Raw genomic sequence first — 57,671 nt, forward strand, 5'->3', positions numbered from 1 at the left:
CATCAACTGGATTACTAAGCGGATCAAGGGCTTCATCAACACTGTCAATCGCGGGCGTTAAGCTGCGGCCCAGCGGTGCGCTGATCGGCTCGATCGGTGATTTATTCTTGGGCTTCTTACCCTGGGCATTGCCCACCGGCTTGTCATTACCGTTATTGCCAAAAGTGCCGTTGTCATTGGGTTTGTTGCGGTTTTTGTCACCACCCAGTAAATCATTAACCACGCCATTGCCGTCTGCGCGATTGTCATCTTTATTCGTTAACGCGTCTTCAACACTGCCGCCAGTCAGGTCGGCCAGAGTGCCATCAACTGGATCTGTTACCGGTTCAATAGCCGCAAGTACCGGTTCAGTGCCCGGCGCTACCGCATCAAGCACGGGTGCCAATATTTGGTCATCAATAATGTCTGTGAGTGGATCCAAACCTTCGTCTGCGGAACTGACAGACCTATCAGCAACTCTGCCCCAGCGCCGCGTGGCAGTAGGAATTACTGAGTGTTCACCCGCATTATCGCCACCGTCACGGCGTTTACCGTGACCAAACAGATCATTAAAAAAACCATTGCCGTCGGTATCGTTATAATCATCGTCGGCAAGCGCGTCTTCAATACTCCCGCCGCTTATATCGAAAACAACACCATCGACAGGATGAGTACCAGGTGCAATAGCTTCAAGCACCGGCCCCGATACCGGTGTCAAAGAGAGTAATACTGGGGCAAACAGCAACTGGTCTATTGGATCTGTTATTGGGTCTAATGAGGTATCCACAGTATCGATCAGCGAGCTTAAGCTACGGCCTAGCGGCGCACTGACCGGCTCGGTAGGTGATTTGTTTTTTGGCGGTTTACCCTGCGCATTACCCACCGGTTTGTCATTACCGTTATTGCCGAAGGTGCCGTTGTTATTGGGCTTATTGCGGTTTTTGTCACCACCCAGTAAATCGTTAACCACGCCATTGCCGTCTGCGCGATTGTCATCTTTATTCGTTAACGCGTCTTCAATACTGCCACCAGTAAGATCAGCGAGTGTACCGTCTAGGGGATCTGTAGCGGGTTCAATTGCCAATAGGAGCGGTTCGGTGAGCGGCGCTACTGCGACGAGAATAGGCTCTAAAATCTGATCATCGACTACGTTCGTAAGCGGATCAAGCCCCTCATCCACCGCGCTGACTATACTATTCAGGGCTTTCCCTAGGGGCCTGGTGATAATAGGCACTAACGAGGCTTCACCTGATTCACGGTGGGCTCTATGATCATTTCCTAACAGGTCGTTAATAACACCATTGCCATCCTTTGGTTTGTAATCGTTATTGGTGGGCGCATCCTCTAAACTCCCACTGGTAAGATCAGACACAACACCGTCAAAAGGTGCGCTAACAGGGTCTATCACCCCCAGCAATGGATCACTCAATGGCGCAATAATTGTGATGATGGAGCTAGTTAGCAGGTCATCAACTGGGTTAGTAAGAGGATCCAATCCTTGATCGACAGCATCGATTAACGGCGCTAAGCTACGACCCAAGGGCGCACTAATTGGCTCAATGGGCGACTTGTGTTTGGCCTTTTTTTGCGCATTACCTACCGGCTTGTCGTTGCCATTATTCCCTGTCAGCGGCGCATCCAAGGCAAGTATATCGCTTAGCTGCTGCTCTGAAAGCGGTGCCATTTTGATGGCATCTTCTGGAAACACATTATCCAAGCTATTTAGCGTTGGGCTGAGATCGCTACCCGTAACGCCTTTAACCGTGCCAGACAGCCCCGTATTTTGTCCCAAGCTTTGTAACGGGCCACCAAGCGCATTGCTCAACAAGCCCATAACACTGAGCGTAAACATTGAGGTTTTGACTATAAAACGGGGCTTTTGGAACTTCTTTGTCATTAATCAACTCTGTATAAAAAAACGCCAAATGACGTATTACGTCGACTGAGGCCGCATGCCTAGATCAAGCTCCCCATGCACCCCATAAACAACAAGTGGATTAATGCTAACGATAACAGCTTTTACAATGACTTCACGTCGGAGAAACCGCTAGGATTAAGTGGTATACACGTATGGCATTGATTTTTCTTATTATATAGCGTCACCGTTGTAACTCGAAAATATAAATACGAGGCCTACGTCACGTTGATTCATTTTCGCTTAAATAAGAGTTCCCAACATAGTTAGTGGCACCTATAACCCGCTATCAACACCACTAAACAAACATCTATCAAACGCTCACCAATGCCTCGCGAATTTTGTGAGCTGCAGCAGCTAAATCCTCTCCTTCTGCCATTTTTGCGTTGGCAAAATTCGCGTCTTCCATAGTATTGATTGGTACTAGGTGCAAATGGGTATGGGGAACCTCCAAACCAACAATCATCATACTTACCCGCTCACAGACAAAGGCCTGCTTTAGCGCCTTGGCAAGGGTTTGCGCCACCCCCATCAGGTGGGCAGCCAGTGCTGCAGACAGATCGTCCCAGTGATCTATTTCATCTCGGGGGATAACAAGTATATGACCAGGTTTGATCGGCGCAATCGTCATAATTGCCACCGCATAATCATCTTCCCAGACGAAATGACCCGGTAGTTCACGCTTGATAATCTTGGTAAATATGGTAGACATAGTTAAACCTCACCCACTATTGATATAATTTTCAGAAAAATATCGCGTAAACGCTGCTCAATTTCTTTTCTTCCGGCAAGGTCGTATTGCTCAGCTAGAACCCCCCAGCTACGCCCCAAAATAACGCGAGCTACCGCTAACTCAGCGTCAGCAACCGAGCGTAAATCATAGCGTAGGCACAAGCATGACATGCTTGCTGCTGCCTGTTCAAACTTCAATTCTCCCGAGCAGTAGCGCTGCACTGCACGCATCACTGCAGCCGGTGGCGCCGATATCGCCGCCCTGCTCGCCGCGAGCAAAGTTAGTAACAGCTCGGGGCTCATATCGCTATACACACTATTTAAGCTTAACGGCAGATCACGGTGGAGTTGAGCACATAAATCTGCGACGCCCAGTGTGAATTCGGCCTGCAAGCCCTTAATCACAATCAGCGAATGCAAGCCACTGGCGGTATCCCGACGACTACCTAAGCACACCGGCGAAAATTGTTCGCTCAACCAAAAATCAATAACACTAGGGTCAGCAGCGAAACTCGACGACAAATATGCCGCTCCGCGACTGCGGCCTAGCGTTTCGGCGGCCGCCAACAGCGCCTTACCAAGCCCATTACGACGCTTATCCGCTACCACCGCGATACGAGTTATGCGCAAGCTCGGAGCAACGACATAGCGCGGTTCTGCATTTAAATGGGCTAAGCGTTGACCTACTAAATGGCCGCGCGGCCGGCGCTGACCCGCTATAATTTCGGCGGCCAGCTCGCGACTAAAGCCGCCTTCAGGTAGCAACTGACAGACCCCAACTACTCGGCTACCGCTCATCGCAACAATCAGTTCGGCGTTGCCATCAAGTAAATACTGTAAGTCTTGGGGGGTGGTTTGATAATGGGCTTGCACCAGCAAACCAAAAATCTGTCTCAGCAAGCCCTCATCACCGAAATCCTTGCGATCAAGCACGTGAATACGCGGCGGCAACACAGCACCATCGTCGTCGAGTGGCTCGGCATTTAGAAGAAATAACCTATTTAAAGCGTGTTCCAGAGGGTCTTCTGCTGCCCACCGAATTGGCTCAAGCATCACCTGACGCCGCCACTGGGGCCGCTCACGATCTAATACAGCCTTAAAGCGAATATCGAAACCGCGGCCACTGCCTTCATAACCGTGAACTGTGGTAGAAAATACTAGACGCGGATAACGTCGTAATAATTGCTGCAAGCTCGCCACGGGCAGCGCGGCAGCCTCATCAACTAACAATAGATCCCACTGCTCTCGACTTTTCAGCGCTGCGTCGACGGGCAAAAACTGCAAGATGCAATCGTCCACCACACACTGCGTAGCTGTTACTTGCGCATTGGCCGCCGTTCTCGCTAAATGTTCAAACGCTCCTGCCACCGCGTCGGCGCTTGGCGCAGTTATCAATACCCGTCGACAGTCCCGCGCGCCAAACAATTGGGCCACCGCCAAACCCAAACCACTGGTTTTACCTCGCCCTCGGTCAGATCGAATGAGCAGCGGCCGCTTCGTCCGGCCACAAACTACCTGCTGGATCGCAGCAAGCACGCTACTCTGATCTGGCGTGGGCAGGCACTGCTGCCAAGCCTCACCATCGGCCGGCATATCTCCATTCAGCACGCCGCCCTGCGTCCAGCAGAATACGCCTGGCAAGCTGGACAGCAAGTCCAATATCCGCAGTATAAAAACCGACTCTGTCACTGCGCCATACAGCGCGCTAGCACTAAATTTTTGAGGCCAAGCATCTAACGCTGGGCATAACATCGCCAACACGCCGCCCGCGCTCAAGCTGCCCGCCGCCGCCAGCCAAGCATTGATATCTTGATGCTCATGAGCGTTTATAATCAGCGATGAAAATTCACAACCTAAAATATTTTTTGTTTGCTGAGGTTCAACTCCGTACAGCGACTCATTGGCAAGTAACAGACAATTATCTAAGGCACCGGGGAGATTCGCCAACTGGGCCACACACCATTCCTCAGTACCAGAAATAAACAGCAAATAGCGGTGGCCGCGATATAGGCCTTGAGCGCGTAATTGCGCGTAAAATTCCGGTATGACCAAACTGGGCGCAGTAACCGAGGGTGAGCTCATAGTGCATTAACTCACGAAGATTTATTACTAGGATACACTGGCGCAATTGGCATACGCAGGTGCAAAATCAAGCGGTAATCTTGACGATAAAACTCCGCTACATCGTGGCTTAAATACTGTTTAGCGCGGTCGATAAGGTCTTGCTTTACTTCTGACTCAGTAATAAATCTAACTAGGATTCCCGCCTCGATAAAACCCTCAAGCCGGTAAAGCTGCGCTGGGGGTATGTCCAAGCCGTCCCGCTGATCGCTAAAAAACTGGGTTAATTTACAGGACAGTTCCTCGAGGTAATCAGTGCGCGTAGTCATTGCAGAGGGGACTGACGCTCTCGCTGGACCAAAACCCAGGGAGCCACGACTACGGCCCAAACCTCGACTTGATCTGCCAGCCACTGCTGCGCATGATTTTCGTCAGCTCTTTGCAACAGACCTTTCGCCAGTAAATCGGCAATATATTGACTATTATCTTCAGCGACCGCCACCGCGGAAGCGACTAAATCAAGCTCAGGCGCAACTACCAGTACCGCACCCTGTGCATAAAAGCGCTGCAAGGCCTGCCAATCAATTTTGGCGGTTTCGCGATTAAGTTTAATCATTAATTCAGAGCGCAAATCTGTCATTTCTTTACTATCCATTTCAGACCACATACCGGCCAACGCAATACCCTTTCGATCGCTGCTCGGTAGATGCTAATTTAAGCGTGGCCACTCAAGTACCCACGGCGCCTCGCAGTCTAACAAAGCCGCTGCGAGGCCTCCATCGCCATTTACAAATAGCTCACCACGCAGCGGAAGTGACACGTATTCACGTACTTCTCCGCGAAAGGTAAATCGCAGCGCTGTAGCATGTAGGTACATTCGATCACTGTCTTGCGTAGACGGGCCGTAGCGACGATCACCCAAGATGGCGACCCCCAGGCTTTTCATCACTACCCGCAATTGATGGGTTTTTCCAGTATGGGGCTTTAGCAGATAGGCACGGCGCCCCATGCCTAGGCTATAACTAAAAAATTGAGTGACCGAAGGATTGCTCCGCGTACGGCTCAAAAGATAGCTGCCACTGCGGCTTTTTTTAATATCGCCAATCACTGTACCCTGCTTTTTACTGGGCTTACCATCGGCGATGGCGAGGTAGAATTTCTCGATTTCACGATTAGCAAACAGCGCGCCCAACTCCGCTGCCGCCGCCGGATTTTTGGCTAAAAGTAACAAGCCTGACGTGGCATCATCTAAGCGATGCACCAAATGCATGGCTGCGCCCGCAAAATCGCTATTAAGGACATCCACCAAGCTTTGCGCAGATTCATTGCGGTGGAGATTTACGCCAGGACCTTTATCAATAACGATATAGTCTTCAGCGTCTTCAATAAGTGTATAGGCTTGTGTTACCACCGCATCCATATTAATCAGCGTGACGCTTATCTGTTCCAACGTGGCTATTGGTCAATATACCGCGCAAAATATCTACTTCGCGCATTTTTTCGTCATCGCCATTTGAAAACTCCAGCTGCAGTGCTAGAGCTTCAAACTCCTCGGTATCGCCACTATGCGCGTAAACATCAAGCAGCTGCATTTTCAGCTCTACATCGTCGCTCACACTTATTTCCGTTTCCAGAATATGCTTAGCACTCGTGTAGTCACCCAGTTCCATGGCCGCCGCTGCGCGATGACTTGCATCATTACTGGCCATAACGGCCAAATCTGGGGCGTCACTGCCTCCAGAAAGCCACTCGTCGTCAATATCTGATAGGTCAAATTCGCCAAATTCAGGCTCTACAGACGGTGTCTTCGGCTCCTCATCAATAGCCGAAAAAATCGTATCATCCAATTCAATTTCATCGATATCGATTTGATCTGCTTCGTTATCTAACTCTGCACCCGCTTCGGCCTCGGCAAATAAATCATCGGTTTGCAACTCAGCAATCTCTTCATCTTCTTCGGTTTCGTCAAAGGCAGGATTGTTTATCGCTGAAAGAAGCTCTTCATCCAAGCTCAGCGGCGGCATCTCAAACTTAGATTCCTCATGCACTGCGTTAGCGGTATCAAAGGCGTCAAGTTCGTCATTCACGCGATTCTCTGGCGCCCCAATTTGAGCGTCTCCATTTGGCTTGCGAACCACACTTGCCTGAGAGTCCAGTGAAGTAAACACATCATTAAATGTATCTTTTCGCGCGGCAACGGCAGCGTTCACATCGCTTAAATCAACGGGCTCAATTCTAGGAGCAGTTGTACGACGACGCAGCCACAGCAATACGGCCAAGCCAACTGCCACCAAAGGCAATAGCCACTGCCACATAGCATTGGCACCCAATGTTACTGCAGTATTATTCATCACGTTTACATTGTTACTGCCAGGAGCAGTGCCAGGAGCAGTGCCAGTATCTGGTGCAGTAGCCTGCTCAGAGGCAAAATCAGCAGTTAGGGCTAAATCAGCCTCGCTAGCGCTAGGATCAATTGCGTTATCACCGCCAACTGCCTCGATACCCGTGGGGCTCGCCACTAACTCAGACTGCACTAAAGCAGGCACGGCGCCCGCCACTTCTGCACTGCGCATTTGTTGGTACTGACTATTTAAACTGTCTAGCTGAGCCTGCAGCGCGACGAGCCTTTGGCTCATCTGCGCAATATTTTCGGAAACTCGCGCAACCTCCCCCTCTACCTCACCAAGATTTTGCTGCAAAAACTGTTTTTCACTAAGCACACCGTCGCCTTCGCCAGCACTACTAGCGGTGTTGCCACCGCCTTCTTCCTCACGACGACTAACAATAGCCGGATCAAGACCCAGCCCGCCATTTGGTCGACCTAGGCTACCGGTAGCGACTGCCTTAATATTTTTAGCCGGTTTGGCTGGTGACGAAGTAACAGGCTCGGTGTCTAGCGGCTCAGGCAAACTTTCAAACAAGTCGAGGGTAACTCGCTCTTTCAGTAAATTGCGATTGCCGCGAATAAACGCCTTTGGGTTGTTCGCGTATAAGCGATCCATCCACAGGGCTACCGACCCACTTTTGGCCCTGGCAAGCCGCAGCGCAATACTCCACAAGCTATCGCCACGCACAGTGGTATAAAAAGCCGAATCACTGACAATAGACTCCGCAACAACAGGGGCCTGGCGCGGGGCATTAGGAAGCTTGCTCACGATCGCCGTCGATGCAGTACGATCGATATTTTGAAGCACCGTCACCCCTGCAGTACTTTTGGCCACGGCATCAACTGGCGGATCAAATAAAAGGGTGTACGCTCGACTTAAACTGCCATTCGGCCAACGGACATTAAGCATGAAATGTAGGAACGGTTCGCGCAGTGGCCGGTCACTTCTCAAATAGATAGTGCCATTGCCAGTCAAGTCTACTTCACCCACTGCCGAAATAGAGCGCGTGTCCACTGAACCAATCTCTATTCCGCTATCACCGTCCTTAACCGCGACTAGGCTAACCAGCAATTGTTCGCTACCTAAGCCTTCAGCCTTAAAAATTGGAATTCGAGCGAATAGGGGCTCACCTAGTTCAGAGTCAAGTGTTGCCGGGCCCAAGCCTAAAGCCGCCGCTTTCTGCCCAACCATAATTGCTAAACACAGCGGTAACATCGCCGGTACTTTAAATTTAGCCATACTCAACATCTCATTTTGTCCCCCGCCCCCCAAAATAGGGCAGGTATTACGTAGAATACCTGATTGTTCTTTATATTTAGCAACTATCTCTAACACTTGCCATTAAACGCTTGTAAAAACCTGAAAACAATCACAATTAGCCCACAAAATCGCTTATTCACATTCTAGCAGGCACTGCCCATTAGTTTTGTGGACAACTTTGGCCAAATGCAGCCAAAATAAAAGTTTTCCCCAATTTAGGTGAATAAGCTTGTGGATAACATTGTACATACCCACCATAAGGTAGCGTTCATGGGTGCTGGGCGATTCCGCATAAAATTTAACCAAACTGTCACAGTCATTTATTTCCCTTGACTAAGCGGTACCGGCTCATGACGAAATAGAATAATAATAATCACCAAAACCAGCGCCGCAGCGAACCAATATGGGTAAGCGGGGGAAAACTGGTAGAGCACACCACCCAAAAGCGGGCCGAGCATAAACCCCAGCCCGGCAGTTGAGCCCAGCAAGCCGGCCAAGCCCCCCTGCTCCCCTGACTCGACTGCCATTGTTGCGCTCGCGGTGAGAGAAGAACCGGTCACCGCCATTCCAAACCCGATCAAGGCCATGGCGAGCAATAAAAAAGGCAACGTGTTTGAGCTGGCAAGAACAACATAGCCCACCCCCATAAAGGGCAAACCAAAACGCAGCAAAGTCATTGGCGGGCCAACATAGCGCTGCACCACGCCGAGCTGGGCCACTAACATTGCAATGGACGAGACCACCATGGCCATTGAAAAAGTTTGCGCCGATCGCACCCCGTCAAGCTGCAGAAGATCCTGAAAATAAAATCCTAGGGTTTGCTGGACCATACCAACCAAGCAGAACACAGTGAAGCTCAATTTAATATAAAGCTTATAACGCGGGTCAAAATAAGAGAGTTTGACCGCTTTAACGCCAGTGCGAGGCATTCGCGGTAGGGCTGGCAAATAACGCCACACCATCATCGCCACCACAAAAGTAATTGCAGCCTGAATAAAAAATGGGGCTAAGTAGCTGATATGGACGAACCAAGCTAAGGCTGGGCCAATCATTACGCCTATCTGATTAAATGCCTGCATTTTACCCATGCCACGGGTTCGCTCATTTACCGAGGTCACGTCGACCATATAGGCTGAAGAAGCTGGGTGAGTTGCCGACATAAGCGCTGCGTGAAATGCCCTACTCAATATTAAAAACAGATAGAGCACGCCCCCCGCCAAGGCTCCCGTCAGCCCCAAATAGGCCACGCCGTTAAACACCAAGGTGCCAATGGTGTAGCCACACAGCCCCAGAATTATTAGGGGTTTTCGACCCCAGAGATCGCTGAGGCGCCCCCATCGCGGGGCAGCAACAAAAAAGGTGAAGGCCGTTAAAGTTGAGAGTGAGGTTATCGCCACTTCGCGGGGCTCAAATGTGAAGCCACTAAACGGTAAACTAAAAACCAGTTGATCCAAACCCAACTCGCGACCGAGCATCGGCAAAACAGCAAAGACCACGGTTTGGCCCATACCGACACTCATCATGGCGAGGTATAGGGTAATCATGACAGTCCATGTGGGAGCTGACGACGCCTTTAGCAAACTACCCTGTTCATCTCCACTCACTGTAAAAACATTCCTATCATCCGGTGATTCTGGCAGAGTATAAATGCTTTGCTGTATTCGCTTTATAGTCTATTTGCAGTGCCGCCATAATACACTGAAAACCTGCTTTTAAAGGAAAAGTCCAACTCATGGCCCTAAATTCGCAACGCCCTGCACTTAGCCAACGCTGGCTCAATAGCTTAGAAACGGCCGGCAATCGCCTTCCCCACCCCGTGTTACTTTTCATTTATTTTTGTGTAGCAATTATTCTTAGCTCTGCCCTTGCCAACAGTTTAGGCTTAAGTGCAACACACCCCATCAGTAACGACACCATTACCGCCAAATCATTACTAAGCAGTGACGGCCTACGCTGGATGATAAGCAATGCCGTCGCCAACTTTATTCACTTCGCCCCAGTCGGCTCAGTCATTGTTGCGATACTTGGCATTGCGGTGGCCGAAGAGTCAGGCTTATTGGCCTGTGTGCTTCACCGTCTTGCCAGTAAAGCGCCTCCGAAATTTCTCAGCGCTTTTGTAGTGTTTGCGGGGGTGATGTCCAGTATCGGTTTCGACTCAGGCTATGTAGTCTTAATCCCACTTGCCGCATTGATCTTTCGAGCCGCCGGTCGCTCGCCACTGGCAGGCATCGCCGCTGCATTTGCAGGGGTATCTGGCGGTTACAGCGCCAATTTACTGCTGGGGCCGGTTGACGCGATCCTTGCCGGCATCACGACTGAAGCGATTGGTTTAGTCGCCCCGGAACACCAAGTCCTGACCAGCGCCAATTACTACTTCACCCTCGCCTCAACGGTGTTTATTACCCTTGGCGGCGCGTGGATTAATGAAGTTTTTGTCGAACCTAGGCTCGCCAAACCCAGCACCAGCAATGAGAAAAGCGCAACAATACCAAAGGATATTCAGCGGCAAGCTATCGCCCTGCGCCGAGTTGGGGGGTTTAGCCTCGCTTTTATCGCCATTTTGTTTGCACTGGTGCTACCGGCCGATGGCCTATTGCGCAACCCCGATCCCAACGGCCTCGCCGCACTACCTTTGTTAAATGGCATTGTCGTGTTCATTGCCGTGTACGCGGTGATCGCGGGTATTATTTTTGGCTACGGCACGGGAAAATTTAAATCCCAACATGATTGGGTTGGCGGCATGGAAAGCGGGCTTGCTAGTTTATCCGGCTATTTGGTGCTGATGTTTTTTGCCGCGCAGTTTGTTAATTATTTTAACTGGACAGGATTAGGAGCGATCACAGCGATTAACGGCGCCCAATGGCTGGCTGGTCTAGCGCTGTCCAAAACCAGTTTACTGGTCAGCTTCGTATTGGTGAGTGCGGGGATTAATTTATTAATAGGCAGTGCTTCGGCCAAATGGGCTTTAATGGCGCCCATATTTGTACCAATGCTGTATTTACTAGGCGTAGATCCGGAATCAAGCCAAATGGCTTATCGTATTGGCGACTCAAGCACCAATATCATTACTCCACTAATGCCCTATTTCGGTGTTGTTGTCGCATTTGTGCAACGCCATGATAAATCGGCCGGGATGGGAACCTTGATGGCCCTGATGCTACCCTATTCGCTATGTTTCTTAATCGGCTGGTCTTTATTATTGGGATTGTGGCTGGCAGCCGGACTGCCACTAGGTCCGGCTTGATTCCTAACGAATAATTATGACTGCTGGTCTTGCACAGTGGCGGCCATTTCTTCGATATTAACGTGGCGAACGTTGGCGCCTTTAACAAGGTAAATTACGTGCTCAGCAATATTGCGCGCATGATCGCCTACCCGCTCCAAGGAGCGCAATGCCCACATAACCTGCAGCACAGAGGAAATCGTGCGCGGATCTTCGATCATATAGGTTACTAAGCTGCGCATAGCGGTGCCGTACTCAAGATCAACAGCCTTGTCTTCTTCCGCAACTTCTAAGGCTAGATCTATATCAAAGCGAGCAAAGGCATCAAGTGAACCGCGCACCATACCGGCAACATGGTCGCCTATGTGGCGGATTTCGAGCACACTGCGCGGCAAGCCACCAAGCTCAGTTAACTTAATGGCACTATCGGCAACTTTACTGGCCTCATCGCCCATACGCTCTAAATCGCTTAGAATTTTGCTAATCGACAAAACCAAACGCAAATCGCTCGCGGCTGGCTGACGCCGAGCGAGAATAATGGTGCAATCCTCGTCAATTGAAACTTCCAGCGCATTAACTAACTTATCGCCGCGTTTCACCTCTTCAGCTAAACCGGTATCGAGGCTCATAAAGGCATTGGTTGCATCAGCAACCTGCTTCTCAACCAAGCCACCCATTTCTAGCATCCGGGTTTTTATATCATCTAGCTCAGTATTAAACTGCTGTGATATGTGATGCGTATGCGAATTTTTTTCTTTCATCATGATTCTCCCAATAACACCTCAGCAAACATCGAACAGCCATTTTCCAAGCCAGATCAACCGTAGCGCCCAGTTATATAATCTTCAGTTTGTTTATTACTCGGGTTAGTAAAAAGAATGTCAGTATTATCGAACTCAATTAACTTACCGATGTACATAAATGCAGTATAGTCAGAAACGCGAGCCGCTTGCTGCATATTATGCGTGACGATTACGATCGTATATTTATCTTTAAGTTCGTAAATCAACTCTTCAATTTTAAGCGTTGAAATTGGATCCAGCGCCGAGGCAGGTTCATCGAGCAACAAAACTTCAGGCTCAACCGCAATCGTCCGTGCAATAACCAAGCGCTGCTGCTGCCCGCCAGACATACCAAGGGCGTTGTCGTGCAAACGGTCTTTGACCTCATCCCATAGCGCCGCGCCACGCAGTGAACGCTCTACAACCTCATCTAAAACCCGCTTTTTGTTAATGCCCTGGATACGCAAACCATAGGCAACATTTTCGTAAATAGATTTCGGGAAAGGGTTTGGTTTTTGAAACACCATACCGACACGGCGGCGCAAAGTTGCCACATCCACACGCTTGTCATAAATATTAGAACCATCAAGCGAAATTCCGCCGTCCACACGACAGGTATCGACTAAATCATTCATGCGGTTAAAACAGCGCAACAGTGTTGATTTACCACAGCCACTTGGTCCGATAAAAGCCGTAACTTTTTTCCGTGGAATCACCATATTCACATCAAACAGAGCCTGCTTCTCACCGTAATAGAGATCGAGGTTATCTACCGTCAGGGTAATATCTTCGTCGTGAATAGACTGCTCCACACGCGTGCGGCCCAGTGATTCCATATTGATGGCATGTGATTTAACTGCCGCTTTTTCTGTCGTCATAAAATTCGCCGCCTTTTCATTCACTTTATTCACGCGATTACATTTCCAGTGATTTGTATTTTTCACGCAAACGGTTGCGCAAAGCCACAGCACTTAAATTCAGCAGGGCAATAATCACTACGAGCAAGAGCGCAGTAGCATAAACCAGAGGCCGTGCCGCCTCTACGTTCGGACTTTGGAAACCCACATCGTAAATATGGAAGCCCAAATGCATAAATTTCTGGTCTAGATGGAAATAAGGAAAGTTACCGTCAACCGGTAACGAGGGAGCCAACTTAACCACCCCCACCAACATCAATGGCGCCACCTCACCCGCCGCTCGCGCGACGGCCAAAATTAAACCAGTCATCATCGCTGGGCTCGCCATTGGCAATACTACTCGCCACAGAGTTTCTGCCTTAGTGGCCCCAAGAGCGAGACTGCCCTCGCGCAAGTTACGCGGAATACGGGCTAAACCCTCTTCAGTTGCGACAATCACTACCGGCAGCGTTAACAGAGCTAAAGTTACCGACGCCCAAAGCAAACCAGGTGTACCAAACGTTGGCGCTGGTAACGCTTCGGCAAACATCGCTTTATCCATCTCGGCACCCAAGAAGTAGATAAAGAAGCCCAAACCAAATACACCGTAAACAATCGAAGGCACCCCAGCGAGGTTATTCACCGCGATTCTTACGATACGGGTCATTAAACCCTGCTTGGCATATTCGCGTAGGTAAACCGCCGCGATCACACCGAAGGGAGTAACCAAAACCGACATAATCAACACCATAATAACGGTACCGAAAATAGCAGGAAATATTCCGCCCTCTGTATTAGCCTCGCGGGGTTCTTCGGTTAGAAACTCGCCAAACTTCTGGAAGTAAAACACGATTTTCTGCCCAATATGCATGGCATTGGGCTGGTAGGCTTTTACCACGGTAGCCATGCGCTGCTCGCGCAACTGGCCACTGCTCGTCAAAATAGTGTAGCTATCTCGATTCCACTGGGTATACAGCTCGGCCAGTTGCGCTTGCAGGGCTTTATACTGGATGTCGAGTTCAGCCCGAGACAGAGCAATTTCCGTTTCCCTCTCCTGACGGCTTGCGGCACTTAAATCGTCATCAAGGCTTAAACCCCGCTCCTTTAAACGCAGCTTTTCCAATTTATAATTTATGCTGCCAATGTCTTTCTTTTCAATTTTGGCAATTCGATCGTGAATCTCACTGGCGCGCTCTACCCGAGCTTGAAAATCCAACAGCGCAGCAGGCCCGTCAGCCTCAGTGTTTGCGACAACCTTGCCCTGCTCCTTAACCTCTTGCAGAAAACCGTAAAAATTACCCCACTCGCGACGCTCAATAACCAATACATCGCGGGGATATTGAACGTCTTCGAGGTAGTCGCTAATCACCCATTTGAAATCGGCGCCGCCAACGTCGCGGTTGCCAACTTTAACCAATTCACGCTTTACAAAAGGCTCGCTAGCGTCAATTTTAAAGCCCGCACTCAACAATTGCTCAATGGGTACACTCTCAACCTCAACCCGTTCGGCAAGAATCGGAACAGCCGTCTCGCTAGGCAGATTATACTCAGCCTGGACAACTGAGGCCGGCCAAAAATGACCAAAGCCTCTCACCGCCAACAGTAGTAGCAAACCAATAACTGCCATGGTACTTACGGTAACCGCAGCGGCGTTTAACCAAATCATTGGCTCGCCGCGCTTACACCACTCAATCAGGCCCTGCTTGTTATCATCGTGCAAAGACATCTTTAAATTCCTGTTTCTCAGCCTACTGCGATGGCAATATCAAAGGTTACCGTAGCGCATACGCAAACGCTGACGCACTGTTTCGGCAATCGTGTTAACAAAGAAAGTGAACATAAACAACACGAAAGCCGCCAGGAACAGAATCCTGTAATGCGAGCTCGCCACCTCTGTTTCACCAATTTCAACCGCAATATTGGCCGCCAAGGTGCGCATACCTTCAAATATATTGGCATCCATAATGGGGGTATTGCCCGTCGCCATAAGCACGATCATGGTTTCACCCACAGCCCGTCCCATACCGATCATCAGCGCCGAAAAAATACCAGGGCTGGCAGTTGGCATCACTACTCCGATCAAACTCTGCCAAGGCGTTGCGCCCAGTGCCAAAGAGCCATAACTGAGGTGTTTCGGCACCGAAAATATCGCATCTTCAGCAATCGAAAATATTGTTGGGATGACAGCAAAACCCATCGCAATGCCGACCACCAGTGCGTTGCGCTGATCGAAGGACACGCCTAAATCATTGGTGAGCCACGCGCGCATATCGCCACCAAAAAAGGCTCGCTCCATTGGCGCACCAAGCGTCACACAGGCAACCACAATCCCAAGCACCACTGGCACGAGCAATACTGGATGCCAGCCTTCTGGCACATAACGCCGCACGCTAATTGGGAGCTGAGCCCAGCACCACGCGAACAGCAGAATACCCACCGGCATAATTAAAAACAGAGAAAAAACCGCAGGCATATTTTTTTCAATAAAAGGGGCTAGCCACAAACCGGCCAGAAAGCCAAGTATGACCGTAGGCAAAGCCTCCATTAATTCAATGAGTGGCTTAACCTTTCTACGCAGCGCGGGCGCCATAAAATACGCCGTGTAAATAGCGCCGCAGATAGCCAGCGGAGCCGCAATTACCATCGCGTAAAATGCTGCTTTTAAAGTACCAAAAGCCAGCGGTGCAAAACTGTACTTCGCTTCGAAATCATTAGTTGATGCCGACGACTGCCACACATAATCTGGCTCGGGATAACTTTCATACCAAACTTTACTCCACAGCGCCGACCACGACAGCTCAGGGTGCTCGTTGTGAAGCTCGTAGCTGTGCAGCATGCCTTGTTGATTTTCTAGTAATACAGTATCTGCACGCGGCGAAATCGCCATCGACGCAACAGTGCCAACATCAAGATCGCGTTTCAATAAGCGGCGGTGCGAGGTGGTGTAAAACACATCCAAACGTCCGTCTTTCGTTACATTCAGAAAGCCCTTGCGGCGGTGTTCCGTAACTAATGCGGCGCTGCCACCATTGGGCACCGCAAATTGCCGAACTGGCTGCAAGCGATAACCAGACTCGCGCGAGGCGTCGCGAACCACAAACCACTGCCCCACTTCACCGTGATCGCTGGCAGTCAGCAAGGAGATGCCGCCCAGCAGGAATCGCGCCTCGCTAAGCTTGCCGCTGTCAAATAAATAGCCGCGGTCTGCTACGTTAACCCGACGCAAATCGATAAGACGGTAACCACCGTCATTACTTAGTACATACAGCCATTGCTGCCCAGGACCGATCAACACACGGTCAGCAGCAATATCCAAAACGGGCAAGTCCACCGGTTCTTCAATCAGGGTGACTTCTTCACTGAGAAAATCTTCTTCTTTAACCCAGCGGCGACCGATTAATTTGCCATTGCTTATTGCCACCAAAAGCAATTCATCATCGCTGTCGCTAATGGCTATTTGATCTATTGCCCCCTCTTCACTCAGCAGTAAAGTCTCTTTCTCATAGGGGTAACGCAAAATTGGAGTAATAAGACGCTTATCACCGGGATAGCTGGTGCGGTAATCGTGCTTAGCGATCAGTACTCGGCCATCATTTAGGCCAAGCGCAAAAATGCGACTAACTTCGGAGTCGAGTGAAAAGCTGCTAATTGCCGCATTGTTTAAGGGCAGCTCTTCACTCAATAGTAATTTGCCGTCGCTCACTTGGAAAAAATCAGCCCGCCCAGAACGGTCAAGACGAAAACCTACTTCGGCTTGCTCCTCCATCGCTAAGTAGAGGCTGGAAGTCTCGCTGGTTGCCGCATACTGATTGGTTTCTTTAAGGGAAGCCGACTCAAACAGCGGCATAATTTCATACAGCAGGTAGAAAAATATCAGCAGAATGGCAAACAGGACCCCAATTCCACCGGTAGTGATGGTGGCTGTTGCAAGACCATCTTTAACTTGCCGCCATTTGCGGTAGGCGGAAGCGGTAGCTCGTACCTCAGACTGACTCATTTTACTCGCTCTCTAAAAACCAGCACACACAGTATGACAGTTTTGTTACAGTATTATGACACTCGGCATTACCGCAAAAAAAATGCCGCAAATCAGCTCTGCGGCATTCTTACAAGCATTACACCTAGACTGATTTACAGCTCTAATTTACTGCTTATTTTGTCAACAACGCTGGCCGGCAGTGGAATGTAGCCATCTTTAACTACGACTTCCTGGCCTTGCTTTGACAGAATCAGCTTCACAAACTCGCGTTCCAATGGTGCCAGCGGCTTATTTGGTGCTTTGTTTACGTAAACGTAGAGGAAGCGCGACAGCGGGTAGCTACCTTTAGTCGCATTTTCGGCATTGGCCTCAACAAAGGCACTTTTCTCGTCTTTTGCCAATGGCACTGCGCGCACGCTTGACGTTTTATAACCAATACCAGAGTAGCCGATACCGTTAATAGAGGTAGAAACCGACTGCACTACCGACGCTGAACCAGGCTGTTCATTAACGCCATTTTTGAAATCGCCTTTACACAGGGCTTCTTCTTTAAAGTAACCGTAAGTTCCGGAAACCGAGTTGCGGCCAAACATTTGAATATCCCGTGCCGCCCAAGCATTACTCATGCCCAAACCACCCCATGTATCTACATTTGCAGCGTGACCACACTTATGGGTGCTAGAAAACACCGCATCAACCTGTGCCATTGTCATACCTGAAATTGGGTTGTCTTTGTGCACAAAAACCGCCAAAGCATCAATCGCTACCGGGATTGCAGTTGGCTTATAGCCATATTTAGACTCAAAAGACTCAAGCTCTTTGTCTTTCATCTTACGGCTCATTGGACCGATATTAGATGTGCCTTCGGTCAATGCTGGTGGCGCAGTAGACGATCCAGCAGCCTGAATCTGGATATTGATATTCGGGTAGATACGCTTAAAATCCTCGCCCCACAAAGTCATCAGGTTAGCGAGTGTATCGGAGCCAACGCTAGATAAATTACCCGATACGCCAGATGCCTTGGTGTAGTCTGGCAGTTTGCTATCTACGCTCGTATCGGCAACCGCGCCCATTGACGACAAAGCCACAACCGTACTTGCTACTAAATATTTGATCTTCAATTCGATACTCCCAAAGCCATTAAGCTGTTACAACGATGCCACTTTATAGACGAATTATGACAACTTTGTGACAACAGCCCCAAATATCCTTTACCGCCAGCTTAAGCCACTTTTACTGCTGCAGATTTGGGAAAGACACAGCTAAAAACACTGCCGGTATTAGGCACACTACGGATACGCAATTCGGCTCGATGGCGAATAAGAACATGCTTAACAATGGCCAGACCCAGCCCAGTGCCGCCCGTATCAAGGGAGCGGCTTTGATCTACGCGGTAAAACCGCTCTGTTAAACGAGGGATATACTGGGGTTCAATGCCTATTCCGGTGTCTTCAACTTCAAAATAGGCATGGTAGTCATCTTGATACCAGCGCAAAATTATCTTGTCATTTTCACTGGTATAGCGCGCAGCATTGACCGCCAAATTAGAAAAAGCGCTGCGCAATTCATTGGCATTGCCATTTATTGCAATATTATCGTCACATTCAATCACAATATTCCGCGAGCCACTCGCTGCGGTCTCACTCTCTTCGCGAATCATTTCCATTAATGGCCGCAAGCGAATAACACTTTCATCAGCCAATTTTGGCACCGACTCTAAGCGCGACAGCAACATAAGGTCTTGGATTAATAAATTCATCCGCCGCGACTGTTGCAGCATTTGATTTACCGCCCTATCCCAGCGCGGATTTTCGCCACCGTGCTCAGAAAAAGTCTCTAGATAACCGTTAATCACAGTGAGTGGCGTGCGTAACTCATGGGAGACATTGGCAACAAAATCTTTACGCATTTGCTCTAAACGGTGGGTTCGAGTCACATCACGAGCAAACAATAGACGATTGCGCTTGCCAAAAAAACTGACACTAATACTGAGGTTGATCATGCCATTTACGGGGGAATTCATCTCCAGTGGCGCCTGATAGCGCTCTGCCTCAAAGTACCGTAAAAAGGCGGGACTGCGCAGCAGATTAACCAGCTGCCGGCCGGCATCTCCCTCTTGCCTTAGCCCAAGTAAATCGTGGGCGGAAGAGTTGCACCACTCGATATTGCCCTGGGGGTCGAGCATCACCACCGCGTCGGACATTGACGCAAATGAAGAGTGTAAATAATCAATCATTGCCTGCAGGCGATCACTGTCTTGACTAGAGTCTCGCTGCATTTGGTATATCACATCAAAAACTTGGCCCCACATCCCTATTGCCTCCGGCGGCTCTTCGCCGGTGCCGCTGTACAACCAATCCGACAGACGCTGCAATTGCTGCAATACACGGCCACAGATCAATATTGCGAGCACCAGCAGGGGCAATACCCCCAAGTCAAAAACAACGCAGGCCCCGGCCATTGCAAGCAATGGCACACTAAGCCGTAATAATTCTGTCTTCCAGCTGTAATACCGCATCATTTCGCGCTATGCGCAAACACCCGTGGTGGAAAAACGGTAGCCCGTTCCCCGAACTGTTTGAATTAAGAGGCCGCAGTCGCGAAGTTCGGTCTGCAGCGCCTTGCGAAGCCGCCGAATATGCACATCAACTGTGCGTTCTTCGACATAGACATTGGTTCCCCAAACTTGATCTAAAAGCTGGCCGCGACTATACGCCCGCTCTTGGTGGGTCATAAAGAACTTTAGTAATTTAAACTCGGTAGGCCCCATCTCTAATGGCGTGGCGTCAACAAACACCCGGTGACTGCTAGGGTCTAATTTCAGGCCTGCGACCTCGATGCTCTCCTCCTGCTCACGACTTGTCGAGCGCCGCATTATAGCTTTAATTCGCGCCATTAACTCCCGCGATGAAAACGGTTTGGTAATGTAGTCGTCGGCCCCCACATCCAAGCCCTGCACGCGATTGTCTTCATCGTCTTTGGCGGTCAGCATAATAACTAAAAGGTCGCGGGTCAGCTCATCTCTACGCAGGCGACGCAGTAATTCCAAGCCACTGGTAACCGGCATCATCCAATCTAGCAGCACCAAATCAGGTCGCCGATCCACTATAAGGCCATGTGCGTCCTGCGCATTGCTCGCTTCCAGACACTCATAGCCGGCCAACTCCAGTCCTACCCGTATCATTTCACGGATCGCAGCTTCGTCGTCGACGATCAATATGGTGCTTGCAGTCATCCCTTTAACCTTTTTTTGCGATATTTGTAAGCTGCATTAAAACGATTTTTAGTGACAATTTTATGACACTTCCAATTTTCCCAGCTTAATCAAACACTACCGTCTTATTTCCGTGAACCAAAACACGATCTTCGAGATGATTGCGCAGTGCCCGAGCAAGCACCGATTTTTCGACATCTTTACCAAGACGAACCAAATCGTCTTTGCTGTGCCGATGGGAAACCCGAATTACATCTTGCTCGATGATTGGCCCCTCATCGAGACGTTCGGTGACATAGTGACTGGTGGCGCCGATTAATTTAACACCGCGATCGAAGGCTTTCTGATAAGGGTTTGCACCGATAAATGACGGCAAGAAACTGTGATGGATGTTGATCATTCGCCCTGCGTAAGCCTGGCAAAATTCGGGCTGAATAATTTGCATATAGCGCGCTAATACCACGCAGTCTGCTTGGTATTCTTGGGCCAAGGCCATAATTTTAGCGTGGGCGGGTGCTTTGTTTTGCGGATCAATAGCAACGTATTCAAAGGGGATACCGTGCCATTCCACCATGCTACGCAGGTTTTCGTGATTGGATATAACACAGGGAATATCGCAGTCCAATTCACCACTGTGCCAGCGATGCAATATATCGGCAATACAGTGGGAGGCGTGACTGGCCAAAATAACCACCTTACGCTTAACCGCAGAGTCCACCAGCGCCCAGTGCATACCATACTCCTCGGCAATCGGTGCAAATGCCGCACGGCAGGCCTGCGCACTCACTTTCAGTGATTCGGCGCGAATTTCATTACGCATAAAAAACCAATTGCTCTCGGCATCGGCGTGATAATTTGCCTCGGTGAGCCAACCTCCCTGCTCTGCAACAAACTGACTAACGCGGGCTACTATCCCCACGCGATCTGGGCAGCTAATCACTAAACGATAAGTATGATCCATGTAAAACGCTCAATCCTTCATTAGACTTTATTTAATATACCGCGCAAAGCCTGCGGCAAATCTGCAGGTAAAACCACCGTTTTAGCATTGTCTGAAGAGGCCAAACGCAGCAGCGCTTCGGTGTATTTCTCGCCAAGCAAATAAAGCACAGGCAATTCTTCATTGCCCACCGCCTCAGACACTAGCGAAATAGCGGCGCCACTGGCTTTGGCAAGCACTACTTGGGCTTGCGCATCACGACGCGAGGCCTCTAAACGGCCATCAGCTTCCAAAATGGCCGCCTGTTTTTCACCCTCAGCTTTAGTCACCGCAGCGCGCCGCTGGCGCTCTGCCGCCGCTTGCTCTTCCATGGCCGCCTGCATCGTTGGCGAGGGGTTTATGTCCTGAATTTCTACTGTTTTCAGGGTAATCCCCCAATCGGCAATATCCTCAGATATAGCGGCTTTTAGTTTGGCTTTAATTTGGTCCCGCGACGACAGCGCCGAGTCCAGCGCCATCTCGCCAACAATAGAACGCAGCGCAGTTTGGACTAGGTTTTGAATTGCAAAAGTGTAGTTTTCAACGCCGTAAACCGCTTTTTCTGGTGCCACAATATTAATATAGGCGACCGCATTGGCAATAATCACCGCATTATCTTCGGTAATGACTTCTTGCGAGGGAATATCCAGCACAATGTCTTTGGTGGTCAACTTATAAGCCACCGAATCGATATACGGAATAATAAAATTTAAACCAGGATTTAAAGTAACGTGATACTTACCTAGGCGCTGAACGATATGTTTATAACCCTGCGGGACAGTTTTCACCCCTTTTAACAGGGTGATAACCACCAATATTGCCAATGCAATTACTACTGCCAAGCCATCCATCGCACACTTCCTTATCTTTGAATTTAAATACTTGCCATATGCCTACTTAGGCGCCACCGTGCGGACCGCGCACAATCAGTGTATTGCCTGAAATATCTTCCACACACACGCGATCGCCTACCGAAATTGGCTCCCGGCAAATAAACTGCCACTCGTCACTGCCCAACACCGGTATCGAAAAACGCATAGTACCGTGCTCCACCTCCGGCCCAATACGAATTACCATGCCCTCTTGCCCAATCACCTGCTCCCGCGACATACCAGAAAGCGTGCGGTTTTTCATTTTAGGATGAATAAACTTAAACCACAGCAGTAAATCCGCCACGGATAACGTCAACCAAAACAACAGCTGAACGACTAAACTCATTTCAACTACCGCAAGCACTAATCCGACGGCAATGGCACTGGCACCAAACCAAATCATCACAAAAACAGGGACAAACATCTCACTGGCTACCAGCAGTAGGCCAAAAACCATCCAATGCCAGTACGCTATATTTGAATTCAACCACTCCATTTCCGGGCCCTTTTCTTAATCGCTTGTGTGACAGGCACTTATTTACCCCTGATTTCTCTAAATATTCAAGCACTTAGTAAGGCTATTTATATTTTGCATGGCTGCGTCATCGGCCAGCAAGTAAGACCAATATCAAGTATAATGCCCCTTTATTCGGAATACTGCGTTACCGCCATGTCTTCAGCTATGCAAACACCAAAACTCATCTTCAGCCACCGCCCCTACTGGGCCGAATGTTTCGGCACCGCCTCCTACCTGCCCACCTCGCGGCAAGAGATGGATGCGCTAGGCTGGGATAGCTGTGACATCATCATTGTGACCGGCGACGCCTATGTCGATCACCCCAGCTTTGGCATGGCGGTTATCGGCCGAGTATTAGAAGCACAGGGCTTTCGGGTAGGCATTATTGCACAACCCGACTGGCAATCTGCCGAGCCGTTTAAGGCCTTAGGTAAACCGAACCTATTCTTCGGCGTGGCCTCCGGCAACATGGATTCCATGATAAACCGCTACACTGCTGACCGCCGCCTGCGCCACGACGACGCCTACTCGCCAGACAACGAAGGCGGCAAACGCCCAGACCGCGCAGTGATAGTATATTCTCAGCGCTGCCGCGAAGCCTATAAAGACTGCCCTATTGTAATAGGCTCAATTGAAGCCAGTTTGCGCCGCATCGCCCATTACGACTACTGGAGCGACAAGGTCCGCCGCTCCGTATTACTCGACTCTCGAGCCGACATTTTGCTCTATGGCAATGCCGAACGCGCTATCATTGACGTTGCGCACCGCTTGGGCCGCGGCGACAGCATCGACAGCATCCGCGACCTGCGCGGCACCGCCTATGTCACGCGCGAAGTACCCGACGGCTGGACCGTTATTGACTCGGCCAGCGTTGATCAATTAGGCAAAGTTGACCCCATTACCAGCCCTTATATTGACACCAGCGCCACCGAGAGCTGCAAGAAAAACGAAGAAGCCCCTGAAGCCAGCGCGCCGATTGACGCCGTGCAAACCGTCAGAATCGTCGACCCGCTGCAAGCGCGTAAAGCCGGCACCGACGCCGCCAAAACCGTTATTCGCCTGCCAGCCTACGAAGTCGTTAAAGTAGACCCCGTCAATTACGCTCACGCTGCGCGCGTATTGCACTTAGAAACCAATCCCGGCAATGCTCGAGCCCTTATTCAGCGTCACGGCGACCAAGAAGTGTGGCTTAATCCGCCGCCAATTCCGCTCAGCACAGAAGAGCTAGACTGGGTTTTTGAACTGCCCTACCAGCGCAAGCCGCATCCTATTTACGGCACCGCAAAAATCCCAGCCTACGAGATGATTCGCTTTTCGGTAAACATCATGCGCGGCTGCTTTGGCGGCTGTAGTTTTTGCTCAATCACCGAGCATGAGGGGCGTATTATTCAAAGCCGCTCCCATGAATCGATTGTTAAAGAAGTTGAAAAAATCCGCGACAAAACCCCAGAGTTCACGGGAGTTATATCTGATTTAGGCGGCCCAACTGCCAATATGTGGCGGCTGAATTGCAAGAGCACAGAAATTGAAAGTCGCTGCCGTCGCCTATCCTGCGTGTACCCCAGCATTTGCAAAAGTCTTAACACCGATCAGACGCCATTGATTGATTTATACCGTGATGTGCGAGAGTTAAAAGGCGTTAAAAAGGTATTGATCGCGTCGGGACTGCGCTACGACTTAGCCATTGAAACGCCAGAATATGTGAAAGAGCTAGTAACTCACCACGTAGGTGGCTACTTAAAAATTGCCCCCGAACACTCTGAAGACGGCCCTCTGTCGAAGATGATGAAACCGGGCATGGGCAGCTATGACAAATTCAAAGCGATGTTCGATAAGTATTCAAAGCTCGCTGGTAAAGAGCAGTATTTGATTCCTTACTTTATCGCCGCTCACCCCGGCACCAGCGATAAAGATATGATGAATTTAGCAATGTGGTTAAAGAGCAATAGCTTCCGTGCCGACCAAGTGCAGGCCTTCTACCCTTCGCCCATGGCCAACGCCACCGCGATGTATTACTCCGGCAAAAACCCGCTCAAGAAAGTGTCACGCACTAGTGAAGATGTGGTCAGCGCCAAGGGCCTAAAACAGCGCCGTTTGCACAAGGCTTTTCTGCGCTATCACGACCCCGAAGGCTGGCCATCGATTCGCGAATCTTTATTATCAATGGGCCGCAAAGACCTGATTGGCTACGGCAAAAAACACCTAGTGCCGCCACGCCAACCAGTAAACTGGACACCTAAACAAGGTAAAGGTCGACGCATACTGACCCAGCATACTGGACTGCCACCACGGAGAACGAAATAAAAAATTCATTTTCCGCGGGCTAAAGGCCTTCCAAAGCGACTTTTTTCTATGTATATAATAATCACGCTGGCTACGGATGCAGCTTGGTTTTATGTATAAGCACCACGAAGTCGTTTTTAGTACCTCGTTCTGTTTCATAAGTCCCTGCCTATCTCAGCTCTAGCACCAAACAGGCAATTAACAAAACGAGGCACATGTCATGTCTAGAAGTACCGGAAAAGTAAAATGGTTTAACGAAACTAAAGGCTTTGGTTTTATTGAGCAAGATTCTGGCCCAGACGTTTTTGTTCATTTCAGCGCAATCGGCGGCAGTGGTTTTAAAACCCTCACCGAAGGCCAAGCTGTTGAGTTTGATGTGCAAACCGGCCAGAAAGGTCCGCAGGCGGCGAACGTCACCGTACTCTAAGACCTGCTCCTAAAGCACGCTCTTAATAAAAAGCCCGCAGTGAAAAATCACCGCGGGCTTTTTTGTAGCGCCAATTTATCTGCCTCAGCGACTTATGTACCAGCAATAATGAATTGGTTTACCGCCACGGGAAAAGTCTTCGTCTAATGACCAGCGCGTTCGATCTTCCATTTTATACTGGCTAGTTAATTCTTCATCCAAAATAAAATCGCGCTTATTAGTAGAAAAAATCAGCACACCCTCCGGCGCCAAACACGCCATGGCATCGTTGATTAACTCACTGTGATCACGCTGTATATCCAGCACGTCATCCATCCGCTTAGAGTTTGAAAACGTCGGCGGGTCGAGCAGTATTAAATCGTATTGATCCTTGCAGTCTTTCAACCAGCGCCGGCAGTCGCCGTGCTCGGTGCGGTGGCGAGACTCGCTCAAGCCATTGAGCGACAAATTACGCCGCGCCCACTGCAAATAAGTGTGCGACATATCAACCGAGGTCGTCACCTTCGCGCCGCCAATACCCGCCTGCACAGAAGCGACACCGGTATAACAAAACAAATTCAAAAACCGCTTATTTTTGGCCCGCGCGGCAATATCCAAACGCACGGGGCGATGATCTAAAAACAAGCCGGTATCCAGATAATCGTAAAGATTAACCAACACCTTCGCCTGCCCTTCCTTGAGCTCCATCACGGTATTGCGCGGCGCTTGACGCTGGTATTGATCCTTACCGCGTTGACGGCGGCGTTCTTTAATCGCAATATTATTGGCAGACACCGAAAACACCTGGCTCACCGCTTCTATAACTTCGCGCAAGCGGCGCTCGGCATCTTCTTCTGGCACCGAGATCGGCGCCATATATTCAGCAATATGCACTGCGCTGCCATAGCAATCTACTGCCACCGCATATTCAGGCATATCCGCGTCGTACACGCGATAGCACTCAATGTCATTTTTCTTACGCCACTTTGCTAGGCGTTTTATGTTTTTACGCAGGCGATTGGCAAACATTTGGCCACCGGCGGTGAGCTGCAAGGTCTCCGTGGGCGCCTCACTTTGCGCCTCCTGACGGCGCTCATGAACCGCGGCTTCGGGGCCGATATTAAACAGTAATAACTTCGCCGGGATTGTGCCGTTCTGCAGTTGGTACTGTTTGTGGCTGCGAATACCCATACGCTTGCCCAAATCGGCATTACCGGTAAATACTGCGCCCTGCCACCCACTAAAATGGCTTAACATCGACTGCCCCAAATGCCGATACAAATGCAGCAATTCGGCCTGTTCACCCAGGCGCTCACCATAGGGTGGATTGGTAATAAGCAAGCCTTCATCCATCTGCCGGTGCGAGGGCTTAGCAAGCTGAGCCAGCTCGCGACGGCTTACCTTAATAAAACGTTCTAGACCGGCGTTCTCAATATTCTCTTGAGCCTGGGCAACGATTTTACCATTGGCATCGTAACCGCGAATTTCCGGCCATTCACGACTAAGGGCCAAGCTGCGCTGGGCCTCGGCTTGGTCCACAATCCCTTCCCACACAGCCTGATCGTGGCCCAGCCAAGTAGAAAATCCCCAACGCTGGCGCAGCAAGCCCGGCGCTATATTCATGGCCATCATCGCGCCTTCAATCAACAGGGTGCCGGAACCGCACATAGGATCGATTAAAGCGCCGCCGCGGCTAGCCATACCAGGCCAATCAGCACGCAGCAGCAAAGCCGCTGCTAGATTTTCTTTCAAAGGTGCCATCGCGCCGCTGCTGCGGTAGCCGCGGCGATGCAAGCTCTCGCCCGACAAGTCAATACAGGCTGTGATCTGCCCGCGATTCAAACGAATATTTATGCGAATATCGGGAGCATTTTTATCGACGCTCGGCCGCTCTGCCCCGCGCGCCAGAAAATAATCAACTACCGCATCTTTGCTTTTTAATGCGCCAAAATGGCTATTGCGAATCTCATCAGTCTGACCGTTAAAATCCACGCTGAGGCTATTATTGGCTAACATATGCTCTTGCCAATCAACCTCCCCTAAACCTTGATAGAGGTCTTCAGCACTTTCGCCGCGAAATTCGGTGAGTATTAATAAAATACGATTCGCCAATCGTGACCACATACACAGGCGATACACCGTGACTAGATCGGCGTTGAAAATCATCGCGCCAACGGTTTCACGAACCGGTTCGCCGCCCAAACTCGAGATTTCTGAGGCGAGCAATTGCTCCAAACCTTTAGGGCAGGTCGCTATAAATGAACGCTTTTGACTCATAAAACCTCTGAAGAGAACTAGTAACAATAAAAAAATCGTTTATAAACAATACAGTACCGTCTTATACAACATCCATCTAAAAGAGCATATGCATATAAGCAATAGGTCTTCGACGAGCACTATGAAAGTTTGGTTACATGAAGATCCTGTCGCGGCAATTCCCGCGATGGTGCCAGAAAACTGGGTTAGTCGCATCTATCCTAACCCAGAGCGACATGTTGACTACAATGCTGGAGGCGTATGCCCAATGAGAAGACAGAAACGCGACATGACCGAAAGAGCTTACCAACGTGGATACCAAGCCGGCATCGCCGGAAGACAAAAAGACAACTGCCCTCATAATCAAGATCAACTCAAACAGGAATGGCTAACAGGCTGGCGGGAAGGACGCACCGACCACTGGGACGGTATCGACACCGCGACCGCGCTGGAAAAACAAGCGTTTCACTAAAACCAACTACACCCAATTCATTTACTACTAAAAGGCCCATCCGGGCCTTTTTCTTTATAGCCTACGTTATTAGCGAGACTTCCGGCCACGGCCACCCTCTGGGGCCATAGCGGGAACCGGCAGCTCAGCCATTTTATAGACATCGGCAATATCTAAATCATTCAATTCCGTCCACTGGCCAACCTTTACTTTAGACGGAATAAATACTGACCCATAGCGCACCCGCTTCAGGCGGTTAACTTGCAAACCTTGCGATTCCCAAAGACGTCGTACTTCGCGGTTGCGACCTTCCATAATGACCACGTAATACCAGTGGTTAAAGCCCTCGCCACCGCCATCGACGATATCGGCAAAACGCGCCAGACCATCTTCCAACTGCACGCCATCGCGCAATTGTTGCATCATCACCGGCGTAGCACTGCCCATCACTCGGCACAAATACTCGCGCTCGATGGTAGTCGACGGGTGCATCAATTTATTGGCCAGGTCGCCGTCGGTGGTAAAGAGCAACAAGCCGGTGGTGTTAAAATCGAGTCGACCAACCGATATCCAGCGCTCGCCCTGCAGGCGCGGCAGGCGATCAAACACCGAGCGCCGCCCCTCTGGATCTTTGCGGCTGCAAATCTCGCCTTCAGGCTTGTTATACAGCAGGATGCGAGGTTTTATTGCCGCAGTGTCAATACGCAGCGGTTTGCCGTCAAATTGAATTTTGACGCCGGCACCCACGCGATCACCCAGACCAGCCACTCGACCGTCCACAGTGACTCTGCCCTCGCTAATGACTTTTTCCATTTCCCGGCGTGAACCTAAACCAGCTCTAGCCAGTACTTTTTGTAGTTTTTCATCAGTGGGTATCATTAAGAATGGGTCTCAGGTGGAAAATCATGGGCAGGACTATCATGTGCTACGTCGTCAAGATCGACATCGGCGAGCAAATCACCAGACCTGTCATCCGCAGAGTCGTCGGTCTCGGTATCAGTTTCAGTTTCAGTTTCAACGTCAGCCAAATCAGTGTTATCGCTACTTGCGACGGGCGCGAATTCGCCGGTATCTAAATCTAATTCACCGTTTAGGGTGTCCAGATCAGCAATATCGGCGAGGCTAGGCAACTCATCTAAATTGCGTAAATTAAAATAATCTAAAAACTTGCGGGTGGTGGCATACATGGCCGGCCGGCCAGGCACATCTTTGTGGCCCACCACTCGTACCCACTCGCGCTCGAGCATCGTTTTAATAATTTGCGAACTCACGGCAACACCGCGTATATCTTCAATATCACCGCGGGTAATGGGCTGGCGATAAGCAATTAGCGCCAAAGTCTCGAGCATTGCTCGGGAATAGCGCTGCGGCCGCTCCTCCCACAAACGGCCCACCCAAGGTGCAAGGTCTTCGCAAACCTGCATGCGATAGCCGCTCGCCACCACCTTTAGCTCAAAACCACGCCCCTCACAATCTGCAGTAATCGCCTGCAAAGCCTCCTGAATGGCGGCATTGCCTGGACGCTCTTCAGGATCGAATAATTCGCTGAGCTGCTGCACCGAAAGCGGCCGTCCGACCGCCATCAACGCCGCTTCGAGAATTCTTTTTAACTGCTGTTGTTCAAGCATTAGATCACTTTCGCTTTAACGTGAATGGGGCCAAAAGCCTCTGACTGCACAATTTCAACCAGTGACTCCTTGATCAGCTCCATAATAGCCAGAAACGTTACCACCACCCCCAAACGCCCTTCTTCAACTTTGAATAAGCTAACAAACGGTACAAAACTGTCAGAGCGCAACGCGGCGAGCACCTCGGACATGCGTTCGCGGGTAGACAATTTTTCACGCTGTACTTGATGGCTTTCAAATAAGTCGGCGCGCCGCAGTACATCGCCCAACACCATCATCAATTCTTTAAGGTCGACGTCGGGGTCGGCACGGCGCTTTTCCGCCTCAGGTGGCTCAATTTGCGCCACGTAGTTATCGCGACCAACCCGCGGCAACTGATCGATATTTTCGGCGGCTTGTTTAAAGCGTTCATACTCTTGCAGACGGCGAATTAACTGGGCGCGGGGATCCTCTTCATCGTCGAGGGCTTCGGCTGAGCGCGGCAATAACATGCGTGACTTAATCTCGGCCAGCATCGCGGCCATCAGCAAGTATTCCGACGCCAATTCAAACTGCATGGCGCTCATCATATTAACGTACTGCATATACTGTTCAGTAATTTGCGCGACGTTAATCTCAAGAATATCCAAATTCTGACGTTTTATGAGATAGAGCAACAGATCAAGCGGACCTTCGAAGGCCTCGAGAAAAACCTCAAGCGCCTCCGGCGGGATATATAAATCTTTAGGAATTTCAGTGAGGGCTTTGCCCTGAACCACGGCAAAGGGCATCTCCCCCTGCTGGGGCTGCTGCCGAATAGCTTTTAAGCTGACAATATCGATTGGCGCTGCGGGCAGTTCAACAACGGGCTCTAAACGACCGGCGCGGGCTTCTATTGTTAGGCCATCTGCTTGCCCAACTTGAGCCACACTATCCGGCTGCTGTTCTGTCTGCTCGTCTTGCACTATTACTGAGATCTCACGATATCATCCACCAAGGGCTGGATTATACGTGGATCTCGCCGCCGGTCACAGCGAATCCTCAAATTGACTTACGTCTCCGAGGCCTCTGCGTATTATTACCGGAACTTCGTCTATTAAATCGACGACCGATGTCGCCTCCATACCGCAATAACCGCCATCAATCACCAAGTCGACCAAATTACCGATCGTATCGCGAATATCGTATGGATCGGTCATTGGCAGATCTTCGCCGGGCAGAATCAGGCTAACGCTCATTAGCGGCTCGCCGAGTTCTGCCAGCAAATCCAAACAAATTTGATTGGCGGGCACCCGCAACCCCACGCTTTTGCGTTTGGGTTGCAATAAGCGCTTAGGCACCTCTGGCGTTGCCCTCAAAATAAAGGTGTAAGGCCCAGGAATAAGCCCCTTTAATAGCCGAAAGGCGGTGTTATCAACCTTGGCGTAAGTACCTAACTCAGAGAGATCACTGCACATCAATGTAAAATTGTGTTTGTCGTCAAGACGACGAATCGCCCGCACCCGCTCAAGTGCATTTTTGTCGCCCAAATGACAACCCAAGGCATAGGCCGAATCCGTCGGATAGGCCACAACGCCGCCGCCACGAATAATATCCGCCGCTTGCTTTATGAGACGAGCCTGCGGATTTTCTGGGTGTATCTGAAAAAATTGACTCACTGAAGCCTCCCTAAATTGTTATCACTGCACTACAGGTGTAATCCAACGCTCCCAGACTGGCTTACAGGGCGCCACGATCTTTGCGTCGCAACCCAACTCAGACCAGCTACTGGGGTTATGAAAATCGCTCCCCGCCGAGGCCTCTAGTTCAAACTGTTGGCACAACTGCCGCAAATAACCCAAATCCTGCGGCGACGGCCGGCCATTGCAAACCTCCAGCCCTTCGCCGCCGGCCTCCTTAAATTCCGTCAGCATACGGCGCAACTTGGCGTTGGTCATTTTGTAATGGAGCGGGTGCGCGATTACTGCAACACCGCCCGCCGCGCGAATCCAGCACACCACCTCGCTTAATGCTGGCCACATGGCCTTAATGTCGCCCGCCTTGCCGGCGCCAAGATATTTATCAAAGGCGGTCGCCATGGAGTCTACATGGCCCGCAGACACTAGAAAACGAGCAAAGTCAGGCCGACCAATTGCTCGCCCCGCAGCCAACTCAGAGGCCGCCGCATAACTGCCGACAAATCCCAGTTTATCCAAGCGCTCGGCAATAATTAGCGCGCGGGCATCGCGGGCACTGCGCTGAGCCTCTAACTCGCTAACTAAAGCTGGCTGATTTATATCCACACCCAAGCCCAGCACATGAACATTTACACCAGACCACGTACAAGACAACTCAATACCTGCCAGTATCTGAATGTCATCGCCAGCATCAGCCTGCAACTCGGCAAAACCAGCAACAGTATCGTGATCTGTAATCGCTAATAACTGCACCCCGCGCTCGCGGGCGCGCTGAACTAGCTCTTGTGGCGACAAACCGCCATCTGAAGCCGTGGTATGGGTATGTAAATCAACGATCAAACCGAATCCCCTTGGAGGCTAGTGATGAAATTTGAAAATAGGTATAGTGGGTGGATTATCACTGCCGCGTCACACTATGCCAACGGCACCCCTTTAGCACTAGGCAGTTATAGCAAGCTGTAACACCAGACGACTACGTCAAATAGGAAGCAATATGCCGGAGCAGGCAAGTAAAAATCAACGGCACAGTGTTGTTGTTAATCTTTTGTTCAATATCATTATACCGACCCTGATATTGACCAAACTCAGCAGCGAAGTTTATCTCGGCCCCCGCTATAGTATCGTGATTGCCCTCGCCTTCCCACTGGCCTTTGGTATTTACGATTTTGTCAAAACCCGCCGCGCCAATATTTTTGCCATTTTGGGTTTCGTCAGCGTACTGCTAACTGGCGGCATTAGCCTTCTGGAATTAGATGCCGCCTACATCGCTATCAAAGAGGCAAGCATTCCAGCAATTATCGGCATCGCCACCCTTGTATCACTGTATACGCCCTATCCACTGATAAAAACCTTTATCTTTAACGATGAAATTATTGACACTGAAAAAGTCAATAGCGCACTTAACGAACACAATAGCGAAGACCAGTTTCAAGCTACCCTGCGCAACGCCACTTATATGATCGCTTTCTCCTTCTTTCTGTCGGCCAGCCTCAATTACGCCCTGGCCAAGATCTTACTTGTCAGCCCACCGGGCAGCGCCGAATACAGCGCCGAGCTCGGCAAAATGACAGGCCTAAGCTTTCCCGTCATCGCCCTGCCCTGCACCGTAGTCATGCTCGGCGCCATGTTTTATTTAGTGAAGCGTATCGAGAAACTTACCGCTCTCACTTTTGAAGATATTTTCAGAGTCAATTAGGAAACACCATGTTATACGCCGTAATTAGCGAAGATGTCGAAAATAGCCTCGCCAAGCGCTTAGAGACCCGCGCAGCCCATATCGCGCGCCTACAAGAACTAAAAAGCCAAGGCCGCTTAGTACTCGCAGGCCCCCACCCAGCAATAGACAGCGAAGATCCCGGCGAAGCGGGTTTCACCGGCAGTTTGATAGTGGCCGAGTTCTCCAGCCTAGCCGACGCACAGCAGTGGGCAGATAGTGACCCTTATATTAGCGCAGGGGTTTACGCCAGGGTCACGGTTAAGCCCTACAAGAAAGTACTGCCTTAACAAGGCAAAAATTGAAGTAAGCCTTCAAGTGCTTTATCCTTAATTTTTAATTGTTTATTGCAGCTTATTAACGTGGAAAATCCAGTGAAAAAATCAATTATTTTCGGCGTATCAACTCTGCTATTCAGCCTCAGCAGCATGGCACTCGCAGAAACCCGCTATATTAGCGACAAAATTTATGTGCCTTTGCGAGTTGGCGACAGCACTAAGCACCGCATCATTCACCGCGGCCTGCCCAGCGGCGAAAAACTGGATTTACTCGAAACCAACGAAGACAGCGGTTATTCACGGGTAAAAACCGATCGCGGCGTCGAAGGCTGGCTGCCCAGCCATTATTTGGTCGAAAATCCCTCTGCACGCTCATTGCTCAACGCAGCAAAACAGCAGGTCACCGAATTATCAAACTCCAATAAAGAGCTCCGCGAGCAACTTAAAACCACAACTTTAGACAGCACTCAGACCAACACTATTGTCAGCGAGCTTGAACAAGAAAACAGTGCATTAACCGAAGAGCTAGGCGAAATTAAGCGCATCTCTGCTAACGCTATCAAACTCGATGAAGACAATCGTCGCCTGCTCGAATCCAACCAAATGCTTAGCAGCGAAGTTGACGTACTTAAAACCGACAACGCCAGACTTCGTGAAAACAAAGAAAATGAATTCTTTTTAAACGGCGCTTTTGCAGTTTTAATCGGCGTTATGATCACGCTCATCATTCCTAAGATGATGCCAAAACGACGCTCTGACTGGGGTTAATATGCGCTATATTTCAGCACTGATTATTGCCATAGGCTTGTTTCTGCAGGCCTCGTACAGTGTCGGCCAAACCCAAGCTGACGCCGCGCAAATCACAAGTAATCCCATTGTGGTTATTGAAACCAGCAAGGGCAATATCACCGTTGAACTGTATGCAGACAAAGCCCCCATCACCGTTGAAAACTTTTTGGGCTACGTGCGCAGCGGTTTTTACAAGGGCACCATTTTTCATCGCGTGATCCAACGTTTTGCGGTGCAAGGCGGTGGCTTCACCCCAGACCTTGTCGAAAAGGAAAATGGTGAACCGATAGTCAATGAGTCCAAAATCAGCAAACTCCGCAATGAGCGCATGACAATCGCGATGGCGAGAACCGATGATCCAGATAGTGCCCGCTCGCAGTTTTATTTCAATATGGGCTTCAATCTCAGCCTCGACGCGCGAATGGGCAGAGCAGGTTACGCGGTGTTTGGCAAAGTGATCGACGGACAAAATGTGGTTCGCGACATTGCCATTAGCCCAACACGGCGGGTAGCACATTTTGACGATGTGCCAGTTGAACCTATCTTGATTCTTAATGCGAGCGTGAAGCAACCATAACCATGCGCAGCTGCGCAAGGGGTCCTTTTTGACAGCCCTAAGCATCAATCTGAACAAAATTGCACTTATTCGCAACTCGCGAGACACCGAATACCCCAGTGTCACGATGCACGCCGCACGCTGCATCGCAGCCGGCGCCCACGGTATCACCGTGCACCCGCGACCAGACCAGCGTCACATTCGGGTGAGCGACTGCTTTGACCTTGCCGAAATGCTAAGTGTTGAATTTAACATTGAGGGCAACCCTTTCGCCCCGGCCATGAAATCTCCCCGTCGAGGGGTTAGCGACTACCCCGGTTTTATGGAAATAATCCGTCAAATCCGTCCCGCGCAATGCACTTTAGTGCCCGATGGCGACGCCCAGCTCACATCCGATCATGGCTTTAATTTGCAACGCGATGGCGATCGACTAGCACCGATTATCGCAGAGCTAAAGAATCTAGGCGTGCGAGTTAGTTTATTTATGGATCCAGAGCCAGAGCAAATTCGTTTGGCGAAAGCCATCGGCGCCGACCGGATTGAGCTCTATACCGGCCCGTATGCCGAGGCTTTCGGCGCCAAGCAACAAAATGCCGTACTGCAGCGCTTTATTGATGCCAGCAATACCGCAGGTGAAGTCGGCTTAGGTTTAAATGCGGGTCACGATCTGAATCTGCACAATTTATTATTATTTAAAAACAGCGTAAATCAATTACTAGAAGTATCTATCGGTCACGCATTTACAGTAGACGCAATTGAAATGGGTTTGGACGCCTGCATCAAAGCATACTTACGCTGCCTTCAATAAAACATGGACAGGATCGGCAAAATTATCGCTGCACAGCGGAAAAACTCCCTGCGCAGCGATGTAAACTTAAAAGACCTTCTTAAGTACAAAGTAGAAATCGGCCTCTAAGCGTTCCAAGGCTGCCGACGACGCAAACCCGTCATCCATTAATGGTCGCGCCACAACCGCATCTACCGTCACTCCCCAGCCTAATTCACTTGAGGCGCGAACACCCACATCGACTATACTGCGCTCATCCCCTGCACTACCACCCGCATTTTCAAACCACGCCACGCCATATTCAACAAACACCCGGGCCTTGACGTCGAACCCGCCCATCAACAAAGTATGCTGTAAATTTAGTTCAGAAAAATGCCCTGAATCACCCGACATCACGCCAGGTAAATACGCACTCAACGTATTCATGCCGCCAAGCACCCACTGTTGCTGCTGAGGCAATTGTTCGTTGGCAAGTTGGGCCGAGAAGCTAGCGTTTAACTCAGTGCTTTCAGACAACGGTAATTTAGCCGCAACTTTAGGCAGTATCGTTACAAATTCCGCGGTTCTCGCCGCCGGCGTCACCTCTGGAGCCGATGTCGCACTCGGGTTTTCCACAAAATAATCAGCCTTAAACTGCTCGTAGCTACCGAGAGTGCCACTATCTCCGGTCACACCGGCCTTTATAGATAACTGTGCTGACCAGCGAAAGCTGGTATCACCGATTTTTTGTGCCGCAAAATATTTTGCGCCAAACTCCAAAGTGCCATACTTCTCATCCTGCAAGCTATCAAAACCTGGAACATCTAACTGCGAGTCGATGTATTCGAATTTTTCAAACAGATTAAACCGATAGGCTAAATCACTGGCCAACACCTGCTCGCCACTCAATGCCACAATATTAATATCCGCATCTAAATCAAGACTTTGCCCAGTGGTAGTGACGAGGCCTGGGCTACATAAATCCAGTGCCGACAGCACATCACAGACCAAACCACTATTTGTAATAGTGCTCGCCCCTGCAGTGCGACCAAGATTCTGTGCATACTCAATATGACTCACGGTAATGCCATATAAGCCCGAGGTAAACGGCCGGTCAGCCGTAAGCTGAATCCGGTGGTAATCTTCGCCACCGCGAGACTCACCGAAATCGGTAAATGCTGTTTCATAGCCCACGCCAATACGGCTGCCATCGCTGAAATTATGATTCATACCAATATCGCCAAAATAGCGGCCCACATAGCGGCTACCTTGGTTACCAAATTGCACAAACACGTCGGTAGCGTCGTAATCAACGATGGCCTCAGGCGTAAATACAAGCGCAACCGAGTCAGCCTGATTTTCATCCACCTCGAAGCTGGCTGAATAATTCACGCCAACACGCTGACTTTTCACATTTGCCATTACGCGAGCGCGCTCAAATTCGCCGCGAGTTAAATCAGTATCGCCCTCTAAATCCTTAAAAAATTCGGCAACACCCGCGCCTTTTACTTGTGCTAGACGCGCTTGCACAGCGTGAATATACACAACACTGCCCTCTGGTGCGTATTGCATTAGCACCAACAAGTGCCCCTTACGCAACACCATTGAGTTCATCAAAAATATCGCTTGCGAGGGCGTTTTTGCTGCAGTAAAAATAGACTCTAGCTCTTCTTCGTTTAAAAAATGATTACCGCTAACACGTAATTCATAGCCGTTCACCAGCCCGGTATAGGGCGCGCCCGCCGCTGCAGTAGAAACAATCTGCTCAACCGTCGTTAACTGTGGCGGTAGCGCCGAGGGGAAATCAATTGCCATAACACTAGTCCCTTAATATATTTTAAATTCGGTAGTTACTGCTTGTTAAAAATAGTCGCTAATCATGCACGGCACGTGAATACAGTGCCGCACTACAGAGTCAAGGATTAGCGCGATTCTCTTGCTTAACAGAATCAAATGTCTCGCCATCGAGAATATTTAATTCAACGCGACGATTTTCCGCGCGACCTTGCGGATTGTCGCTACCGTCCTCATTTTCATTAGTAGCCACCGGCACGCCTTCGCCATAACCGCGATATGCTAAGCGCCTTTCATCAACACCAGCAGCGAGTAGGTAATTGTAAACCGTATTGGCACGACGATAGGATAAACGCATATTGTAGGCATCACTGCCCTTCGCGTCGGTATGACCATCTATTGCAACTAATGCCTCTGGCTGCGCAGCCAACACCTTCACTGCATGCTCAAGAATCGAATGGGACTCTGGCGTTAAATCCCATTTATCAAATTCAAAATTAACGCCGCGCAAAACCAGTGGCGCGTCGTCTGTTAAATGACAGCCCGTTAAAAATACCGGCATATCTGCAGGGGTATCTAGACACTCATCTCGCTCGTCGCAAACACCGTCAGCATCACTATCTTTACAGGTATCCAACATCGCTAACTGCAAAGCATCTGAACAACCGACAGCGCCCGAGCCAGCACAACTGCCGTCATTACCACCACTTTCGCCATTATTAGCACCGAGACCATTGGCTATGCCTACACCGATTAAACCACCGGAGCCGGAGCTTGGACCATTTAACGCTCCTACCGCCACGACGCCGCCATTGCCAGCGTTTTCACCGTTTATAGCCGCAATTGCCACCGTACCGGAGTTACCCGAATTAGCGCCATTTAAAACTGCCGCCGCGGCCAAATCAGAATTACCCGAATTATCACCATTTAAGATAGCAACACCAGCACTATCACCGTTACCCGAGTTCGCACCATTTAAAATGGCCACTCCTGCACTACCGCCATTTCCGGTCTTGTCACCAGACAGAACACCAGCAGCAATGGCGTCGCTATTGCCGGAATTATCACCAGACAAAATCGCTGCACCAAGCGAGCTAGCATTACCGCTATTGGCACCACTTAAAATTGACAGACCTGCATATTCGCCATTACCCGAATTTGCGCCCGATAAAATTGCCACGCCGATAGCGCCGTCATTACCGGCGGAGCCAGAGTTAAGCACCGACAAGCCAAGCAGGCCACCGCTATCAGAACCAGCCAAAGCCAAGCCTTCACCCTGTGGCAAACCGGCTAATCTAAGCTCCTGCGTAATGCTATTCAGTAAGTTGACCCCCTCTGCCGTCAGCATTCCGTCGGGACCAACTGCATTGCGTATTTCTCCGGCAAAACCCGTTTCGTAAGTAAGGCCCAATGAACTCAATAATTGCGAGAGGCCCACCGCATCAAGCGGCACATCGGTCCCTGTTCCCGTTTTATTACCGAAACCAGCCAGCTCGCCAGACATAACTGTCAAGCCAAGATCGTTCTCCGGGTTTAGAATATCGGCACCGAGAAAATCATTGTCGCCTGTTCCAATCGGGTCAAGTACCGATGCGCCAACCGTGCCAACTGTCGACCCAACTTCTGAGAATAGCTGCTTCAGCCCTAAACTATTTAACAGCTCAGTTAAGGCGTCTGCAGACGCATATGGCGAGCCCATCAACATAATGGCACAGAGAAAAACAGACAGTCGTCTGTAAAAAAACTTCATGGGGCAACTCCATTTGTTAAGAAATATAAATGAATTTTCTACATGCCAAACACCGGTATAAATACTGGTACAAATACCGGGTAAATTTTTAAAAATCAGGAAAAATGTCACCTAACTTTTGCCGACAGGAGCAAAGGACAGCACTTTTTGTATACAGACATTCCCGCGACAGCCTTTAGCTCCACGAGAGATAAAGCACTGCCTAGCTAGACAACAAAGAAGAGATAAAACGTATTTTTGCGCAGGTTCGCATTCAAAAACCACCGGAAAATTCCTTCTATGCAGCAATACACTCTCACCACTATGTGAACATCATTGTTCTTTCCATGTTTCAACATTGAGGCAATAACTTTGCTTAATGCAAGACCAATGTTAGATTCGCGCATAGTAAGCGCTTTGAGTTAAGACGCGAGACAATTGAGAAGTTTTTTACCGAGAAAAATCATATTTGTGATAAAAATCACACAATTTTAAGGGTCGACCCCTATCTATTTCTCAATAATTTATTTAGTGACATAGCTGTTTTATGTTTTATCAAACACGTGATTTAACCCAGCACATGAAGTCACAACACAACAATAAATGAGCTTAAAAAGAAAACTGGCTTTAATACAGGAAGCTACTACGGACAGCCAACAATTAGGAATGAACACTAGTTACAAAAACTGGCACACCCAAGTGAGCCAGTTTTCTGCGGGGAGAAAAATCAAAAAACTTTTTTAATGACTAGATAAAAATCCGTTTCAAATGCACTCAATGCATCCTTGTCAGCAAATCCGTCATCAGCAATGCTTCGCGCAAATACGCCATCTAATTGCACATTCCCGCCTAGATCAGCATTAACTTTTATACCTGCATCAAGAATACTGCGCGTATCACCCTCGACACCTGAAGCATTTTCAAACCATGCAGCGCCGTATTCAATAAATACCGAGGGCTTTAAATCCAAATTAGCTAAGGTATATGAGCGCTGAAAATCTAATTTACCGTAGTAGCCTGAATCACCAGCTAGGACTCCAGGCAAATAGGCACTCATCGAGTTCATGCCGCCAAGCACCCACTGCTGCTGCTGAGGCAATTGCTCACTGGAAAATTGGGCCATCAGGTTTAGTTGTACATCACCAGCTTGGGGAATGGGCAACTTCGCGGTGAATCGAGGCAGCACCGTAAAAAACTCAGAGGTACGTGCACTCGGTACAACCTGCGGTGCAAGCGTTGCGCTCGGGTTGTTGGTAAAATACGCTGCTTTATACTCCTCGTAGCGCCCTAGTGAACCGCTATCGCCAGTCAAACCCGCTTTTGCCGACAGCTGAACAGACCACCGCAAGGCCTTAGGGCCACTCAAATCAGCAGAGAAATATTTACCACCAAACTCCAAGGTCGCATAAGCTTCGTCTTGTAGATTCCCAAACACGCCAACATCAATTTGTGAATCAATATATTCAAGACGCTCAAATACGTTAAACCGCGAGCTTAAATCACTGGCCAAGACCTGCTCGCCAGTTACACCAAAACTATTAATATTAGCATCCAGACCAATATTCCGAGTGCTAGTAGTGGTCGTTGAGCTTGGACTACACAAGCCAAGCATACCCAACACATCGCAAAGCGGGTCAGCACCCGATGTAGTGGTTGTCGATGTACTGTCACTTCCTAAGTCTTGTGAGTACTCAACATGGCTTGCGGTAACCCCATACAAACCTTGCGCAAAAGGCCGATCGGCAGCTAATTGCAAACGGTAATAGTCCTCGCCACCGCGCGACTCTCCAAGCTCGGTAAAGGCCGTTTCTAAGCTTAGCAGCCCGCGACTGCCGTCATTGAAGTTATGACTGACACCGACATCCCCGAAATAGCGGCCCACGTAACGACTACCCTGGTTACCAAATTGCAAAATCAGATCAGTTGGATCGTGATCTTCACTCGCTTCGCGAACAAACACCAAAACAGCGCTCTCTGGTTTATTTTCGTCGATTTGATAGCTCACGCTGTAATCAACGCCGGTGCGCTCACTGCGCACATTCGCCATCACCCGAGCGCGATCAAACTCTGCTCGGCTAAGATCAGCGTCGCCTTTTAAATCAGCAAAATATGCAGTGATTCCCCCACCTTTAAGCCCCACTATTTTCGATTGCAGCGCATGCACATAAATTTTATTGCCTTCAGGGGCGTATTGCATGGAAACCAACATATAGCCTTTACGCTGCACAGCAGAACTCATTAAAAAAATGGCTTGCGACGGCGTTTTAGCAACCTTAAATATTTTATCAAGTTCGACACTGCTTAAATGATGCGCGCCAGAAACTTGAAGCTGATAGCCATTAATCAGGCCGTGGTAAGTAGCGCTGCTGCCAGCCCACTCAGCAATCCGCTCAACACTGGCCTGCTGCGGGGGAAGCGCGGAAGGAAAATCAATTGCCATATCATCGTCTCTAAACAATAAAACCCAGGGGTGCGAAATAGTCAGTCAAGGGCGCAACCACACGCGCCATTGCTAGCTTTAACGCGCTGACAAATTCTCTTCCTCCACTGCTTCAAACACATCTGGCTGAAGGACGTTCAACTCCACGCGGCGGTTTTCTGCACGGCCAGCGGGATTATCGCTTCCATCGTCATTTTCATTGGGCGCCACTGGCACACTTTCACCATAGCCACGGAAAACAAGGCGATTATCATTAATACCAGCATCAATTAAATAGTTATAAACCGTTTGAGCGCGACGGTAAGACAGCCGAATATTGTAGGCATCGCTACCTTTGGCATCGGTATGTCCGTCTACAGCCACCAAAAATTCAGGCTGCACGTTTAAAACCCGAACCGCTTGTTCAAGTATTGGCAGTGATTCTGGAGTTAAATCCCACTTATCAAATTCAAAGTTAACTCCGCGCAATACCAGCGGTGCGTCTTCGGACAAATGACAGCCGGTGAGAAACACTGGCATGTCGGCGGGCGTATTCAAACACTCATCTAAATCGTCGCACACGCCGTCCAAATCAGCATCGGGACAGGAATCTAACAACGCCAACGCACCCACGTCACTACACCCGACCCCACCTGATGCAGAGCAACTGCCGTTATTTCCCGCTGCACCGTTTACACCATTAGGCCCAAGCGGACCGTTTGCCACTGCCAGACTGATCAAACCGCCTGAACCAGAACCCGGACCGTTTAATACCCCTGCGCCAATGACACCACCGTTAGCAGAATTAGCGCCATTTAATATCCCAATCGCCGCAGTGCCCGAATTACCTGAATTGGCACCATTTAACACCGCCACACCCGTCAGCCCGGAGTTACCAGAATTAGCACCATTAAGTATCGCTACTCCAGCGCTATCACCGTTACCCGAGGAATCGCCAGACAAAACCGCGAAACCAGCGCTGCCGCCATTGCCTGAGTTACTACCAGACAAAATGGCAACACCGACGGCATCGCCGTTGCCGCCAGAGCCGTCGCTCATCACCGCGACGCCAACTGGTTGATCATTTAAACCGGGTAGCGCTAAACTTGACCCCAGCTCACCAGCCGCCATACCAGAATTGTCTTTTGTCGCTTGGGCCGCCGGCCCAGTTACCGAACCCTCAGGCCCCACAACTCCACGTATTTTATCCGCGCTGCCGCTCTCATAGCTCAAACCTTGCTCGTCTGCCTGTTCCGAGAGGCCAGCCTCATCGAGGGGGAACATAGTGCCGGAGCCCGTTTTATTGCCCGTTCCCGTCACCTCGCCCGAGTTTGCGGTGAGGCCAAAATCGTTTTCAGGGTTCAGTACATCCACCCCCAAAAAGTCATTATCGCCAGTGCCGACCGGGTCCAGCACCGAGCCTCCAACAGTCCCTACCGACTTGCCAAACTCACTAAATAATTGCGATACACTCAGCGAATTTAAAAAATCCGTTAAAGCATCCGCGCGCGCTGCACTCACCGGCAGTAACACATGGCTCAGCAACACTGCGCACACCAGCAAAGCAGATAGATTCCTAGGACAAGACTTCATGCCACACTCCTAACCATCACAATAAAATCTCGCTGCACATCGGCCACGGGCTTCGCTCAGACAAGAACGCTAGGCACCGCAAACTCCCGTAATTAAACGCTTGCTTGGTGCCTTAAAAGAAAATTACATTACACAAACTACAGCGACGAACGCACTGCTTTAAAGACTCTCACCGCCAGTTATAACTGCCGCCAAAACGCGCACATCATAAATTATGTGTAGTAATACGCAATAGGTGAGATCAGCTCAAAATATGTGAATTATGCACTGGGGGAACTTGCAATCAGAAAGAAACACAGAAAATGTGCCAAGAGCAGATGTAATGCAATTTACAACAGCGGCTTACAGAAGGATGATGCAAATGACAAAATAATGGGGTGGCCGACGGGGCTCGAACCCGCGACAACAGGAATCACAATCCTGGACTCTACCAACTGAGCTACGGCCACCATTGGGGTACTACTAAGAGGGTACTGCAAACCTGTAAATGGCGCGCCCGACAGGATTCGAACCTGTGACCGACGGCTTAGAAGGCCGTTGCTCTATCCAGCTGAGCTACGGGCGCAAAATCGCCTTAACTGAGATACGAAAAATGGTCGGGGTAGAGAGATTCGAACTCCCGACATCCTGCTCCCAAAGCAGGCGCGCTACCAGACTGCGCTATACCCCGTTTTTCGTTTCCCGTATGCCTCGCTACAGGAGGTGGGCATAATACGCAGCAGCCCTTCCTTCGTCAACGCTTTTAGGAAAATTATTTCATTTCATTTGTTGGCCTGCCGTTTCGGCCCATGCGACAATAACATCTTAATTTGAATCACCTTTTTGCGAGACTATTTCGAATGGCAGCTCTGATCTTAGATGGCAAAACACTGGCGGCAAGCTGGGAAGAACAACTGGCAGCACGAGTCACTGCCCTCAAGAATAGCTCCGCCGGCAGAACCCCAATACTTGCGACCATTCTGGTGGGCGACGACCCCGCCTCTGCTACCTATGTAAAAATGAAAGGCAATGCCTGCCGCCGCGTAGGCATGGACTCGTTAGCTGTTGAGATGCCAAGTTCAACCACCACCGAGCAACTATTAACTAAAATTGCCGAACTAAATGCCAACCCTGACATTCACGGCATTCTACTGCAACACCCAGTGCCAGAGCAGATTGACGAGCGCGCATGCTTTGATGCGATCGCTCTGCATAAAGATGTGGATGGCGTTACCTGCTTGGGCTTTGGCCGCATGGCTATGGGCGAAGACGCCTACGGCTGCGCTACTCCCAAAGGCATTATGCGCATACTGGAACACTACAAGATCGACATCGAAGGCAAACACGCCGTCGTTGTGGGCCGTAGCGCTATTTTGGGCAAGCCCATGGCGATGATGCTGCTCGAGGCGAACGCCACAGTCACTATTTGCCACTCCCGCACCCAGAACCTACCAGCACTGATTAAGCAAGCCGACATCTTAGTTGGCGCGGTTGGCAAACCCGAGTTTATTAAAGCCGAGTGGATTAAAGATGGCGCAGTTGTTGTTGACGCCGGCTACCACCCAGGTGGCGTTGGCGACATTGAACTAGCACCACTACTCGACAGAGTCAGCGCCTACACACCGGTGCCAGGTGGCGTTGGCCCAATGACAATCAACACACTTATATTTCAAAGTGTCGACTCCGGCGAAAAAGCCCTAGCCTAATCCGGACAAGCCTTATGGGACGCATTAAACCCCCCAAGAAAATTGGTCCGGCCCAAAAAATTGCGCGCGCCCTACTAAGTGGCGTGCTGCAACTTTTTTTCTGGGTAATGAGCACCCTGCGCTTTAAAAATCAGTTGGAAATCGAGCGCCCCTGCGTAATGGCGGTATACCACGATGAGCTAATGCCGCTCATCCACTATTTTCGCAATGAAGACGTCACTGCAATCGCCTCGCAAAATCACTTTGGCTACTCGATTGCTAAGGTTATGGAGCGCTATGGTTACGAAGTGGCACTCGGCTCCCGCAGCCGTGGCGGCATGGATGCTTTTTTTCAGTTGCTAAAAGCCGCGCGCAAGGGCAAAACCATTGCCTTCGCGGTAGATGGTTCACGGGGCCCTCGCCACGAAATGAAGCAGGGCGCAGTGATATTAGCCCGCAAAGCTAAGCTGCCCCTCTACCTTATTCGCGCCAGCTACAGTGGCTGGCGAATAGAGAAGTCTTGGGATAAATCAAAATTCCCCAAGCCCTTCGCCGAAGTCAGCTTCAATTACGAGCGCTTCCCAATGGAAGATTACGCTGACGAGAGCGACATTGAGGTAATCCTTGCCGCAGCGCAAAAACGGCTTTCTGCTCTGCAAACAGACGACTACGGTAACCACTGAATGCAACTAAGCCGCAAGCATCGCGCCCTGCTCTTTATAAGCTACGCCATTGTTATAACAGTGTTATCCCTACTCCCCGCCAATACTGCACCAAGCTTTGGCATCTGGGACAAGGTTCAGCACTTCAGCGCCTATCTGCTATTTATGGTACTGGCCTTCCCGCTTGCACACTGGCATCGCTGGCGACTGCTCACCGCCGCCGGTATTATTGCTTATAGCGTAGTAATGGAGTACGCCCAGCGCTTATCGCCTGGACGCCAAACCTCATGGGAAGATGTTTTTGCCAATAGCCTCGGCGTTGCCGCAGGCTATTTACTGGCATGGGGGCTGCTCTATAGCATTAAGTGTTTTAGAAAAAACGATAGCCAGCGCTAAATATTACTCTCGGCGCCAAGTTGTTCCCTCGCGACTGTCTTCTAAAATAACGCCCTGCGCCTTAAGAGAGTCTCTAATTTCATCAGCACGTGCAAATTGCTTATCTTGCTTAGCTTGCACCCGCGCCGCAATCAACGACTCTATCTCCGCCGCCGCCAACTGATCGCTACTGCCAGCCTGCAAATACGCATCTGCGTCTAATTGCAAAATCCCTAACACAGAGGCCAAAGATTTTAGCTGCCCACCTAGGACTACAGCGCGAGCTTTATCGCCACTGTCTTTTGCGCTATTTAGTTCGCGCACCATATCATAGAGCACTGCCAGCGCGACCGGCGCATTAAAATCATCTTGCATCGCCGCATCAAAGCGCTGCGCGTAGTCGTTGTCGAGCACTACCGCCGAATAATCACAGATTGCGACATCTGGCAAACCTTTCAGGGCGTGATAAAAACGATCGAGATTCTGCTTCGCTATCTGCAAATTATCTTCAGAGTAATTAATCGCGCTACGGTAGTGACTAGAGATCAAGAAATAGCGTACTACTTCAGTGTGATAGCGATCTAAAATCTCACGGATCGTGAAAAAATTGCCCAATGATTTAGACATTTTCTCATTGTCGACCCGCACCGCGCCGGCATGCATCCACGCCCGCGCATACTGAACGCCCGTTGCCGCTTCCGACTGAGCAATTTCGTTTTCGTGATGAGGAAAAACTAAATCGGGGCCACCGCCGTGAATATCAAAGGTATTGCCCAAGCAGCACGTCGACATTGCCGAGCACTCAATATGCCAGCCTGGGCGCCCTTTGCCCCAGGGCGAAGACCAGCTCACACTGTCGTCATCTACCGCTTTCCACAGTGCAAAATCGCGCGGATCATCCTTCGCTTCATCCACCGCAATACGCGCACCAGAAAGCAGCTCATCGGGCTTTTTGCCCGACAATTTACCGTAATCAGCAAACGCAGTTACCCGGTAATAAACATCGCCATTACTCGCCTGATAGGCGTGACCGCTAGCAATTAGGCGCGTAATCATGGCAATAATATCGCCGATATGCGCGGTTGCACGGGGCTCTTGGTCTGGCGGCAGAATATCTAAGCGCGCCGCGTCCTCATGCATTGCCTCAATAAATCGCGCAGTAAGCGCCTCGTATGGCTCGCCATTCTCCGTCGCCCGGCGCAAAATTTTATCGTCTATATCAGTGATATTACGCACGTAAGTTACATCGTAGCCCTTGGCACGCAAAAACCGCGTAATCACATCAAAGGCCACCAACACCCGCGCATGCCCCAAATGGCAGTAGTCGTATACCGTCATCCCGCAGACATACATTTTAATTTTACCGTCTTCAAGCGGGATTAAATCCTGCTTGCTGCGGCTGAGAGTGTTGTAGATTTGTATAGTCATAAATATTCGCTTAATGCTGGACGGTAAACGGAAGACGCTAACAAACGTCAAACCCCATACCGCCATAAAATTTTAAATGTAGCTATTCCCAGCTGAACAACTGACATGAACTGCGAGACATTTTTGCGTCTCCCACCTCCCCTCCAGCCGCTAGCGCACCATACCGCTTGTCAGACGTTCGACTCTTTACTACCCCAAGTATCCCGCAGCGCGATGGCGCGATTAAACACCGGTTTGTCGCTACTATGCTCGCGGCGATCGGCAACAAAATAGCCGGTGCGCTCAAACTGGAATCGAGCCTCAGGAGCTGCATCGGCAAGGCCCGGTTCGATCCAGCAATTTTCAAGCACGGTCAATGAACTGGGATTAACGTGATTAAGGAACTCTTCGCCGCCACGGTCCGGCGCTTCATGAGTAAATAATCGGTCGTATAAACGCACAATGGCTTGCTTGCCGTGGCTGGCCGAAACCCAGTGAATAACGCCTTTTGGTTTTACGCCATCGGCGGGATCTTCACCCAAGGTAGCTTCGTCGTAGCTGCAGTGCACTTCGGTGATATTACCATCGGCGTCTTTAACAACCGACTCCGCGAGCAGTACATAAGCGCTGCGCAAGCGCACTTTTTTACCTAAGACTAAGCGCTTGAATTTTTTATTTGCCTCTTCGCGGAAATCGTCCCGCTCAATATACACCTCGCGACTAAAGGGCAAGGTGCGCTCGCCAAGATCATCGCGATTAGGGTGACCGGCAGCGCTAAGCTGCTCAACCTTCTCTTCAGGGTAATTGGTAATGACCAATTTCAGCGGATCCATTACACACATGGCCCGCGGCGCATTTTTGTCGAGGTCGTCGCGAATCGCGTGTTCCAGCATGGCCATATCGACCACCCCTTCACTGCGCGCCACGCCAACCATATCGCAGAAATTGCGCAGCGCGGCGGCGGTATAACCACGACGACGCATACCGGCAATTGTCGGCATCCGCGGATCGTCCCAGCCATTAACAACGCTCTCGTCTACCAGCATTTTTAGTTTGCGCTTGCTGGTCACGGTGTAATTGATGTTTAAACGCGCAAATTCGTACTGCTTAGGCTGCGCAGGCACCGGCAGTTTCGCAAGAAACCACTCGTATAAAGGACGGTGATCTTCAAACTCCAAGGTGCAAATGGAGTGAGTGATGCCTTCTAGGGCGTCGGACTGGCCGTGAGTAAAATCATAATTTGGATAAATGCACCATTTGTCGCCAGTCTGATGATGGCTAACCTTGCGGATGCGGTAAATAATCGGGTCACGCAAATTAATATTCGGCGCCGCCATGTCTATTTTGGCCCGCAATACGCGGCTACCTTCGTCAAATTCACCGTCGCGCATGGCGGTAAACAAAGCCAAGTTTTCTTCTGGGCTGCGCTCACGGAAAGGACTATTACGCCCCGCCTCAGTTAAGGTGCCGCGGTATTCGCGAGCCTCATCGGCACTTAAATCGCATACGTAAGCGTCGCCATTGCTAATTAAATGCAGGGCGTATTCAAACAAAGTGTCGAAATAATCTGAGGCGTAGCGAATCGGGCCGGACCACTCATAGCCCAACCAGCGGATATCTTCTTGTATCGCGTCAATATAAGCCTGCTCTTCTTTGGCCGGATTGGTGTCGTCAAAGCGCAAGTGGCAGCGACCGCCAAATTGCTCTGCCAAGCCAAAATTAAGGCAGATTGATTTGGCGTGACCAATATGTAAAAAACCGTTGGGCTCTGGAGGGAATCGCGTTACCAGCTCGCCGCTTAAGCGTCCGCTGGCAATATCTTCTTTAATAATACTGCGGAGAAAATTATTGCCGGATACTGCATTGTCAGTCATTGAATGATTCCGTTAATCGTCATTAGCCTGCTTGGCGGGCCTCGGGCTCGGCGCGAGCGGACCCAATATCCAATTCGCTAGGCTGGTTTCGCCGCGAGGCCAAAAGCCGTATTATAGCGGCTTTAATTTCCGGTTATAAGCGAGATCAGCGCAAATGATTATCTTCAAAACGAATTTCGGCGACATCAGCATTGAATTGGACTTCGAAAACGCTCCTAAGACATCTGAGAATTTCAAACAGTACGTTGTTGACGGCTTCTATGACGGTACTATTTTTCACCGCGTTATAGACGGCTTTATGTTGCAGGGCGGCGGTTTCGAGCCCGGCATGAAGCAAAAGACCACCCGCGCCGTGATTGAAAATGAAGCAGACAACGGCCTAAAGAACGATGTTGGCACCTTGTCTATGGCCCGCACCTCAGACCCACACTCAGCTAGCTCGCAGTTCTTTATTAACGTCAAGAACAACGACTTCCTTAACCACAGCAGCAAAACCATGCAGGGCTGGGGCTACGCCGTGTTCGCTAAAGTAACCGACGGCATGGACGTGGTTAACAAAATCAAAGGCGTAAAAACGGGGAGTGCAGCAGGACACCAAGACGTACCAATGGAAGACGTCATCATTGAAAAAGCAGTTTGGGTAGACTAATTCCCCAATGACAACGCTCTTTATCTCAGATTTACATCTAGATGAAACTCGCCCGGATATCAGCCGGGCGTTTTTTGAATTCCTGCGCGACGACGCCAGCAAAGCTCAGGCCTTGTATATCCTCGGCGATTTTTTTGAAAGCTGGATAGGTGACGATGATCGCTCCACGCTCATCGATGAGGTGAGCCTTGCGCTCAAAGCCCTCACCGACAGCGGAGTTGCGCTCTATATAATGCATGGCAACCGCGACTTTCTAATAGGCCAGCAGTTCTGCGCTACCGTTGGCGGCCAATTATTAAGCGACCCAAGTGTTATTCAAATAAATGGTGAAGCGACCCTGCTCATGCACGGCGACAGCCTGTGTAGTGACGACCAAGAATACATGCGGTTTCGTAAAATGTTGCGCTCGCCACAATGGCAGCAAGACGCACTTGCCAAACCCTTGGAAGAGCGCCGCGCTATAGCCAAGCACCTGCGCATGATGAGCAGCGAAGCGAATAGCAATAAAGCCGAAGACATCATGGACGTAAACCTTGATGACGTGAGCCGCGCAATGCAGACCCACCAGTGTCAACGCTTGATCCACGGCCACACTCATCGCCCCAACCGCCACCCGATGACAATTGACGGCCAGCCCGCCGAACGAATTGTACTTGGCGACTGGGATAGCGCTGTTTGGGTACTTCGCGCCAATAACGACAACCTCAAACTAGAGCAACACCCCTTCCCCAGCACTTCGGCGTAAGCCAATAAAACAGCCTAGAGCAAGCGACTCAGGGCTGTTTTGCACCATTTTGAACAACACCGCCGCAACACACTCTTTTTACCCAGCACCCAATTAGCGCACACCCCTCGTACACACAAACCCACAAAAAACTCTAAGCATTTGATTAATAACAACATAATACTAGTGGCATAGCTATTGCTAGTTCTAGGCAGAACGTTCTGATCCAAAACTACCTGACCTTAAGCGGCGGTATTACGAAACGGTCTGTTGGCGATCTTGATCTCATCCCGGCAACCGGCACTCACTCGGAGACAGATAAATGCCTTGGTATCATAGCTTTATTAAATACACCGTCGGTGCCCTTGCACTTACAAGCACCTGCTTTGCAATGGCTGCAGATCTCGAAAAGGAAGAATTAAAATTCGGTTTTATCAAACTGACCGATATGGCGCCCTTAGCCATCGCCTATGAGAAAGGTTATTTCGAGGACGAAGGACTTTACGTTAGCTTAGAGGCACAAGCCAACTGGAAGGTACTACTTGATCGGGTCATTGACGGCGAGCTCGACGGCGCCCATATGCTAGCCGGACAACCGCTTGGCGCTACCATTGGTTTTGGCACCCAAGCGCACATCATCACCGCCTTTAGCATGGACCTTAATGGCAACGGCATAACCGTTTCTAATAGCGTCTGGGAAGACATGAAGCCCCACATTCCAAAACAAGCCGACGGCAAGCCGGTTCACCCGATCAAGGCCGACGCACTCAAACTCGTCGTTGACAAATATAAGGCCGAGGGCAAGCCGTTTAAAATGGGCATGGTATTCCCAGTTTCTACCCATAATTATGAATTGCGCTACTGGCTAGCCTCCGGCGGTATCCACCCAGGTTACTACGCACCGCTGAAAGGTGATACCAGCGGGCAAATTGATGCTGACGCTCTGCTTTCCGTTACACCGCCACCACAAATGCCTGCCACCTTAGAGGCCGGCACTATTGACGGCTACTGCGTGGGCGAACCATGGAATCAGCAAGCCGTTTTCAAGAACATCGGCGTTCCCGTTATTACCGATTATGAAATCTGGAAAAACAACCCAGAAAAAGTCTTCGGGGTAAGCAATGAGTGGGCAGAGAAATACCCGAATACTCACATTGCCGTAGTTAAAGCCATGATCCGCGCCGCCAAATGGCTGGACGACAACAACAATGCCAACCGCCCCGAAGCCGTTAAAATTCTCGCTAAATCGGCCTACGTTGGCGCCGACTACGACGTTATCGCCAACTCTATGACCGGCACATTTGAATACGAAAAAGGCGATAAACGCGAAGTCCCCGACTTTAACGTTTTCTTCCGCCACAACGCGACTTTCCCGTACTACTCCGACGCCATTTGGTATCTAACCCAGATGCGCCGCTGGGGCCAAATAGCCGAGCACAAGCCCGACAGCTGGTATATGGAAATTGCCAAGAAGGTTTACCGCCCCGACATTTACCGCAAAGCAGCTGAGCAGTTGATTGCTGAAGGTAAAGTCAGCGCCAGCGAATTTCCAAAGTTTGCGACCGAGACTGGTTTTAAACCGCCGCAAACTGAGTTTATTGACAACATCACCTACGATGGCAGCAAGCCTAATGAGTACCTCAGTAAATTCAGCATCGGCCTAAAACCAAAAGACACTCTGAAGTAGTAGTCGTACAGCCCCGCTGGCCACAGCGGGGCAAAAGGAGCACCTATGTTTAAACAAAACACCCTGCATTACTTGAGTGTTGCAGGTTTCGCATGGCTAGTCCCACTCATTAAACTCGCCAGCTGGGAGAACCCCCGCGAGCAAGCACAGGAAATTGTTCGCCTTATTGGCCTGCCGTTAATAGCCATTTTGGTATTTCTTGCTATTTGGTCTACCGCGGCATCGCGAATCGACACTAGCCTTGGCACCTTTCCCGGGCCGACGGCCGTGGTATCAGCAGCCCAGGGCCTATATCAAGAACATTTAACGGAGCGTGAAAAGGCGGTTGCATTTCATGAACGCCAAACCAAGCGCAATGACGAAAAGCTCGCAAAAAACCCAGACGCTGAAATTAAGATTCGGGACTACACCGGCAAGCCTACGTATTTCGATCAAATTTTTACCAGCCTCATTACGGTATTTACCGGCTTTTTAGTGGCTTCACTTATTGCCGTACCCATAGGTATAACCTGCGGTCTAAGCCCGCTTTTGAATACCGCCATCACGCCCATTATCCAAATTCTAAAACCAGTATCGCCGCTTGCTTGGCTGCCGTTAGTAACCATGGTGGTTAGCGCGGTATACGTAAGTGATGACCCCGCCCTATCTAAGTCATTTATCAACTCAGCCATCACTGTGACCTTGTGCTGCATGTGGCCAACCCTGATAAATACCGCCGTCGGCGTTGCTAATATCGACAAGGATCTAATCAATGTTGGTCGTGTTATCCAGCTTGGCTGGTTCACGCGAGTACACAAAATTGCCATACCCGCAGCGCTACCTATGATCTTCACCGGTTTGCGCATCTCCCTAGGCATTGGCTGGATGGTATTAATTGCGGCAGAAATGCTGGCGCAAAACCCAGGTCTTGGCAAGTTCGTTTGGGATGAGTTTCAAAACGGCAGCTCCGAGTCCCTCGCCCGCATTATGGTTGCTGTGATTACCATCGGCTTTGTTGGATTCATTCTGGACTCATTTATGCATACCCTCCACAAAGTCATCGCCCACGACGAAGCCTGAATCCAAGGATGCCGACATGTCTACTTATCTTGATATTTCACAAATTAGCATTGAATTCCCCACCAAAACCGGCCCTTTTAAAGCCTTGGACAAGGTCGATTTAAAAATTGATCGCGGTGAATTTATCTCACTTATCGGCCATTCGGGCTGTGGCAAATCAACGGTACTCAATATCGTTGCTGGACTTTATGAAGCGACTGAAGGTGCGGTAATACTCGAATCCAAAGAGGTCAATGCCCCCGGCCCAGACCGCGCCGTGGTTTTTCAACACCACTCTTTATTCCCTTGGCTAACGGTTTATCAAAACGTTGAGCTGGCCGTTAAGCAGGTCTTTAAAGGCAAAAAAACCAAAGCCGAGATACGCGAGTGGGTAGACTACAATCTCGCATTGGTGCACATGTCACACGCCAGCCACAAGCTACCGGCCGAAATATCTGGGGGGATGAAGCAGCGGGTTGGCATCGCCCGAGCCCTTGCCATGGAGCCCAAAGTATTACTCATGGATGAACCTTTTGGTGCATTAGATGCACTGACCCGCGCCCACCTTCAGGACGCATTAATGGAAATCCAAGCAGAGCTAAACAATACTGTCATTCTTATTACCCACGATGTGGACGAGGCGGTATTACTCTCTGACCGCATTGTTATGATGACCAATGGCCCTGCGGCAAGGATTGGAGAAATTCTCAATATTGATTTACCCAGACCAAGAGATCGCTTAGCACTGGCCGATAACTCAGACTACAACCATTACCGCGCGGCAGTACTAACATTCTTACACCAGAAACAAGCAAAATCAGACACGCCGCCAACACAAATTAAATCCGCCGCAAGCCCTTTGTCGGAAGTTAAAAAAGCCGTTGGAGCCTAAAATGGGAACCATTAACAATAGAAACGGATTTCAACTCGAAAAGCCCGATGTCACCCTAGGGTTTATCCCTCTTACCGACTGCGCACCACTGGTGATCGCCCAGGAAAAAGGCTATTTCAGTGCCGAAGGTCTTAACGTCACCTTGTCCCGAGAAGCGTCTTGGGCCGGCATCCGCGACAAAGTAGGCCTAGGGATACTTGACGGCGCACAGATGCTAGCCTCTATTCCAGTAGCGTCCAGACTCGGTATTGGTGGCCCAAAAATCGACATGGTCAGCGCCATGGTGCTCGACCTAAACGGCAACGCCATAACCATTAATAATCAGCTTTACAATCACTTGTACGAAATCGATTCGCGCTGTGAATTTAGTCCGCTGATTGCTGCTCAAGCACTGCAATGTTTGATTGAAGAAAACAAACGTAGCAAGCGACCAAAATTGCGCTTTGGTGTGGTTTACCCCTGCTCAACCCAAAGCTATGAACTACGCTATTGGCTGGCGAGTGCGGGTATCGACCCTGATCGCGATGTGGAAATTGTCGTTATTCCACCGCCAAAAATGGTAACCGCCATGACCGATGGCGACATCCACGGCTTCTGCGTCGGGGAACCGTGGAATACCCTCGCCGTACAGCAGCAAATCGGCCATGTGGTCGCCACCAAATACCAGCTTTGGAATAACAGCCCAGAAAAAGTATTTGCAGTTAGCGAAAGCTGGTCAAAAGAAAACCCACTCACCCATCAAGCCCTATTGCGCGCACTGATCAAGGCTTGCATCTGGCTAGACAAAAAAGAAAATCGTCGGGTTGCCGCAAAAATTATTAGCCAAGCTGCCTATATTGCGCTGCCGGAGGAAACCGTCGCCCTTTCGTTGATGGGCTCTTCACTAAAACATCACGGCCTACCCGCTGAAAAAGTTGAAGATTTTCACGTATTCCACCGTTATTCAGCCAATTTCCCATGGCTCAATCACGCTGAGTGGTTTATTTCACAAATGTATCGCTGGGGGCAGCTAACCACACCAGTAAATATTGAGGAGACCGTCGCAGCCGTTTATAAGCCAAGTCTTTTCCGTATCGCGGCAGCCGCAGTCGGTATCGAGTGCCCGAGTATCGACCGTAAAACCGAAGGCAATTTGCATGAGAAGATGATTCTAAGCAAGTCACAACACATCGGTCCCAATCAATTTTTAGATGGACAAATCATTAGCGTCGGCGGCATTATTAAATACTTAGAAAAACAAAATCTATCCAAAGCAGACATTCCCGCGCTCCGCTTAATCAATGTTCAAAAAGAGGTTTAAAACTGTCGATGAAAGTTTTACTAATTGACATTGATTCCGAAAGAGCAAAAAAAATAGAACCCATTATTTCTTGGACAGGAATAGAATTAATCAGCGTTAACGACAGCGATACCGATATTTATCAATTGGTCGGAGAAATGCACCCCGAAGTCATTTTAGTCGACACCAATTCTCCCAATCGCGACACCTTGGAACATTTAGCCCAGCTCGAAAAAAGTGCTCCGCGCACAGTAATAAAATTGGGAAACACCCGTTCAGTAAGTATTAATCGCCTCGCCTCTGAAGCCGGCATTAGCCTCTATGCCATCGACGCCGTACCCATGCCATTACTGCAATCACTAATCGACATCGCCATTAGCTATTTCCACAGCGTCGACCAGTTGCGCGCAGAGGTCGACGCGCTCAAGCCAACTATCGATGCTCGCCAAGCACTAAACAAAGCTAAGAAATTTATTATGGACACCTACGGCTTGGCGGAGGAGCAAGCCACAGATTTATTAAACAAAAATGCCGACCGGCAGCGTCGCCCAGTTAGCGATGTTGCCCGTCAACTATTAGAGACCGGGTCGTTTATTTAAACTCTGCACCACACAAAACTCCCCCTCGCTTTATAAGCTAAGCGCAAAGGGCGAAGACTAAATACTTGAGGGGATAAGCCCCGCCTAGCCACTATGTTTAAATGTGCAGACTTCAGACCGCCAAAGGACCGCTATGAAAGCGAAACTCGTCCTCTACCGTTTCAATTAAGTGCTGCTCTTTTTCTCGAAAAAAAGCCACTCGCGGCGCGATTGCTTCAACTGCATAGCGCTCTGCCAGCGCCAAATAATCTTTAAAATGGCGCGCCTCAGACTTCAGTAGCGAGTGGTAAAACGCGCCCAATTCTGGGTCTAACAGAGGGGCTATTTTCGCAAAACGCTCGCACGAGCGCGCTTCGATAAATGCGCCAATAATCAAAATATCGACCAATTTATGGGGGTCGCTAGTGCGCGCACCGGTGCGCAGACCATTGGCGTAATTGGCCGAGGATAAATGCCGATATTCAACACCGCGTTTTTTCATGATCCCCATAACCTGCTCAAAATGGCGCAGCTCTTCCCTTGCCAATTTAGACATCTTCATTAGCAGATCAGGTTTATCCACGTAGCGAAACATCAAATTCAGCGCTGTACCCGCCGCTTTCTTTTCACAATTGGCATGGTCTATCAGCATCTCTTCGGGAAAACGCAAGGCAGCATCTATCCAGCCTTGGGGGGTCTCACAGGGCAGGAATTCAAGTATTTCACTGATATCAACAGACATGGCAAAGCGCATCCAATCAAATTAAGGCAAGACAGAAAAACCGGCGCAGTATAGCAAAGCGAGGTGTTTTTCAGGAGCAATCGGGGGATAAAACCCCTGAGCAGCGCAAACTAAGGCTCGCGGCGCAGGTATCGGCCTATATAACGCTGATAATAAGCCTCAGACAGCAGATAAAACTCGCGATCAATCATATCGCGCAGCGATATAAGGGGTTCATCGCGATATTCCGCATCGATACTAAAACCAAATTGGGCGCTATCGCCGATCTGTCCTGCGCCTGCGCGCAGCAATTGAAACAACCAAATATAGGGGCTCTTGTGCACGGGGTAGCGAATTCGCTGGGTCTGCAACTGCCACTCCAAGAGCCCGACATCATCTATCCGGAGCTTATTTTCAATTACCTGAACCAAAAAGCCATCTAAACGCTGATCAATAATCTGCTTCTGGTCATCGCTATAGCTATTCCAATCGATCACCTCGTGGCTGTAACGCTTGCAACCCCGACACACCTCATCACCGAGTGCTGTCGAACAAACACCAATACAGGGGGTCACCACACGAGGACGCACAACAGCCAAGCCAAACTCCAGACAAAAAATAGCAAATATAGGACGTAAAGAGTAAGCCAGCACCACATGAGCTGGCAAGCGTGGTAATTCACTTAACGTATGTGTGGTTTTTCAGTATACTTGCAGCCCCCTATTTCGCATCGATGATGGGCATCGATAGCCCCGGCCCCGGCGATCCCGGCGGATGCGGGTACCGAAACTGAAAAGAGGAGTTACACTGTGCTTGAAGCATATCGGAAACACGTCGACGAACGCGCCGCGCAAGGCATTGTTCCCCAGCCACTCAACGCTGAACAAGTCGCGGGCCTAATCGAGTTGCTCAAAAATCCGCCTGCAGGCGAAGAAGCAACCCTTGTTGACCTGATCTCCAACCGTGTACCACCAGGTGTTGACGAAGCGGCTTACGTTAAAGCCGGCT

At 49.9% G+C, this 57,671-nt stretch carries 52 protein-coding genes and 3 tRNA genes (1 of these 55 running past the window's edge); 20 read left to right on the top strand and 35 right to left on the bottom strand.

Annotation, left to right across the window (positions count from 1 at the left end; all coding sequences use genetic code 11):
* The 8 genes from AB4876_RS17400 to AB4876_RS17435 all read right to left on the bottom strand — a co-directional run.
* Positions 1 to 1,876 (bottom strand): hypothetical protein (locus tag AB4876_RS17400; RefSeq protein WP_368383009.1); only part of this gene is annotated, 1,876 nt, incomplete at its 3' end.
* A gap of 331 nt (positions 1,877 to 2,207) precedes the next feature.
* Positions 2,208 to 2,606 carry an HIT family protein gene (locus AB4876_RS17405; protein WP_368383010.1) on the bottom strand — a complete coding sequence of 133 codons (399 nt, stop codon included), beginning with the start codon at positions 2,604 to 2,606 and terminating at the stop codon, positions 2,208 to 2,210.
* Between the two features lie 2 nt (positions 2,607 to 2,608).
* On the bottom strand, positions 2,609 to 4,708 hold the full coding sequence (locus AB4876_RS17410; RefSeq protein ID WP_368383011.1) for a tRNA(Met) cytidine acetyltransferase TmcA: 2,100 nt from the start codon (positions 4,706 to 4,708) through the stop codon (positions 2,609 to 2,611).
* 11 nt (positions 4,709 to 4,719) lie between these two features.
* Positions 4,720 to 5,016 carry a hypothetical protein gene (locus AB4876_RS17415; protein WP_368383012.1) on the bottom strand — a complete coding sequence of 99 codons (297 nt, stop codon included), beginning with the start codon at positions 5,014 to 5,016 and terminating at the stop codon, positions 4,720 to 4,722.
* A complete protein-coding gene (locus AB4876_RS17420) occupies positions 5,013 to 5,342 on the bottom strand; it encodes a DUF2288 domain-containing protein (RefSeq protein WP_368383013.1) in 330 nt (109 codons plus the stop codon). The genes AB4876_RS17415 and AB4876_RS17420 overlap by 4 nt, the downstream gene beginning before the upstream one ends.
* Before the next feature lie 54 nt (positions 5,343 to 5,396).
* Positions 5,397 to 6,137 carry a TIGR01621 family pseudouridine synthase gene (locus tag AB4876_RS17425; protein ID WP_368383014.1) on the bottom strand — a complete coding sequence of 247 codons (741 nt, stop codon included), beginning with the start codon at positions 6,135 to 6,137 and terminating at the stop codon, positions 5,397 to 5,399.
* A complete protein-coding gene (locus AB4876_RS17430) occupies positions 6,109 to 8,313 on the bottom strand; it encodes a type IV pilus assembly protein FimV (RefSeq protein ID WP_368383015.1) in 2,205 nt (734 codons plus the stop codon). The genes AB4876_RS17425 and AB4876_RS17430 overlap by 29 nt, the downstream gene beginning before the upstream one ends.
* A 341-nt stretch (positions 8,314 to 8,654) precedes the next feature.
* Positions 8,655 to 9,938 (bottom strand): MFS transporter, encoded by a 1,284-nt coding sequence (locus AB4876_RS17435; RefSeq protein ID WP_368383016.1) that lies wholly within the window; start codon positions 9,936 to 9,938, stop codon positions 8,655 to 8,657.
* A 128-nt stretch (positions 9,939 to 10,066) separates the two neighbouring features.
* Between AB4876_RS17435 and AB4876_RS17440 the strand changes: the two genes are divergently transcribed.
* Positions 10,067 to 11,578, top strand: a complete 1,512-nt coding sequence (locus tag AB4876_RS17440; protein ID WP_368383017.1) for an AbgT family transporter — start codon at positions 10,067 to 10,069, stop codon at positions 11,576 to 11,578.
* Positions 11,579 to 11,592: 14 nt separating this feature from the next.
* Here AB4876_RS17440 and phoU read toward each other — a convergent pair whose 3' ends face one another.
* The 10 genes from phoU to AB4876_RS17490 all read right to left on the bottom strand — a co-directional run bounded on the left by phoU (position 11,593) and on the right by AB4876_RS17490 (position 22,775).
* Entirely contained in the window at positions 11,593 to 12,318 is a 726-nt protein-coding gene (phoU, locus tag AB4876_RS17445) for a phosphate signaling complex protein PhoU (RefSeq protein ID WP_368383059.1), read from the bottom strand.
* A 56-nt stretch (positions 12,319 to 12,374) separates the two neighbouring features.
* Complete coding sequence (gene pstB / locus AB4876_RS17450; protein WP_368383060.1) at positions 12,375 to 13,175, bottom strand: phosphate ABC transporter ATP-binding protein PstB; 801 nt, start codon at positions 13,173 to 13,175, stop codon at positions 12,375 to 12,377.
* A gap of 79 nt (positions 13,176 to 13,254) precedes the next feature.
* Positions 13,255 to 14,961 carry a phosphate ABC transporter permease PstA gene (pstA, locus tag AB4876_RS17455; protein WP_368383018.1) on the bottom strand — a complete coding sequence of 569 codons (1,707 nt, stop codon included), beginning with the start codon at positions 14,959 to 14,961 and terminating at the stop codon, positions 13,255 to 13,257.
* Positions 14,962 to 15,000: 39 nt separating this feature from the next.
* On the bottom strand, positions 15,001 to 17,232 hold the full coding sequence (locus AB4876_RS17460) for an ABC transporter permease subunit (RefSeq protein WP_368383019.1): 2,232 nt from the start codon (positions 17,230 to 17,232) through the stop codon (positions 15,001 to 15,003).
* A gap of 134 nt (positions 17,233 to 17,366) precedes the next feature.
* On the bottom strand, positions 17,367 to 18,335 hold the full coding sequence (locus tag AB4876_RS17465) for a PstS family phosphate ABC transporter substrate-binding protein (RefSeq protein WP_368383020.1): 969 nt from the start codon (positions 18,333 to 18,335) through the stop codon (positions 17,367 to 17,369).
* Between the two features lie 101 nt (positions 18,336 to 18,436).
* The gene (gene phoR / locus AB4876_RS17470) at positions 18,437 to 19,735 is read right to left on the bottom strand and encodes a phosphate regulon sensor histidine kinase PhoR (RefSeq protein ID WP_368383021.1); all 1,299 of its coding nucleotides are present in this window, start codon (positions 19,733 to 19,735) and stop codon (positions 18,437 to 18,439) included.
* A gap of 6 nt (positions 19,736 to 19,741) precedes the next feature.
* Positions 19,742 to 20,449 carry a phosphate regulon transcriptional regulator PhoB gene (gene phoB / locus AB4876_RS17475; RefSeq protein ID WP_368383022.1) on the bottom strand — a complete coding sequence of 236 codons (708 nt, stop codon included), beginning with the start codon at positions 20,447 to 20,449 and terminating at the stop codon, positions 19,742 to 19,744.
* A gap of 85 nt (positions 20,450 to 20,534) precedes the next feature.
* Positions 20,535 to 21,389: a formyltetrahydrofolate deformylase gene (purU, locus tag AB4876_RS17480; RefSeq protein WP_368383023.1), complete on the bottom strand. Its 855-nt coding sequence runs from the start codon at positions 21,387 to 21,389 to the stop codon at positions 20,535 to 20,537.
* A 20-nt stretch (positions 21,390 to 21,409) separates the two neighbouring features.
* On the bottom strand, positions 21,410 to 22,258 hold the full coding sequence (locus AB4876_RS17485; RefSeq protein ID WP_368383024.1) for an SPFH domain-containing protein: 849 nt from the start codon (positions 22,256 to 22,258) through the stop codon (positions 21,410 to 21,412).
* A gap of 46 nt (positions 22,259 to 22,304) precedes the next feature.
* Positions 22,305 to 22,775, bottom strand: coding sequence for an NfeD family protein (locus AB4876_RS17490; protein WP_368383025.1), 471 nt, complete (start codon positions 22,773 to 22,775; stop codon positions 22,305 to 22,307).
* Between the two features lie 174 nt (positions 22,776 to 22,949).
* On the opposite strand from AB4876_RS17490, the gene AB4876_RS17495 reads away from it, so the two are divergent.
* Complete coding sequence (locus AB4876_RS17495) at positions 22,950 to 25,100, top strand: YgiQ family radical SAM protein (protein WP_368383026.1); 2,151 nt, start codon at positions 22,950 to 22,952, stop codon at positions 25,098 to 25,100.
* Between the two features lie 199 nt (positions 25,101 to 25,299).
* Positions 25,300 to 25,506 carry a cold-shock protein gene (locus tag AB4876_RS17500; protein WP_301027343.1) on the top strand — a complete coding sequence of 69 codons (207 nt, stop codon included), beginning with the start codon at positions 25,300 to 25,302 and terminating at the stop codon, positions 25,504 to 25,506.
* 84 nt (positions 25,507 to 25,590) lie between these two features.
* Here the strand turns inward: AB4876_RS17500 and rlmKL are convergent, their stop codons facing one another.
* Positions 25,591 to 27,762 carry a bifunctional 23S rRNA (guanine(2069)-N(7))-methyltransferase RlmK/23S rRNA (guanine(2445)-N(2))-methyltransferase RlmL gene (gene rlmKL / locus AB4876_RS17505; protein ID WP_368383027.1) on the bottom strand — a complete coding sequence of 724 codons (2,172 nt, stop codon included), beginning with the start codon at positions 27,760 to 27,762 and terminating at the stop codon, positions 25,591 to 25,593.
* A gap of 247 nt (positions 27,763 to 28,009) precedes the next feature.
* Here rlmKL and rmf point away from each other — a divergent pair, with 247 nt between their 5' ends.
* A complete protein-coding gene (gene rmf / locus AB4876_RS17510) occupies positions 28,010 to 28,213 on the top strand; it encodes a ribosome modulation factor (RefSeq protein WP_301027341.1) in 204 nt (67 codons plus the stop codon).
* A gap of 69 nt (positions 28,214 to 28,282) precedes the next feature.
* Here rmf and rluB read toward each other — a convergent pair whose 3' ends face one another.
* From rluB to AB4876_RS17535, 5 genes are all read right to left on the bottom strand, one after another.
* On the bottom strand, positions 28,283 to 29,071 hold the full coding sequence (gene rluB / locus AB4876_RS17515) for a 23S rRNA pseudouridine(2605) synthase RluB (protein WP_368383028.1): 789 nt from the start codon (positions 29,069 to 29,071) through the stop codon (positions 28,283 to 28,285).
* Positions 29,071 to 29,820: an SMC-Scp complex subunit ScpB gene (scpB, locus tag AB4876_RS17520; protein ID WP_368383029.1), complete on the bottom strand. Its 750-nt coding sequence runs from the start codon at positions 29,818 to 29,820 to the stop codon at positions 29,071 to 29,073. The genes rluB and scpB overlap by 1 nt, the downstream gene beginning before the upstream one ends.
* Positions 29,820 to 30,656, bottom strand: coding sequence for a segregation and condensation protein A (locus tag AB4876_RS17525; protein WP_368383061.1), 837 nt, complete (start codon positions 30,654 to 30,656; stop codon positions 29,820 to 29,822). The genes scpB and AB4876_RS17525 overlap by 1 nt, the downstream gene beginning before the upstream one ends.
* Before the next feature lie 171 nt (positions 30,657 to 30,827).
* Complete coding sequence (locus tag AB4876_RS17530) at positions 30,828 to 31,457, bottom strand: L-threonylcarbamoyladenylate synthase (RefSeq protein WP_368383030.1); 630 nt, start codon at positions 31,455 to 31,457, stop codon at positions 30,828 to 30,830.
* Positions 31,458 to 31,478: 21 nt separating this feature from the next.
* On the bottom strand, positions 31,479 to 32,315 hold the full coding sequence (locus tag AB4876_RS17535; RefSeq protein WP_368383031.1) for a PHP domain-containing protein: 837 nt from the start codon (positions 32,313 to 32,315) through the stop codon (positions 31,479 to 31,481).
* Positions 32,316 to 32,469: 154 nt separating this feature from the next.
* Here AB4876_RS17535 and AB4876_RS17540 point away from each other — a divergent pair, with 154 nt between their 5' ends.
* From AB4876_RS17540 to AB4876_RS17560, 5 genes are all read left to right on the top strand, one after another.
* Complete coding sequence (locus AB4876_RS17540) at positions 32,470 to 33,171, top strand: VC0807 family protein (protein WP_368383032.1); 702 nt, start codon at positions 32,470 to 32,472, stop codon at positions 33,169 to 33,171.
* An 8-nt stretch (positions 33,172 to 33,179) separates the two neighbouring features.
* A complete protein-coding gene (locus AB4876_RS17545) occupies positions 33,180 to 33,479 on the top strand; it encodes a YciI family protein (protein WP_368383033.1) in 300 nt (99 codons plus the stop codon).
* 84 nt (positions 33,480 to 33,563) lie between these two features.
* The gene (locus tag AB4876_RS17550; protein WP_368383034.1) at positions 33,564 to 34,235 is read left to right on the top strand and encodes a TIGR04211 family SH3 domain-containing protein; all 672 of its coding nucleotides are present in this window, start codon (positions 33,564 to 33,566) and stop codon (positions 34,233 to 34,235) included.
* A 1-nt stretch (position 34,236) separates the two neighbouring features.
* Positions 34,237 to 34,833: a peptidylprolyl isomerase gene (locus AB4876_RS17555; protein WP_368383035.1), complete on the top strand. Its 597-nt coding sequence runs from the start codon at positions 34,237 to 34,239 to the stop codon at positions 34,831 to 34,833.
* 28 nt (positions 34,834 to 34,861) lie between these two features.
* Complete coding sequence (locus tag AB4876_RS17560; protein WP_368383036.1) at positions 34,862 to 35,620, top strand: pyridoxine 5'-phosphate synthase; 759 nt, start codon at positions 34,862 to 34,864, stop codon at positions 35,618 to 35,620.
* A gap of 66 nt (positions 35,621 to 35,686) precedes the next feature.
* Here AB4876_RS17560 and AB4876_RS17565 read toward each other — a convergent pair whose 3' ends face one another.
* From AB4876_RS17565 to AB4876_RS17595, 7 genes are all read right to left on the bottom strand, one after another.
* A complete protein-coding gene (locus AB4876_RS17565) occupies positions 35,687 to 37,393 on the bottom strand; it encodes a ShlB/FhaC/HecB family hemolysin secretion/activation protein (RefSeq protein WP_368383037.1) in 1,707 nt (568 codons plus the stop codon).
* A gap of 100 nt (positions 37,394 to 37,493) precedes the next feature.
* On the bottom strand, positions 37,494 to 39,122 hold the full coding sequence (locus tag AB4876_RS17570; RefSeq protein ID WP_368383038.1) for an OmpA family protein: 1,629 nt from the start codon (positions 39,120 to 39,122) through the stop codon (positions 37,494 to 37,496).
* Between the two features lie 706 nt (positions 39,123 to 39,828).
* The gene (locus AB4876_RS17575; protein ID WP_368383039.1) at positions 39,829 to 41,541 is read right to left on the bottom strand and encodes a ShlB/FhaC/HecB family hemolysin secretion/activation protein; all 1,713 of its coding nucleotides are present in this window, start codon (positions 41,539 to 41,541) and stop codon (positions 39,829 to 39,831) included.
* Between the two features lie 78 nt (positions 41,542 to 41,619).
* Entirely contained in the window at positions 41,620 to 43,113 is a 1,494-nt protein-coding gene (locus AB4876_RS17580) for an OmpA family protein (RefSeq protein WP_368383040.1), read from the bottom strand.
* Positions 43,114 to 43,486: 373 nt separating this feature from the next.
* Positions 43,487 to 43,562 (bottom strand) — tRNA-His (locus tag AB4876_RS17585).
* Between the two features lie 39 nt (positions 43,563 to 43,601).
* A tRNA-Arg gene (locus tag AB4876_RS17590) sits at positions 43,602 to 43,678 on the bottom strand.
* A 28-nt stretch (positions 43,679 to 43,706) separates the two neighbouring features.
* Positions 43,707 to 43,783, bottom strand: a tRNA-Pro gene (locus AB4876_RS17595).
* Positions 43,784 to 43,952: 169 nt separating this feature from the next.
* On the opposite strand from AB4876_RS17595, the gene folD reads away from it, so the two are divergent.
* From folD to AB4876_RS17610, 3 genes are read left to right on the top strand one after another with little or no spacing between them, the layout of a single operon-like run.
* The gene (gene folD, locus AB4876_RS17600) at positions 43,953 to 44,798 is read left to right on the top strand and encodes a bifunctional methylenetetrahydrofolate dehydrogenase/methenyltetrahydrofolate cyclohydrolase FolD (RefSeq protein ID WP_368383041.1); all 846 of its coding nucleotides are present in this window, start codon (positions 43,953 to 43,955) and stop codon (positions 44,796 to 44,798) included.
* A 14-nt stretch (positions 44,799 to 44,812) separates the two neighbouring features.
* On the top strand, positions 44,813 to 45,460 hold the full coding sequence (locus AB4876_RS17605; RefSeq protein ID WP_368383042.1) for a lysophospholipid acyltransferase family protein: 648 nt from the start codon (positions 44,813 to 44,815) through the stop codon (positions 45,458 to 45,460).
* Positions 45,461 to 45,835, top strand: coding sequence for a VanZ family protein (locus AB4876_RS17610; protein WP_368383043.1), 375 nt, complete (start codon positions 45,461 to 45,463; stop codon positions 45,833 to 45,835).
* Positions 45,836 to 45,838: 3 nt separating this feature from the next.
* Here AB4876_RS17610 and cysS read toward each other — a convergent pair whose 3' ends face one another.
* Both cysS and AB4876_RS17620 read right to left on the bottom strand, forming a co-directional pair.
* The gene (cysS, locus tag AB4876_RS17615; RefSeq protein WP_368383044.1) at positions 45,839 to 47,242 is read right to left on the bottom strand and encodes a cysteine--tRNA ligase; all 1,404 of its coding nucleotides are present in this window, start codon (positions 47,240 to 47,242) and stop codon (positions 45,839 to 45,841) included.
* A gap of 170 nt (positions 47,243 to 47,412) precedes the next feature.
* Positions 47,413 to 49,095: a glutamine--tRNA ligase/YqeY domain fusion protein gene (locus tag AB4876_RS17620; protein WP_368383045.1), complete on the bottom strand. Its 1,683-nt coding sequence runs from the start codon at positions 49,093 to 49,095 to the stop codon at positions 47,413 to 47,415.
* A 154-nt stretch (positions 49,096 to 49,249) separates the two neighbouring features.
* On the opposite strand from AB4876_RS17620, the gene AB4876_RS17625 reads away from it, so the two are divergent.
* The 7 genes from AB4876_RS17625 to AB4876_RS17655 all read left to right on the top strand — a co-directional run bounded on the left by AB4876_RS17625 (position 49,250) and on the right by AB4876_RS17655 (position 55,963).
* Positions 49,250 to 49,744 carry a peptidylprolyl isomerase gene (locus AB4876_RS17625; protein ID WP_368383046.1) on the top strand — a complete coding sequence of 165 codons (495 nt, stop codon included), beginning with the start codon at positions 49,250 to 49,252 and terminating at the stop codon, positions 49,742 to 49,744.
* 7 nt (positions 49,745 to 49,751) lie between these two features.
* Entirely contained in the window at positions 49,752 to 50,489 is a 738-nt protein-coding gene (locus AB4876_RS17630) for a UDP-2,3-diacylglucosamine diphosphatase (protein ID WP_368383047.1), read from the top strand.
* A gap of 370 nt (positions 50,490 to 50,859) precedes the next feature.
* Positions 50,860 to 52,155 (top strand): CmpA/NrtA family ABC transporter substrate-binding protein, encoded by a 1,296-nt coding sequence (locus tag AB4876_RS17635; protein ID WP_438273423.1) that lies wholly within the window; start codon positions 50,860 to 50,862, stop codon positions 52,153 to 52,155.
* Positions 52,156 to 52,200: 45 nt separating this feature from the next.
* Positions 52,201 to 53,214 (top strand): ABC transporter permease, encoded by a 1,014-nt coding sequence (locus tag AB4876_RS17640; RefSeq protein WP_368383049.1) that lies wholly within the window; start codon positions 52,201 to 52,203, stop codon positions 53,212 to 53,214.
* A 16-nt stretch (positions 53,215 to 53,230) separates the two neighbouring features.
* The gene (locus AB4876_RS17645; RefSeq protein WP_368383050.1) at positions 53,231 to 54,085 is read left to right on the top strand and encodes an ABC transporter ATP-binding protein; all 855 of its coding nucleotides are present in this window, start codon (positions 53,231 to 53,233) and stop codon (positions 54,083 to 54,085) included.
* Position 54,086: 1 nt separating this feature from the next.
* The gene (locus AB4876_RS17650) at positions 54,087 to 55,385 is read left to right on the top strand and encodes a CmpA/NrtA family ABC transporter substrate-binding protein (protein WP_368383051.1); all 1,299 of its coding nucleotides are present in this window, start codon (positions 54,087 to 54,089) and stop codon (positions 55,383 to 55,385) included.
* Positions 55,386 to 55,393: 8 nt separating this feature from the next.
* On the top strand, positions 55,394 to 55,963 hold the full coding sequence (locus AB4876_RS17655) for an ANTAR domain-containing response regulator (protein ID WP_368383052.1): 570 nt from the start codon (positions 55,394 to 55,396) through the stop codon (positions 55,961 to 55,963).
* Between the two features lie 112 nt (positions 55,964 to 56,075).
* Here AB4876_RS17655 and AB4876_RS17660 read toward each other — a convergent pair whose 3' ends face one another.
* Positions 56,076 to 56,684 (bottom strand): MiaE family protein, encoded by a 609-nt coding sequence (locus AB4876_RS17660; RefSeq protein WP_368383053.1) that lies wholly within the window; start codon positions 56,682 to 56,684, stop codon positions 56,076 to 56,078.
* 110 nt (positions 56,685 to 56,794) lie between these two features.
* On the bottom strand, positions 56,795 to 57,253 hold the full coding sequence (locus tag AB4876_RS17665) for a DUF1289 domain-containing protein (RefSeq protein WP_368383062.1): 459 nt from the start codon (positions 57,251 to 57,253) through the stop codon (positions 56,795 to 56,797).
* Positions 57,254 to 57,472: 219 nt separating this feature from the next.
* Here AB4876_RS17665 and acnB point away from each other — a divergent pair, with 219 nt between their 5' ends.
* Positions 57,473 to 57,671, top strand: the beginning of a protein-coding gene (acnB, locus tag AB4876_RS17670; RefSeq protein ID WP_368383054.1) for a bifunctional aconitate hydratase 2/2-methylisocitrate dehydratase. It continues 2,429 nt past the right edge of the window; the window shows 199 of its 2,628 coding nt (coding positions 1-199); the start codon lies at positions 57,473 to 57,475; its stop codon lies off the right edge, out of view.

The organism is Zhongshania guokunii (genome assembly GCF_040892635.1).
GTDB lineage: Bacteria > Pseudomonadota > Gammaproteobacteria > Pseudomonadales > Spongiibacteraceae > Spongiibacter > Spongiibacter guokunii.

What these genes read in the sequence shown, in the direction of transcription:
- AB4876_RS17405 (WP_368383010.1), bottom strand. Translation starts at nt 2,606, where the DNA reads ATGTCTACCATATTTACCAAGATTATCAAGCGTGAACTACCGGGTCAT.
- rlmKL (WP_368383027.1), bottom strand. Translation starts at nt 27,762, where the DNA reads ATGAGTCAAAAGCGTTCATTTATAGCGACCTGCCCTAAAGGTTTGGAG.
- phoB (WP_368383022.1), bottom strand. Translation starts at nt 20,449, where the DNA reads ATGACTGCAAGCACCATATTGATCGTCGACGACGAAGCTGCGATCCGT.
- AB4876_RS17645 (WP_368383050.1), top strand. Translation starts at nt 53,231, where the DNA reads ATGTCTACTTATCTTGATATTTCACAAATTAGCATTGAATTCCCCACC.
- rluB (WP_368383028.1), bottom strand. Translation starts at nt 29,071, where the DNA reads ATGATACCCACTGATGAAAAACTACAAAAAGTACTGGCTAGAGCTGGT.
- AB4876_RS17495 (WP_368383026.1), top strand. Translation starts at nt 22,950, where the DNA reads ATGTCTTCAGCTATGCAAACACCAAAACTCATCTTCAGCCACCGCCCC.
- AB4876_RS17500 (WP_301027343.1), top strand. Translation starts at nt 25,300, where the DNA reads ATGTCTAGAAGTACCGGAAAAGTAAAATGGTTTAACGAAACTAAAGGC.
- cysS (WP_368383044.1), bottom strand. Translation starts at nt 47,242, where the DNA reads ATGACTATACAAATCTACAACACTCTCAGCCGCAGCAAGCAGGATTTA.
- folD (WP_368383041.1), top strand. Translation starts at nt 43,953, where the DNA reads ATGGCAGCTCTGATCTTAGATGGCAAAACACTGGCGGCAAGCTGGGAA.
- AB4876_RS17620 (WP_368383045.1), bottom strand. Translation starts at nt 49,095, where the DNA reads ATGACTGACAATGCAGTATCCGGCAATAATTTTCTCCGCAGTATTATT.
- AB4876_RS17410 (WP_368383011.1), bottom strand. Translation starts at nt 4,708, where the DNA reads ATGAGCTCACCCTCGGTTACTGCGCCCAGTTTGGTCATACCGGAATTT.
- AB4876_RS17570 (WP_368383038.1), bottom strand. Translation starts at nt 39,122, where the DNA reads ATGAAGTTTTTTTACAGACGACTGTCTGTTTTTCTCTGTGCCATTATG.
- AB4876_RS17575 (WP_368383039.1), bottom strand. Translation starts at nt 41,541, where the DNA reads ATGGCAATTGATTTTCCTTCCGCGCTTCCCCCGCAGCAGGCCAGTGTT.
- AB4876_RS17440 (WP_368383017.1), top strand. Translation starts at nt 10,067, where the DNA reads ATGGCCCTAAATTCGCAACGCCCTGCACTTAGCCAACGCTGGCTCAAT.
- AB4876_RS17640 (WP_368383049.1), top strand. Translation starts at nt 52,201, where the DNA reads ATGTTTAAACAAAACACCCTGCATTACTTGAGTGTTGCAGGTTTCGCA.
- AB4876_RS17650 (WP_368383051.1), top strand. Translation starts at nt 54,087, where the DNA reads ATGGGAACCATTAACAATAGAAACGGATTTCAACTCGAAAAGCCCGAT.
- AB4876_RS17580 (WP_368383040.1), bottom strand. Translation starts at nt 43,113, where the DNA reads ATGAAGTCTTGTCCTAGGAATCTATCTGCTTTGCTGGTGTGCGCAGTG.
- AB4876_RS17610 (WP_368383043.1), top strand. Translation starts at nt 45,461, where the DNA reads ATGCAACTAAGCCGCAAGCATCGCGCCCTGCTCTTTATAAGCTACGCC.
- AB4876_RS17430 (WP_368383015.1), bottom strand. Translation starts at nt 8,313, where the DNA reads ATGGCTAAATTTAAAGTACCGGCGATGTTACCGCTGTGTTTAGCAATT.
- AB4876_RS17555 (WP_368383035.1), top strand. Translation starts at nt 34,237, where the DNA reads ATGCGCTATATTTCAGCACTGATTATTGCCATAGGCTTGTTTCTGCAG.
- AB4876_RS17635 (WP_438273423.1), top strand. Translation starts at nt 50,860, where the DNA reads ATGGCTGCAGATCTCGAAAAGGAAGAATTAAAATTCGGTTTTATCAAA.
- AB4876_RS17545 (WP_368383033.1), top strand. Translation starts at nt 33,180, where the DNA reads ATGTTATACGCCGTAATTAGCGAAGATGTCGAAAATAGCCTCGCCAAG.
- rmf (WP_301027341.1), top strand. Translation starts at nt 28,010, where the DNA reads ATGAGAAGACAGAAACGCGACATGACCGAAAGAGCTTACCAACGTGGA.
- pstA (WP_368383018.1), bottom strand. Translation starts at nt 14,961, where the DNA reads ATGTCTTTGCACGATGATAACAAGCAGGGCCTGATTGAGTGGTGTAAG.
- purU (WP_368383023.1), bottom strand. Translation starts at nt 21,389, where the DNA reads ATGGATCATACTTATCGTTTAGTGATTAGCTGCCCAGATCGCGTGGGG.
- AB4876_RS17630 (WP_368383047.1), top strand. Translation starts at nt 49,752, where the DNA reads ATGACAACGCTCTTTATCTCAGATTTACATCTAGATGAAACTCGCCCG.
- AB4876_RS17565 (WP_368383037.1), bottom strand. Translation starts at nt 37,393, where the DNA reads ATGGCAATTGATTTCCCCTCGGCGCTACCGCCACAGTTAACGACGGTT.
- AB4876_RS17655 (WP_368383052.1), top strand. Translation starts at nt 55,394, where the DNA reads ATGAAAGTTTTACTAATTGACATTGATTCCGAAAGAGCAAAAAAAATA.
- phoR (WP_368383021.1), bottom strand. Translation starts at nt 19,735, where the DNA reads ATGATGCGGTATTACAGCTGGAAGACAGAATTATTACGGCTTAGTGTG.
- AB4876_RS17605 (WP_368383042.1), top strand. Translation starts at nt 44,813, where the DNA reads ATGGGACGCATTAAACCCCCCAAGAAAATTGGTCCGGCCCAAAAAATT.
- AB4876_RS17415 (WP_368383012.1), bottom strand. Translation starts at nt 5,016, where the DNA reads ATGACTACGCGCACTGATTACCTCGAGGAACTGTCCTGTAAATTAACC.
- scpB (WP_368383029.1), bottom strand. Translation starts at nt 29,820, where the DNA reads ATGCTTGAACAACAGCAGTTAAAAAGAATTCTCGAAGCGGCGTTGATG.
- AB4876_RS17540 (WP_368383032.1), top strand. Translation starts at nt 32,470, where the DNA reads ATGCCGGAGCAGGCAAGTAAAAATCAACGGCACAGTGTTGTTGTTAAT.
- AB4876_RS17420 (WP_368383013.1), bottom strand. Translation starts at nt 5,342, where the DNA reads ATGGATAGTAAAGAAATGACAGATTTGCGCTCTGAATTAATGATTAAA.
- AB4876_RS17490 (WP_368383025.1), bottom strand. Translation starts at nt 22,775, where the DNA reads ATGGAGTGGTTGAATTCAAATATAGCGTACTGGCATTGGATGGTTTTT.
- AB4876_RS17625 (WP_368383046.1), top strand. Translation starts at nt 49,250, where the DNA reads ATGATTATCTTCAAAACGAATTTCGGCGACATCAGCATTGAATTGGAC.
- AB4876_RS17660 (WP_368383053.1), bottom strand. Translation starts at nt 56,684, where the DNA reads ATGTCTGTTGATATCAGTGAAATACTTGAATTCCTGCCCTGTGAGACC.
- AB4876_RS17460 (WP_368383019.1), bottom strand. Translation starts at nt 17,232, where the DNA reads ATGAGTCAGTCTGAGGTACGAGCTACCGCTTCCGCCTACCGCAAATGG.
- pstB (WP_368383060.1), bottom strand. Translation starts at nt 13,175, where the DNA reads ATGGAATCACTGGGCCGCACGCGTGTGGAGCAGTCTATTCACGACGAA.
- AB4876_RS17485 (WP_368383024.1), bottom strand. Translation starts at nt 22,258, where the DNA reads ATGGATGGCTTGGCAGTAGTAATTGCATTGGCAATATTGGTGGTTATC.
- phoU (WP_368383059.1), bottom strand. Translation starts at nt 12,318, where the DNA reads ATGAAAGAAAAAAATTCGCATACGCATCACATATCACAGCAGTTTAAT.